Annotated in this window: 42 protein-coding genes and 1 pseudogene (1 of these 43 running past the window's edge); 17 read left to right on the forward strand and 26 right to left on the reverse strand. The window is 41.9% G+C overall.

Annotation, left to right across the window (positions count from 1 at the left end):
- The 4 genes and pseudogenes from FA047_RS18800 to FA047_RS18815 form a co-directional block, all read right to left on the reverse strand.
- Positions 1 to 791, reverse strand: a pseudogene (locus FA047_RS18800) (hypothetical protein); the annotation flags it as partial.
- A 587-nt stretch (positions 792 to 1,378) separates the two neighbouring features.
- On the reverse strand, positions 1,379 to 1,963 hold the full coding sequence (locus FA047_RS18805; RefSeq protein ID WP_136837644.1) for an RbsD/FucU domain-containing protein: 585 nt from the start codon (positions 1,961 to 1,963) through the stop codon (positions 1,379 to 1,381).
- Positions 1,964 to 1,972: 9 nt separating this feature from the next.
- Positions 1,973 to 4,693 (reverse strand): GH116 family glycosyl hydrolase, encoded by a 2,721-nt coding sequence (locus FA047_RS18810; protein WP_136837645.1) that lies wholly within the window; start codon positions 4,691 to 4,693, stop codon positions 1,973 to 1,975.
- Between the two features lie 258 nt (positions 4,694 to 4,951).
- Complete coding sequence (locus FA047_RS18815; protein WP_136837646.1) at positions 4,952 to 7,828, reverse strand: outer membrane beta-barrel protein; 2,877 nt, start codon at positions 7,826 to 7,828, stop codon at positions 4,952 to 4,954.
- 194 nt (positions 7,829 to 8,022) lie between these two features.
- Between FA047_RS18815 and FA047_RS18820 the strand changes: the two genes are divergently transcribed.
- Complete coding sequence (locus FA047_RS18820; RefSeq protein WP_136837647.1) at positions 8,023 to 8,421, forward strand: hypothetical protein; 399 nt, start codon at positions 8,023 to 8,025, stop codon at positions 8,419 to 8,421.
- Between the two features lie 73 nt (positions 8,422 to 8,494).
- Here the strand turns inward: FA047_RS18820 and FA047_RS18825 are convergent, their stop codons facing one another.
- Complete coding sequence (locus tag FA047_RS18825; protein WP_205943353.1) at positions 8,495 to 9,853, reverse strand: hypothetical protein; 1,359 nt, start codon at positions 9,851 to 9,853, stop codon at positions 8,495 to 8,497.
- A gap of 37 nt (positions 9,854 to 9,890) precedes the next feature.
- Complete coding sequence (locus tag FA047_RS18830) at positions 9,891 to 12,350, reverse strand: TonB-dependent receptor (RefSeq protein WP_136837648.1); 2,460 nt, start codon at positions 12,348 to 12,350, stop codon at positions 9,891 to 9,893.
- Positions 12,351 to 12,431: 81 nt separating this feature from the next.
- Between FA047_RS18830 and FA047_RS18835 the strand changes: the two genes are divergently transcribed.
- Positions 12,432 to 13,409, forward strand: coding sequence for a helix-turn-helix domain-containing protein (locus tag FA047_RS18835; RefSeq protein ID WP_169304459.1), 978 nt, complete (start codon positions 12,432 to 12,434; stop codon positions 13,407 to 13,409).
- Here FA047_RS18835 and FA047_RS18840 read toward each other — a convergent pair.
- The 6 genes from FA047_RS18840 to FA047_RS21065 form a co-directional block, all read right to left on the reverse strand.
- Complete coding sequence (locus tag FA047_RS18840) at positions 13,399 to 14,343, reverse strand: FAD:protein FMN transferase (RefSeq protein ID WP_225872794.1); 945 nt, start codon at positions 14,341 to 14,343, stop codon at positions 13,399 to 13,401. The two genes, FA047_RS18835 and FA047_RS18840, sit on opposite strands and share 11 nt — an antisense overlap.
- Before the next feature lie 41 nt (positions 14,344 to 14,384).
- Entirely contained in the window at positions 14,385 to 16,583 is a 2,199-nt protein-coding gene (locus FA047_RS18845; protein WP_136837651.1) for a PepSY domain-containing protein, read from the reverse strand.
- 7 nt (positions 16,584 to 16,590) lie between these two features.
- Entirely contained in the window at positions 16,591 to 17,076 is a 486-nt protein-coding gene (locus FA047_RS18850; RefSeq protein ID WP_136837652.1) for a DUF2271 domain-containing protein, read from the reverse strand.
- Positions 17,077 to 17,081: 5 nt separating this feature from the next.
- Positions 17,082 to 18,632, reverse strand: a complete 1,551-nt coding sequence (locus tag FA047_RS18855) for an ankyrin repeat domain-containing protein (RefSeq protein ID WP_136837653.1) — start codon at positions 18,630 to 18,632, stop codon at positions 17,082 to 17,084.
- A gap of 105 nt (positions 18,633 to 18,737) precedes the next feature.
- Positions 18,738 to 18,908 carry a thiol:disulfide interchange protein gene (locus FA047_RS21060; protein WP_317130920.1) on the reverse strand — a complete coding sequence of 57 codons (171 nt, stop codon included), beginning with the start codon at positions 18,906 to 18,908 and terminating at the stop codon, positions 18,738 to 18,740.
- Between the two features lie 11 nt (positions 18,909 to 18,919).
- Positions 18,920 to 19,081, reverse strand: coding sequence for a TlpA family protein disulfide reductase (locus FA047_RS21065; protein ID WP_317130921.1), 162 nt, complete (start codon positions 19,079 to 19,081; stop codon positions 18,920 to 18,922).
- Positions 19,082 to 19,383: 302 nt separating this feature from the next.
- On the opposite strand from FA047_RS21065, the gene ispG reads away from it, so the two are divergent.
- Positions 19,384 to 21,354: a (E)-4-hydroxy-3-methylbut-2-enyl-diphosphate synthase gene (gene ispG, locus FA047_RS18865; protein ID WP_136837654.1), complete on the forward strand. Its 1,971-nt coding sequence runs from the start codon at positions 19,384 to 19,386 to the stop codon at positions 21,352 to 21,354.
- Here the strand turns inward: ispG and FA047_RS18870 are convergent.
- The 4 genes from FA047_RS18870 to FA047_RS18885 are packed head-to-tail and all read right to left on the reverse strand — an operon-like array spanning position 21,351 to position 24,400.
- The gene (locus FA047_RS18870) at positions 21,351 to 21,968 is read right to left on the reverse strand and encodes an RDD family protein (protein ID WP_136837655.1); all 618 of its coding nucleotides are present in this window, start codon (positions 21,966 to 21,968) and stop codon (positions 21,351 to 21,353) included. The two genes, ispG and FA047_RS18870, sit on opposite strands and share 4 nt — an antisense overlap.
- A gap of 6 nt (positions 21,969 to 21,974) precedes the next feature.
- The gene (locus FA047_RS18875) at positions 21,975 to 22,904 is read right to left on the reverse strand and encodes a LiaF transmembrane domain-containing protein (protein ID WP_136837656.1); all 930 of its coding nucleotides are present in this window, start codon (positions 22,902 to 22,904) and stop codon (positions 21,975 to 21,977) included.
- Between the two features lies 1 nt (position 22,905).
- Positions 22,906 to 23,691, reverse strand: coding sequence for a PspC domain-containing protein (locus FA047_RS18880; protein WP_136837657.1), 786 nt, complete (start codon positions 23,689 to 23,691; stop codon positions 22,906 to 22,908).
- Between the two features lie 19 nt (positions 23,692 to 23,710).
- Positions 23,711 to 24,400: an SDR family oxidoreductase gene (locus FA047_RS18885; protein ID WP_136837658.1), complete on the reverse strand. Its 690-nt coding sequence runs from the start codon at positions 24,398 to 24,400 to the stop codon at positions 23,711 to 23,713.
- 127 nt (positions 24,401 to 24,527) lie between these two features.
- Between FA047_RS18885 and FA047_RS18890 the strand changes: the two genes are divergently transcribed.
- The 4 genes from FA047_RS18890 to FA047_RS18905 all read left to right on the forward strand — a co-directional run bounded on the left by FA047_RS18890 (position 24,528) and on the right by FA047_RS18905 (position 28,354).
- The gene (locus FA047_RS18890; protein WP_136837659.1) at positions 24,528 to 25,262 is read left to right on the forward strand and encodes an MlaE family ABC transporter permease; all 735 of its coding nucleotides are present in this window, start codon (positions 24,528 to 24,530) and stop codon (positions 25,260 to 25,262) included.
- Positions 25,259 to 26,011: an ABC transporter ATP-binding protein gene (locus tag FA047_RS18895; RefSeq protein WP_136837660.1), complete on the forward strand. Its 753-nt coding sequence runs from the start codon at positions 25,259 to 25,261 to the stop codon at positions 26,009 to 26,011. Before FA047_RS18890 ends, FA047_RS18895 begins: the two co-directional genes overlap by 4 nt.
- A gap of 13 nt (positions 26,012 to 26,024) precedes the next feature.
- On the forward strand, positions 26,025 to 26,909 hold the full coding sequence (locus FA047_RS18900) for a class I SAM-dependent methyltransferase (RefSeq protein WP_136837661.1): 885 nt from the start codon (positions 26,025 to 26,027) through the stop codon (positions 26,907 to 26,909).
- Positions 26,910 to 27,295: 386 nt separating this feature from the next.
- Positions 27,296 to 28,354, forward strand: coding sequence for a hypothetical protein (locus tag FA047_RS18905; RefSeq protein ID WP_136837662.1), 1,059 nt, complete (start codon positions 27,296 to 27,298; stop codon positions 28,352 to 28,354).
- Between the two features lie 52 nt (positions 28,355 to 28,406).
- Here the strand turns inward: FA047_RS18905 and FA047_RS18910 are convergent, their stop codons facing one another.
- Entirely contained in the window at positions 28,407 to 28,910 is a 504-nt protein-coding gene (locus tag FA047_RS18910) for a DUF6702 family protein (protein ID WP_394347605.1), read from the reverse strand.
- Positions 28,911 to 28,962: 52 nt separating this feature from the next.
- On the opposite strand from FA047_RS18910, the gene FA047_RS18915 reads away from it, so the two are divergent.
- Positions 28,963 to 29,547 (forward strand): HupE/UreJ family protein, encoded by a 585-nt coding sequence (locus FA047_RS18915; protein WP_136837663.1) that lies wholly within the window; start codon positions 28,963 to 28,965, stop codon positions 29,545 to 29,547.
- Positions 29,548 to 29,555: 8 nt separating this feature from the next.
- Entirely contained in the window at positions 29,556 to 31,883 is a 2,328-nt protein-coding gene (locus FA047_RS18920; RefSeq protein WP_136837664.1) for a M1 family metallopeptidase, read from the forward strand.
- Between the two features lie 46 nt (positions 31,884 to 31,929).
- Here the strand turns inward: FA047_RS18920 and FA047_RS18925 are convergent, their stop codons facing one another.
- Complete coding sequence (locus FA047_RS18925; RefSeq protein WP_136837665.1) at positions 31,930 to 34,938, reverse strand: DNA gyrase/topoisomerase IV subunit A; 3,009 nt, start codon at positions 34,936 to 34,938, stop codon at positions 31,930 to 31,932.
- Positions 34,939 to 35,449: 511 nt separating this feature from the next.
- Between FA047_RS18925 and FA047_RS18930 the strand changes: the two genes are divergently transcribed.
- From FA047_RS18930 to FA047_RS18940, 3 genes are read left to right on the forward strand one after another with little or no spacing between them, the layout of a single operon-like run.
- Complete coding sequence (locus FA047_RS18930; RefSeq protein ID WP_225872796.1) at positions 35,450 to 40,642, forward strand: translocation/assembly module TamB domain-containing protein; 5,193 nt, start codon at positions 35,450 to 35,452, stop codon at positions 40,640 to 40,642.
- Between the two features lie 2 nt (positions 40,643 to 40,644).
- The gene (gene tamL / locus FA047_RS18935; RefSeq protein WP_136837666.1) at positions 40,645 to 42,966 is read left to right on the forward strand and encodes a translocation and assembly module lipoprotein TamL; all 2,322 of its coding nucleotides are present in this window, start codon (positions 40,645 to 40,647) and stop codon (positions 42,964 to 42,966) included.
- A 7-nt stretch (positions 42,967 to 42,973) separates the two neighbouring features.
- Complete coding sequence (locus FA047_RS18940) at positions 42,974 to 43,966, forward strand: YihY/virulence factor BrkB family protein (RefSeq protein WP_136837667.1); 993 nt, start codon at positions 42,974 to 42,976, stop codon at positions 43,964 to 43,966.
- Here FA047_RS18940 and FA047_RS18945 read toward each other — a convergent pair whose 3' ends face one another.
- Both FA047_RS18945 and FA047_RS18950 read right to left on the reverse strand, forming a co-directional pair.
- Positions 43,967 to 46,108 (reverse strand): ATP-binding protein, encoded by a 2,142-nt coding sequence (locus FA047_RS18945; RefSeq protein WP_136837668.1) that lies wholly within the window; start codon positions 46,106 to 46,108, stop codon positions 43,967 to 43,969.
- Between the two features lie 105 nt (positions 46,109 to 46,213).
- Positions 46,214 to 48,118 (reverse strand): DNA topoisomerase IV subunit B, encoded by a 1,905-nt coding sequence (locus FA047_RS18950; protein ID WP_136837669.1) that lies wholly within the window; start codon positions 48,116 to 48,118, stop codon positions 46,214 to 46,216.
- 112 nt (positions 48,119 to 48,230) lie between these two features.
- On the opposite strand from FA047_RS18950, the gene FA047_RS18955 reads away from it, so the two are divergent.
- The 5 genes from FA047_RS18955 to FA047_RS18975 all read left to right on the forward strand — a co-directional run bounded on the left by FA047_RS18955 (position 48,231) and on the right by FA047_RS18975 (position 53,705).
- Positions 48,231 to 49,583 (forward strand): APC family permease, encoded by a 1,353-nt coding sequence (locus tag FA047_RS18955; protein WP_136837670.1) that lies wholly within the window; start codon positions 48,231 to 48,233, stop codon positions 49,581 to 49,583.
- Between the two features lie 16 nt (positions 49,584 to 49,599).
- Complete coding sequence (locus FA047_RS18960) at positions 49,600 to 50,946, forward strand: MFS transporter (protein ID WP_136837671.1); 1,347 nt, start codon at positions 49,600 to 49,602, stop codon at positions 50,944 to 50,946.
- 70 nt (positions 50,947 to 51,016) lie between these two features.
- Complete coding sequence (locus FA047_RS18965; RefSeq protein WP_136837672.1) at positions 51,017 to 52,363, forward strand: DEAD/DEAH box helicase; 1,347 nt, start codon at positions 51,017 to 51,019, stop codon at positions 52,361 to 52,363.
- A gap of 129 nt (positions 52,364 to 52,492) precedes the next feature.
- Complete coding sequence (locus FA047_RS18970; protein ID WP_205943355.1) at positions 52,493 to 52,828, forward strand: ArsR/SmtB family transcription factor; 336 nt, start codon at positions 52,493 to 52,495, stop codon at positions 52,826 to 52,828.
- A gap of 31 nt (positions 52,829 to 52,859) precedes the next feature.
- Positions 52,860 to 53,705 carry an SRPBCC family protein gene (locus FA047_RS18975; protein WP_136837673.1) on the forward strand — a complete coding sequence of 282 codons (846 nt, stop codon included), beginning with the start codon at positions 52,860 to 52,862 and terminating at the stop codon, positions 53,703 to 53,705.
- Positions 53,706 to 54,049: 344 nt separating this feature from the next.
- On the opposite strand, the gene FA047_RS18980 is transcribed toward FA047_RS18975, so the two are convergent.
- From FA047_RS18980 to FA047_RS19005, 6 genes are all read right to left on the reverse strand, one after another.
- On the reverse strand, positions 54,050 to 54,913 hold the full coding sequence (locus tag FA047_RS18980) for an OmpA/MotB family protein (RefSeq protein WP_136837674.1): 864 nt from the start codon (positions 54,911 to 54,913) through the stop codon (positions 54,050 to 54,052).
- Between the two features lie 113 nt (positions 54,914 to 55,026).
- Positions 55,027 to 55,755 (reverse strand): acyl-CoA desaturase, encoded by a 729-nt coding sequence (locus tag FA047_RS18985; protein WP_136837675.1) that lies wholly within the window; start codon positions 55,753 to 55,755, stop codon positions 55,027 to 55,029.
- Complete coding sequence (locus tag FA047_RS18990) at positions 55,755 to 56,252, reverse strand: cupin domain-containing protein (RefSeq protein WP_136837676.1); 498 nt, start codon at positions 56,250 to 56,252, stop codon at positions 55,755 to 55,757. Before FA047_RS18990 ends, FA047_RS18985 begins: the two co-directional genes overlap by 1 nt.
- A 107-nt stretch (positions 56,253 to 56,359) precedes the next feature.
- On the reverse strand, positions 56,360 to 56,962 hold the full coding sequence (locus tag FA047_RS18995) for a hypothetical protein (protein ID WP_136837677.1): 603 nt from the start codon (positions 56,960 to 56,962) through the stop codon (positions 56,360 to 56,362).
- A gap of 112 nt (positions 56,963 to 57,074) precedes the next feature.
- Complete coding sequence (locus FA047_RS19000) at positions 57,075 to 57,440, reverse strand: response regulator transcription factor (RefSeq protein WP_136837678.1); 366 nt, start codon at positions 57,438 to 57,440, stop codon at positions 57,075 to 57,077.
- Positions 57,441 to 57,534: 94 nt separating this feature from the next.
- On the reverse strand, positions 57,535 to 57,671 hold the 3' end of the coding sequence (locus FA047_RS19005) for an alpha/beta fold hydrolase (RefSeq protein WP_136837679.1). The gene runs 1,180 nt beyond the window's last position; only the last 137 of its 1,317 coding nucleotides appear in the window; the start codon falls outside the window, past its right edge — the gene reads right to left on this strand; its stop codon occupies positions 57,535 to 57,537.

Consider the following 57,671-nt stretch of genomic DNA (forward strand, 5'->3'; position numbering starts at 1 on the left):
GTATAAACCTCACCAGTAGTCGTGTTCACATAAGTATCTCCATTGTTGCCTGTTCCAGCCCCTGGAGCACCAGTACCTCCAGTAATTGATTTACCATCAATACCGTTTTTACCGTCTATACCATTGTCTCCTTTCGGACCTTTGATATTTCCTGTTACAGTCCAGGTTCCGTTTACGTTTGTATAAACATCACCTGTAGTCGTGTTCACATAAGTATCGCCATTGGCGCCTGTTCCAGCCCCTGGAGCACCAGTACCTCCAGTAATTGATTTACCATCAATACCGTTTTTACCGTCTATACCATTTTTCCCATTTGCACCATTCACATTTGTCCAAGTATTTGTGGTCGGATTATAAATCCAGGTTCCGCTATCGTTTGTTACAATTGTAGTTCCTGCACCGGGTCCACCCTGTTGACCTGGAATTCCAGGAGTCCCGGTTTTACCAGGCTGTGCTTCAATGATAATTGATCCGGGATCACCTTTTGTACCTTTTACAAAAACCCATTTCGTTCCGTCATTATAATAAATTCCGGGAATCAAATCTTTACTTGTTGCAGTATTGTAAACCATCATTCCTGCTACATGAGCAGAAAGTGGTGCTGGGTTGATACTCTCAACCAGTGCTACTCTTGCATGTAATAGACCTTTGTTGTTGCTCTCCAGTTCGAGTAAAGCATCTCTGTTCGGAAGACTTCCATTCGCAACCGTACCATCCTTTACTTTCTGTTGAGCGACCGCACCCAGAGTACTTAGTACGATAGTCAAACTCATTAGTAAGCGTTTGTTCATAATCAAAATTAATTTATAGGTAGTTTTAATTTAAAGCCTATGAGATCATCATAGGCTTTGTAGGAAGGCTCTAGTCAAAAACATATCCAATAGGAGAAAAGCACACTGATAACCCTATGGGGATATATTCGCATAAAAATTATCGAGAAATATAATTCCCAAATAAAAATATTAAGGAAAATAATTCCCCAAAAACAGCTAACTCAAAAGATGTCTTTAGGCAAAAAAATCCCTTTGCACATCAATTTTGGACAGTTAAAACATAAAAAAAAGAGAAAACATTGGCTGAAAGAGCCAGTAAACCGATAAAGCAAACGGAAAAACGACAGTCCAAAGGACAGAGAAATAAATCCCCAACTATTCCCTATTAAAGGAAATAATTACACACAGAATATCTACTGAAACGCTGATCCTGGAAACAGAATTTAGGACAAAAAAAGCAGGTACGCTACCACACGTACCTGCAACCTAACTATCGCTAACTATGAAAATCTTAGGTTCTCAATACAAAGTTGCTACAAAACCAGCGAGCTGACTACAACTGTATTGTCCAGCTTAGCAACTCTTTAGTGCTAAAATGATAAAATCTACTTACTGATGCTTTCCCTCAGCTGTTTTTCTTTGTCTCCATTCCAATAGGCACAATCCAATTGCAGAAAAACTGAAGTATAAGGAATAACCTCATTTGTCTTGATGACCAATACTTTAAACAGTTTTGATTCCATATCCAGTTTCTTAAAAACAGAATCATGAAGCATGGTTTGGACAGGCTGGTTACCAAGCGTACTTTTGATAGCCGTTTTAAACCGTGTAACGCCACTGGCCTGCTGCTCAGTAATGAAGCCTAGTTCTTTATCCTGATAAATAATAGGTTTAACATGACCAGATTGATTGACCTGTGTAAGCACCTGTTTCAGAACAGCATTCAATCCTTCATTAGCATAAATGTATTCCATGCCCGCAGCATTTTGTTCAGGAAAGGCCTTATCTACCACCAAAATCCAATTTCTATGACCCAGCATAGGCAACTTTGCATAAAATTCCTGCTCCCAATTTTCAGGAGCATCTGCCGAATTGTCTTTTTGTACTCCCGGCGTCGTACATCCCGCAAGAAATAAGCTACCGGCAATCCATAAGACTGCAGGTAATTTTATAAAATTGAATGGTTTCATATCTTTAATTTAAGAAATGGTGATGGTTAAAATCTGATTTTTCTGGACATTAAGCCTTTCTTTTACGAGGATGTCCACCGCATTATTTTCCTGTTTAAAGGTCGATGGAATTTGTCGGCCACCCAACTGAGCTGAAACACTACTCACCTTCGCTCCTCCCAATTTTTCAAAGGACAGTTTATTTAGCGCCAGGGTTCCGTATTTCAATTCCAGGTTGTGGATCTGCTTAAGACCGGATTTTTGCTGATGGTATGTCCCCCACCCCTCTGCCGAAGTAAATGGGGCCTTAAAATTTTCTTTATTCCATTTTGGTGCAAAAGCGATATATCCCTTCGGACCGTGATACTCAAAACCACATGCAGTGATAAAAGTACCATAACTGGCCATTGCCCTGGCATAATGGTCGCTGCATTCAATTTCATTAAATGGATTTCTCTTTGCCGCATGGTGCCTGTCGTGAATCACCCTTGTCAGCACAAGACTTTCTTCCAACATGCCTTCTGCCATAAAGTGCGCAGCCACCTGGTGTTCAAAACCGCTCATGCATTCATGAAAATAACCAAGCTGCCAGCTTATATTTTCTCCAAATGGTTTGGGTTCATTCCGAGGATTGGTATTCATAACCATTCCTCCCTCACCGGAAAGTGCATACGGACGCCCGCCTGTATGCGTTTTGATGTAAGGTCCAACATCCATGGTAAAATTGTATTTCCATAATGCCTTGAGTGCGGCTATTGCTTTTGCTTTATCCAACACACGGGGTAATCCTACCTGAAATGCCCAACTTTGGCCATACACCTGGTCAATATGACAGGTATTGTAAGAACCGAGGTTTTTCCGGCCCTGAACAGCATCCGGACGGTGGATAAAGTATTCTCCATTGAACAATTCCTTCTCCATATTTCTGCGGCCATTACTTACATAATTTTCACAGATTTTAGCAAATGTATCATCCTTCATTTCTTCTGCCATGGCTTGTCCTGCTCTCGCCGCAGCTATACACAACCCAACAATCCATGCAATTTCTCCTTCCCATACTGCATCAAGTGTATTCTCCATAGGCGTATCAGTCATGCCATCTCCATTCTTATCCTGCGACAGCATAAACTGTATTGCCTTTTTAATTTTAGGCCAGTTGGTCTGCAGAAAAGTACTATCCTTACTCATTTGATGTTCGCGATAGAATCGCAGCACTGTACCCGCCTGACCATCAATGGCTGGCCTGCTCTCATTTTCTGCACGAAAAATAATTGCTCCGCTGTCTTCCTTGAATCCTACTCCCAGATCAACCTTTTCGCGTAAGCCTCTCTCCAGTTCCGGAAAGATTCTCCCTACAGCCTGCGCATATTGCCACACATGCGTACAAGTACCTGCACATGCACCTACACCTTCCCATCCCCAGAACCTGCCATCTGCAAAACGATAAGTATTAGCGGTAGCAAGCGTACCTATATTCACAAAAGTGCGCTCTAAAAACCAATGCGGTAATGTAGAGTTGTTCCAGGTATTACTCCACAATTCTGTAGTGGAGGATAACTCATTGAAATTGGCATTTATAAATTCTGAAACTGCCCTGGCATCCTTAAATCTGGCTCCATAGTGATAGCCCGCTTCGGCATTTTTAACCAGTTTCTTCAGCTTTGGGTTCACATTATTAAAATGCCAGCTAACTGAATAATTTGCTTTAAGGGATTTTCCTGGCAATAAATGCTCTGAAAAGCCGAGAGACCCTACCAGTTTTTCAGGTGCTTCTACATTTGCGGGGCTCATGGCGGCAACATCAAAATGTTTGCCTTCAACCGGCCATGGACTAAATGAAGTCTGAGCTCTACCCTTTGTGCCATGCAGTACAAAACTCATGCTTCCGCTATCAGTCGCTCCTCTTACTTCTTCATTCGTGGTCTCAAAAGAAGAAAATATACCAGTTGATTTTTCAAGACTGATGACCTCATTTTTTCGCTGTCCTGTTTTTGCTTTTCCTGTTAGTTTATTCACGCCATTCTCCATCCAGCCCAGCACGGAAACATTCAATGGACTTTTACCTTTGTTCACTGCTTCAAGTTTTAGAATTGTAGCAGGTAAGGCAGATTTCTCCGCATCAAGTGGGATAAAAGGTGAATATACTTTTAGGTTTACCTCCAAAGGGAATCCTTTGCTGCTATACTTAATGTTAGCCACGGGATAGGATGCAGTAAAACTAACCTCTTCCCAATCGTCTTCATTCAGTTCCTTAACAATTGTTTTTCCGTTTACGATCGCTTTGATGGCAAAGCCCTGATCGAGTACACGTTTGTTATTCGCTATAGCAGGTTCCACATAAGCTGCGCCATCTCTAACACGTATTTTACGTACTGAAGTACCATCATTCCAGTTGACGACCTTTGGATCTATACCTTCCTGTGGCCCCTCAAAGGTTTCATTATAAATCTGCCACAACCAAAGACGTCCATCGCCCCCCACATAAACCGTTCCTGCATGCAGACCTCCGGCAGGCATACCAATGTACTTTAATTCATTTCGGCTTTTCAAATAGGTGGTAGCATCACCCCTGTTAAAGAGGGAACGTGCCCAGGCAGGATCTATCCCTTTGTTTTCGGGGATGTTGTGCAAGGGATATCCTTCAGCAAAAATGCTCTGTGCCCATACCGGAAATTGCAGTGCTGCAAAACCCGCTGTAAGCAAACCTGCTTTTTTAATAAAGTCCCTTCGGTCAACAGTCTTATTGTTCATATTTGGTTTTGTGTGTTGTGTGTTCGGTTGTATGCTACTAAAATTAAACACATTAAATGACACTATTCAACTTATGCCAAAATCACTTAATATTATGATCAAATGGTAAAATGAAAGCCCCGCAGCATCTATGCTACGGGGCTTTCATGTTTACGTTATCCTAAAAAATCACCTTCTCAGAGAAGACCTCAGGCGGTTTTGCCCTTTTAGCGAAGCGGGCAAAAGATGCCAGTCTTCGAAGAGAACGGTTATTTTTCACTACATGAAACTACCGTCACCTCTTCTCATAATATCTCTTCCGTTTCTTCCCTGCGCTCCTGTCCATTTTTGCAACCTCATGGTTAAGCGTAACATAAAATACCTGCTCAACGCATTTGATTTCGTATCTACATAACCACCATTTTCTGTTAAGTCACGTGTTACAAAGTTATTCTGATTTAGAATATCAAATGCCTGCAAGCTAATTTTACCCCTTCTGTTAAAAAGTTCCTTTTCTATGGATGCATTAATTACAAAAGGGTTACTTGTGATATTTGCGTTGATACCATTTACATAGTTTTTGCTTGCATTGTAATTGAACAGCCAGCTATCCCACAGAATAACCCTTCCATCAAGGTTTAATGCAAGTGTATTGGTTGTATAATCTGCAGACGGCAATGAGCTATTAGATTTAGTGACATTATAAGACACATTCGGATTAATTTCAAACCATTCTGTCGGATTGATCCTCGGACCAAAACGTTCTACAAATGTCCAGGTATCTGTAGTAGTCAGTAAGCCGTTACTCATCGACAAGCCATGGTTAAAGCTGACATTTCCATTTAACGACAAATTATATTTACGGTTATTCAATTGTTTGCTGATGGAATAGTTTCCACCTAATCTGTATGCGCCATCTGCATTGATGAACCTGGTTTCAGTAATGATACCCCCGTTCACGTCCTTATATTGCACATTATTTCTGATGACCGAATTGTCTATGAAAGAAGCATTGAAATTAACTGAATAGTTTAATTTAGCATTAGCAATGTAGTTATTATAGTTTCCGTTGATGGCGTGCGTGAAAGTAGCCAGCAGGTCCGGATTACCTACAATAGGATTCTGCGGGTTAATCACGTCACGTACCGGTTGTATCTGATCAAACGTAGGCTCATTTGCATTACCTGAATAGTTTAATGAAATCCGGTGCTGACGTGAGAAAACATATTCCATACGGGCAATCGGGATCAGATTAAAACTGCTTCTGTTAGTAGAGGTACCCAAACTTTCTTTAGTCCCCGACAATACCGCTGGTATACCAGTTAAACCGAGTGAAAATCTCACTTTTGAAGTGCTGCTCAATCCATATCTGAAATTCAGTGCAATACGTGCCTGTGTAAACGAGTATTTATAAATATTACTTAATGAATCAATGACTTGTGAACTTCCGCCTGCATCTACATTTCGGGTGGTTGCGTTGTTATCATACCCATTGTAATTTAGCTGCGCATTCAATTCCAATTGTGTATTCAGACTTAAAGGTTCTACATAGGTTAAACTTCCTCTGTAATTGTTCTGTAAGTTCTTGCGCGCTATAATCCTGTTGAGTAATTCTTCAGTCGTAGCTGTGCCATTATAATAAGTAAACCTGGTATCTTGTTGCTGCTCGTTCTCGCTGTCATTGCTATTGATATCTGCTTGTAGTGAGAAATTTCTTCTTGGCTTATTGAAGGTATGCTGGTAAAAGACAGAAGCCCCAAGTCTCGGTGTCGTATTTTTAGTATTATTGAAACTGATTTGGTCCTGACGAAAATCTAAACCGTTTAAAGTACCATTCTGATAAAGGGAGTCACGTCGCAGACCGATTGTCGAACCATAGGTTATCGTCGGTATGAACCTTAGAAAGTTATTGCTATCCAGATCAGCTTCTAATTCCAGTCTCAAGTTATGACTTTTGGTATTATTATTACTCAAATTCCCTTTTGTAGCATAAATATCACCTGTAGAGGTAACATCTAAAGAACTGCTGTTATTTAAAGAATTAACATCTGATCCTGAATAATTATAGTTTAAGTTGACCCCAACTTTACCCAATTGATCACGATAGCTTAGACTCCCATTACCAGCATTGGTAGTTCCTCCACTACCCGAACCACCTGACCCGGATTGCAAAGCTCCTGAAGTGTTGCCACCACGGCCTCCTCCTCCTTGTCCGCCACGACCGCCACCACCTTGACCGCCGCTGCTAAAACCACCACCGGATCCGCCACCGCCACCAGCCACGCCATTAACAGTATTGTTGAAATTCCCATTTACACCAATAACCTGATCACCATTTACCCTGGTAGCAAAAATGCCGGATTCGTAGCGTTCATTATTTCCTCCACCTGCATTCAGGTTTACCATATTGCCTACAGACTTGTCTGTCCTAGTTGTGATGTTTAATATTTTTGAGGGATCCCCATCCTTAATGCCTGTTCTCGCTGCCTGATCGCCATAATCATCTACAATTTGAATTTTATCTACGATTTCAGCAGGCAGGTTTTTAATCGCATTAGCGATATCCCCACCTAAATATTCCTTTCCGTTTAATTTCGCTTTCGCCACCGCCTCGCCATTATGCGTTAAACTTCCGTCCGTGCCGACTTCCATACCTTCCATCTTTTTCAAAAGTTCATCGACACTCGCATTGGCCCTCACCACGTAATCACTGGCTCTATATTCTACAGTATCTGTTTTATAGGTGATAGCGGGAGTTCCGGTAATCACAACAGTATTTAATGTATTTTTTTCTTCCTTCATCACAATCGGATCCATTACGATGCGGGCAATCATGTCGTTCTGTTTGAAACGCATTGGCTGAGTTTTGAGATAGCCAAGACTTTGAACTACAATTGTATAGGTAGCTGATTTTACGTTCTTGAAAACAAAGATCCCGTCAGTATTTGTAGAGGTCTTTAAAGTGTCCTTGTCTGACGTCAGCGATACTGTTGCACCTGGCAAACCAAGATCTAAAGTATCCTTCACAATTCCGCTGATTTCACGCACAGGAAGTGGCGGAGGCGGCGTCTGTACTGGCTTATCCTGGGCACTTACCTGGTTTACGCAAAGGAAACTTGTTATTGCTAAAATCAGTATTATAAAATTCTTAATCATCTTCTAAAGTGTTGGTTTTGGGGAATAGACGTGTAAACCTGGGATTGGTTTAATCAAGTTAAACAAGAATTAACAATCACCTCTATTTTGTTACAATTCATAACTTATGCAACAATTAAGTTACTATATTAGGATTAAACCTATTTCAATTTCTCCGCTCAAAGTCATCATTGATAACCAAAAACTATAACAAGATGAAAAAATTAATGATGATCTGTATGCTGGTTTTCGCAACAGCTGCTTTTGCACAAGCACAACAAGGTGGTGGTAACCGTGGTGGTACTCCGGAAGAAAGAGCTAAAAGAAATGTAGACCAATTGAATGAAAAAGTAAAACTTACTGATGATCAAAAAACTAAAGTAACAGCACTTTACCTGGAGCAAGGCGCTAAAACAGCTAAGATTTTTGAAGCGATGCAGGATGGTGGAAACCGTGATTCAGTTCGCGTAATGATGACCAAAGCAAACGAAGCTACAAATGTTAAAATCTCGGCTTTATTAAACGATGAGCAGAAAAAAGCTTTCACTGCATGGCAGGCTGAGCGTGCTGAAGCGATGAAAAAACGCATGGCAGAACGTTCAGGTGGTCAATAGTACCAAAACACTTTTAAATAAAAATCCCCCGGAACTTTCATAAGTCCGGGGGATTTTTATTTAAAGCAATCTATTAATAAGCACCGATAAAACGATGTCCTGTACCATTTGCTAATTTAGCACCTTTGGTAAGCACACCAGTTTTCCAGTTGTAAACAAATACGTTTCCTGCCTCGCTTACCGGGGTCAACGGAACATACACAAAATCTCCCTGAACCGCGATGCTCTGGTGCTGATCAAAGTTCAGTCTTGCTTCATATTCAGTTGGTATCTTCGTAGCTGTCTTAGTATTTAAATCAATAAGAGCAAGGTAACCTCCCGCTTTGTTGATGTCATACATCACAAATCCTTTATTGTTTCCAAGGTATCTCCATGCCTTAATACCTGCGCCAGTCACATTTAAAGCCTGAGATAAATCAAACAGATAAGTGTTATCATAATCGTTTGTATTTTTATCTATGCGAAGGATGTGCGGACAACCTGTAGTATTTACGCCTGTCGCCTGATAAACATGACCATCGTCGCCAATATGCTGAACCATAGTACGGTATCCATTATTACCATATTTACTTTGCGTAGACCAGATTAGCTTAGGATTTTTCAATGTTGGATAGTCAAGAACTATAGTAACCGTACCTGCAATATTTGCAGCGTCACTAGGCCATGACACAACCCCTGAAGTTGCATTTTGGGTAGGCGTACCAATTGGATTGATCTTAGAGATATTACATCCAATATATACTTTATTCTTTGCCTGGTTGATGATCGGCACATCAATACGTCCGATCGAATAGCCCTGCGCCAATTGTTGTGCGGTGAAAGGAACTTCAAATGATGCCGTATTTAAGATACTTGGATTGTCAAGATTAAGAGATGCAACCGCTGCAGTGGATTTAATAGACCCAAAAGTTACAGCAGGAAAGGTTCCGGTATATAAAGTCTCGTTAGCAATACTTACGCCAACACCAACTCCTTCGGCAGATTTTACCCAACGTGGAGATGTACCCAAAATAATGGCAGCGTTAACTTCATTACCTTCTCTTACATATTTACCTTGTCCATCGACTCTGAACTTTTGAAAGATACCACCATCAGCACCAGTATACTGAATATCATACAGATATTTTCCATCGGCTGATGCCTGTACACGCGACGTACGCGGAGACTCCAGTTTCAATCCTTTACCTACCGGAAAAATATCTAATTCAAATGCCGGATTAATAGCCTGGTCGTGGCTAATCGCGTAAGCTAATGTCCCGCCATTACCGTCGCCGTCATTCGTTTGCTTTAGCGCTGCAGTAAGCGTAATCCATCGCGTATCGTTCTGAGGCTCATCAATAGATGGCTCTTTATCCTTTTTACAGCTGCCTAAAGTAAGGGATGCAATTGCAGCACCAAAAAGTGCCCCTCTCAATAATAGTCCTTGTTTCATATTCCTATTTATTTTGTTTTTATTGTTTATGATCTGTTTAAAATTTGCCTATCGTGTAATTCAGTTTAAAATAAATTCCTCTTCCTGGTTTTTGCACTCCAAAATTGTCATACAAGGCCGAATTGAATACGTTCTTTGCATCAAGACTGGCGATGATCTTTCCCGCAGGGAAACGATAGCTGGCTCCTAAATCATGCGAAAACTGAGCTGGAGTAAGACTTCCTTCAGAAGGATGCCAGGCGATGTCATAAGCGCCAACGAAACCTGTGTTGTAATAAACGTTGGTAATGGATTTATCTTGAAAGAGGTTATTTAACCTATATTGAACGTTTGCATTGATGGTAAAAAAAGGCTCATTGGGTATTTGAAGGTTATAACGATCGTCTACAACACCATTATCATCGTGGTTTCTTTTGTATAAAGCATTGAACTTTGAAAAGTTAAGCGCCGCGTTTAACCGGTTGTTAAAAATATACAGCACCTCTGCTTCTACCCCTCTCGATTGCGTTCTCCCCAGATTGACAAATGAAGTTGCCTGTATATCCAGGTCGGAATCAGTCACTACACTATCAACTGTTTGTCTGGTAACTTTATCATATCCGTTACGCCAAAATGCACTGCCATAAAATGAAATCTTATGTTTACCAAAATCCAGGATCCCCAACCGGAAACCAATATTGTAATTGATATTCTGCTCAGGACGCAGACCTAAATTGGGCAAAATGTTATTTTCGAGGTTTCCATACATCTGCTCTTCTGTAGGCATGATGTAACTGTTCTCCATGGAAGCTATCAAATAAAATTTAGATACGGCATTATAGGAAACGGTCGCTCCATAACCAAAATTATCATCAAATGTTCTTGATGTTTGCGGATCAAGCTGATAGGAACCATCGGCGTTATATGTTGCCTTAGGGTCGGTCTGCATGGTATTGTTTGCGGTATATTTAACCATTGCGTTGGTACGCAATTTACGTCCGAAGGTTTCTGCTTCGTAATTTGCAGACACAATGTTTTTAGACACCTCCATTACGGTGATGAGATCCTTATTAACCGGCCTCAAAAGATTTGTATCATCTCTGTCGGTTCTTTCAAATTTGTGGTTCAGGGAAAGTCTGTGACCAGGAACAATGGTATATGCCAGATTTGAACGTGCATTGATGATTTTCCTATCCACGTTGCTGATCGTAGGGAGCCCTTGTTGTGCACCGTTCATGGGAGCCTTCATAATTATAGGAGGTTCACCGGCTTCAATCATGTAATCCGTATGTAGTATTAAAGGATTGCCATCCCAATTGTAAAGGGTAGTAACAGTATCCTGCACATAGGTGCTGCGGCTGCTTCTTACGGCATTTATATTTAACGCCAACCCGTTTGTGAAAAGATTATTCTTGTTGTAATTCAAACTGAATACATGAGCCTGGTATTCTGTAAAACGCCCTACATACGGCTGTCCCGTTGTAGTGCCATGTGGAATGTCCTTATAAGTGTCTGATATATTGTAGCCGAGGAAAAACTGGTCTGCCCATTTTACGTCGGTAAATCCAACTTCGAAACGTCCGCCAATGGATTTATAAGTATCATTAAATCTTTTCGCCCTGAAATCACGGGTTAAGATCCCGTTTCTATCGGTATATTTCGCGAATTTGCCCCACATTTCATAACTGTTGTCCGAATAGGTATAAAAACCGGATCCTCTGAACGAAAGTCCTGATTTATTATTACGCATGATTACACTGGCATCGGCATTATAGGTGTTGAACGATCCGTAAGACATGGCGACAGTTGCATTGTTCCGGGAAGCATCTTTTTTTAATATCACATTTATCGCCCCGCCAACATAGTCTCCAGTCAGATGGGACGGCAATACACCTTTATAAACTTCTATACGATCAATCATCGCCGGAGGTATATTATTCAGATTGAAAGAAGAGCCATAAGTCGAGGCTTCTATCCCGTCGATAAAAATCCCGATGGTGCTGCCCGACATACCATTCAGATTATATTCAACATTTGAGCCTACTCCCCCATTCTGTCTGACACGAACGCCAACTGCCCTGTCCAGGAGTTCATTTGTAGTCAGGTTCCGTAATGATGCTTCTTTTGTTTCTATAATTGCCACCGCAAACCCGGAAGTTTCCATTGCCTTTTTGACCGTCTTTTCCACTACAGTGACCTCGTTTAGACTTTTGTCGCCTGCGGGAGCTACAATGGCATTATGAACTACTACATCCTGGTTTATTTTTACTTTCGTGGAATATAATCTGGACTCGATGGAACTGATTTCCAATTGATATTCACCGAAAGAGAGGTCTTTCAATTCATAAATACCTTTTTCATCCGTAGGCACCATTCTGTTTAATGCTTTGATCTGCACCGTTGCACCTTCCACAGCTTTTCCGCTTTGATCGCTCACTTTGCCTGAAAGTTTACCGGTCTGTGCTTGAACAACGCAGCTGATGAACAGAATGGTTAGCGTAAGTAAAGCTTGTTTCATGTATATGATTGTAATTTTTTTATGTCTTCTTTAGAAATAGTCTTAATAACCTTAACTTCGCCGCAAAGATATACGCTGCTTATGACGCCAAAAGGAGAAGAGTTAACGCTAAAGGGAGAAATTTCCAGTCACATTTTCAGTGTCAACCGGGAGGTAACGTTATATCATTCCAGCAATGCAGACTCTTTTTCAGCCCTTGTTGATAAAATAACAAATCAGCAAGGCGATAACCTGCAGATGATCTTTGTAGCCAAAGGCAGACTAGGCTGCACGCTTCTTAATGCTAAAAAGCCTTTCTTCACCTTTGAAGATCAGCAGCACAATCTCCTGGCAGCCAATAAAAAATTAATGTGGGATATAGAAGAGGAAGAGCATGATATCCTTTGTTTAAATATCAGTTTTTCATTCTTATCGCGCTATCTCCCTGATGATCACTCCGGTTATTTAGATTTAAAGAAGGGCATAGAACTATCCAAACCGGCTGCGTTTTCTAAAAACAACCTGTACATCACTCCGGAGATCAATGCGATATTAAATACGTTAAAATCATCTCCGCACACCGGATTTTGTGCAAAGCTGTTCTTAGAATCCAAGGTACTCGAACTGCTGATGCTGCAGTCCTCACAATTTGAGCAGTCCAGGGCATCCGAAACCACGTACCAGTTAAAAAAAGAAGAGCTGAACAGGATGCAGGAAGTAAAGGAAATCCTAACAGAAAATATAGACACTCCATTTTCACTTCGTACACTGGCGCACATGGTCGGAACCAACGAGTTCAACCTGAAGCGCAATTTTAAAATAGCATTCGGAACCACAGTATATGGCTACCTTAACCAATACAAGATGGAACAGGCTAAAGCCATGCTGATTGAAAAGGACATCACGATAGCTGAATTATCGGGAAAAATGGGTTATAAATATGCTACGCATTTCACCAGTGCCTTTAAAAAATATTTTGGGTACCTTCCTAATAAACTGAAGTCGGGTAAATTATCTTTATTGATCTTTGCAGAAGAACTTGCTGCGACACTGGAGCATTTTTTAATAGCTATGGTATAAATAGCGACTTCCCTTTATCAGTGATTAGCACACCTTTATATCCAGGGAACCGCTTTAAAAGCAGTATACCGTCCCGCTCTCCTAGTACCATAATAGATGTACTCAGGGCATTTGCAAATTCAGCTGTCGGCCCATAAATTGTTACGCTTGTTAATCCTGTAGCTGGATAACCGGTCTTTGGATTTATAATGTGTGAATAATGTCGCCCGTCAATCTCTGCATATTTTTCATAACTTCCTGAGGTTACCACAGCACTTTCCTTCAGCTTCAATGCTTTTATGATTTTATGTCTTTTGAAGGGATTGGTGATTCCTATTACCCATGCCTTACCAGAAGGCTGTTCTCCCCAGGTAGTCATATCACCCGATGCATTTACTATGCCTCCTTTTACGCCTGCCGCCTGCATTAATGCTCTTCCCTTATCCGCTGCATACCCTTTTCCTATAGATCCAAATCCTATTTTCATACCTGTCCGTTCCAGGTAAATAGTACAATTGGCACTGTCGAGTATGATGTGCTGAAAGCCTACCCTTTCCACAGATTTTTTAATAGCTGCCTCTTCAGGCATCTCATCCATGCTTCCATCAAATCTCCATATCTTATCCATAGCGGCAATGCTAACGTCAAATGCACCGTCCGACATTCGGGAATATTGAATGGCCCTTTTTGTCAAATCAAATACCTCTCTGTCTACCTTTACCGGCCTGACGCCTGCATTTCGATTCACTGCTGATATTTGAGTTTCCGGTTGCCATTCAGAGATCAGCTGCTCTATACGTTTCACTTCAGAAATTACCAGTTCCATATTTCTTTTTGCAAGTACACTGTCCCGGTCTACCAATGTAAACTGGAACACCGAGCCCATTAAAGTAACTTGCCGCTTCAGTAAAACCTGTGCAGTGCTGGAATTGCAAAAAGCTATAAAGCTGTTCAAAAGCAAAACAACCTTTAAAACCTGGCTTTTAGACATAGGCATCAATAACAATCGGTCAAAATCTGGTTTCTATCCTTATAATACGTTAATGGTCTATCATTCTTAGCTAAAGAAAGCTCTTCTAAAACCTGTTCCACATCCTTTTGCATATTTAACGAACCACAGATCATTACCACTCCATTATTTTCCAAAAGGTCTATAAATTGTGCAGCATCCCTTCTGATCAGATCCATTACATACTGCGATTCCTCCTCTCTGGAAAATGCGATATCGAACTTATTCAGTCGCTGCGCTGCGATTTCCGTCGCCGCAAACTCCTGGTATTGCTGAGTAAGTGCATTGTTATACCTGAAACCCGCGTACAGGCTCACAGGAACCTGTTTACCATTATCCATAATCATACCCAAAAACGGCGCGATACCTGTACCGTTTGCAATCATGGCCACTCCTGCAGCATCTTCAGGGAAATGAAATCCGGAATTGCTCATGATGCGGGCCTTCAGAATGCCTTGCTCTTCTAACTGATACAGAAACTCTGAACCCAGTCCACCTGCATATAACTTCACCATCAACTGGATCATTCCATTACTATTGCCGATAGAATAAAAACGTTCCCTGTTATCATTGGCCGGATATATAGCCAAAAGATCTCCCGACCGGAATTTAACGTTTGAAGCAGGCTTCAATACCATCTTGAATGTGGCGTTGTCTTCGCTCACGGCAGTTTTAGCAACTACCTTAAATTTCTTCAGTCCAGCTACCTTTGTGTTGTACACAGCAGAGGCCGTAGCCAAAGCAATGAGCGATTGCTCACTCCAGTGATGTGCCCATTTTACAAATTCCTCGGTAGACCTGTCATTGACTGTTTGAAGATCCAGGAAACGTGAAAATGATTCATGCTGCTCCAATAAGACATCTATGTGTTTTGAATAAGCGCAATAATCCGGATAGGCCTTTGAACCAAACCCCACAACAGAAAACTGAATGCTTTGTTCCTGCTTAATTTTACCCAGTAAATTTTCAAATTGTAATGCATTCGTTGGCGCAGTCCCCAAACCGTAAGTTGAAGTAAAAACCAGCAGATGCTTTGCCTTTGGATAATTCCGGTATTGGTTCATTTCTGCGATAAATGAACTTTTCCCATCTGCCAGCAATTGCTTATGAATTTGATTTGCGAAGAACAATGTGCTTCCGTTTTCAGTCCCCACCAGAATCACAATTTCCGCTTGCTCTGCTTTAAACTTATTCCTGATCTTTGTTCTTGTTCGCTTAAAAGTAATCACGAATCCGGTATAGATAAAAAACAGGATATTCAGTGATGCCAGTCCCAAAACGATGGCCCAGAGCATATTTGTACGCCCGGTATGCAAATCGAGGCTCAGTTTTTCCAAAACCGCAGCGTAAGGATATTTACTTTCCTCCACAATCGCCCCGTTGATTTGACTCACCGACAGCTCCCTGTCCCGTAATTTCAAGACATAAAACTCTTCTGGATCGTCTTCCATAAAAGGAAACGCTACTTGCTCTATCTCTGATAATTTGCTTTCCTGAAAAACGGCAAACTCATTGGGTTTCTTCAAAGGAGCATCCTCAATGTTTTGCGCGTGCTCCACCTTAACGCTGGCATCCTTGATGATTTCCATCCGCACCATAAACAAATGTGTCCCGGTAAGCGCAATGAGAAATACAGGTATTAAAAATATCCTTCCTGTGAGAACATGGAAGTATTGGGCAAAGAAATCCCGGTTTATTTTCGCGAAAAAATGCCTGATGCCCTGCTGACGTTTTGCAATGAGTATCACCCCTGTTATCGTAATCACGAGTAACAGAAATGAAGTAACCCCCACAATGATCCTTCCCGTTTCCTTTAGAAACAAAGAGCGGTGCAAAGCAGTCGTCCATTGCACAAACTGGCTTTTAGGCTTTAGCTTACCCAGTACAGCACCGTTGTTCGGGTCTATGTAGGCTTTTACCGTATTGCCATCCCCGTCCAGCGCTTCGATGCTCACAAACTGGTTGTGGTCGACCGAAATTTGCGTGATTTCAGGATAAACCTTTTTTAGTTCAGGAATCACCTGTGCAAGACTTAGGGAATTGAAATTTTCTGCCCGGTAAGCCGGCACCTTTTCGCCTACAGCATCAATCGCCAGTATAACTCCTGTAACAGAAAGAATCAGCACAAACAAGGAAGATACAATCGCCAATGCCAGATGCGCGTATCTCCAAACAGATAACGTCATTCCGTTTTTACTGAACTTTATTAAGTTTCACCAGACGGATATATCCTTTTCCTGTAGCCTTTTCAGTAATAGCGGCAGTCGTCAACGGAATCTCCACATCAGTTACATGGTACTTTTGCTCTTCTACCGCAGATTCAAAACGCAGTTTGTAGCCCTTATTCATTTTTGAGTCTTCGATTTCAATGGTCCGCATGGCACGGTCGCCACCCCCAACAGAAGCTCCTGTCACCGCACTCAGCTTCTCCTTAGATTTTGCTTGAAATTTATACCAGTCTTTCAATGTATTATACCACTGTTTATCAGTACCCAGTACAGAAAGCGTCTTTTCATAGCCACCTTTTGGACTGATCAAAGACACGACTACATAAGCGGCTTCACCCTCATAGCTCGTCATTTGAATCATACATTTATATTTGCTCGACTGCGCAAAGGCATCACTCGTAAAAGCTACAAAAGCAACTATAGGTAATAAGAATCTTAAAGAAAATTTCATGCTATTTATTTTAGAAAATCAACAGGTACATTGTTTTTTGAAAGGAACTCATTCTCCTTCGCAAGGTCATAAGCTGTTTCATCAAATTCGGTTTTCAAATTCTTTTTTGCACCCAACTCAACCAGTGATTTCAACAAAGTATCGTTTTTAGCAATCAGGGCCGCTTTATGCAATGCCGTCGCACCTTCGCTATCCTGTGCATCGATATTCGCACCAAGCTCTTTTGCCTTTTTAACCAATTTCAGGTTGTCCTTAGCTACAGCTAAATGAAATAGCGTACTTCCATTCTTTTGAGGAGCGGCTACATCAAGTCCGCTGCTTTTTAAAACAGCCAGCTTACTCTCAAACTCATCACCCTGAGGACGTTGAGCGCCAGTTCCCTGCGAACCGCCACCTTGCATACCGCCTTCCTGTGGTCTACCCTGAGCTCCTGCCGGTGCAGCTTCTCTGTACGTGTTAAACCAATAGTAAGCCAGGTTATTCCCGTCTTTATTCAGCACTTTAACATCTGCACCATTTTTTATCAATAATGAAGCTACTTCCGATGATCCTGTTGCAATAGCCTGGGTAAGCGCAGATTCTCCTTTTTCATTTACCGCGTTTACATTCTTTGCTTTCGACAACAACAACTCTACCAGCTGGACATCTCTTCCGGCAGCAGCAGCCATCAATACAGTATTGCCTTCATTGTCAGCCTTAGCAACATCTACTCCCTTACTCAGGAAATAATTAATGAGTTCAGTATTAGGTCGGCGTACCAGCGTATGTAAAATAGTTGCACCGTCTTTCGGGTTAATAGCTTTCGGATCCAGTTTCAATTCTTCCACGAGATATTTGTAGGTTTCGATGCCGTTTTGAGACATTCTCGATCCCTGTGTTGCAAAGAAAAGCGCCCTGTTGGTAGATTTGATGCCTTTGGCCATTAATTTTTCTATCAATTGCTTGTTGCCCAGCTTCGCTGCATAATCTACAACAGTACTGCCATATTCATCCTTATCATTAAAAGACAGACCTTTAGAAACCAAATAATCTGACAATTTCAAATCGTTATCCCTGGAAATTGCCTGCATCAATAATGTAGCACCATCCTCATATTTCTTTTTAGGATCTACACCTGCACGAAACAACGCTTCGTAAACAGTTCTGTCCTGGTTTCCATTAGCAGCAGCATTAGAAATAACGGCTGCTCCATGGCTATCAGTCAAATTTACATCAGAACCTTTTGCTATCAAATAGGTGATCAGTTCTGTATTTCCCCTGGATGCCGCCCAATGCAGATAAGAGGCACTATGGTGTGTTTTTTTCTTTACTCCATTACCCTCCTGCTCCACCATGAATTTAATCGTTTCTAAAGGCGCATCGTTAAGAATAGCTCTTGCTGTTGGGTCCCAGGAAGCAGCGTCAGGTTGCGACGGACTATTTCCTTTAGCGATCTCAGCTTTTACCTGATCGATGCTGGGTTTGGTTTTCCAAAAATCAGCATTCATTAACGTGTTGTTCTGCGCATTCGCATAGAGTCCGGATAATAAAAGGGCGGATAGGAGAATCTTTTTCATTTTATTTATACTAATTCTAAATTGACTGCGAATATATAAAAATCTAACTAAAAAAAACTCTAGTGTAATATAAATTTTAGATGCGACCCTGCGCTGTGTATAATTTTACTTCAAAAATTTAGTTAACGTTTTTTCCAGCATTTCAACTCTTAGATTTTTAGCCACAATTACGCCATTAGGATCAATCAGGAAATTCTGAGGAATTGCAGAAACTGCATAAAAACCGGCGGCTACATTTTTCCAACCCATCAGATCACTTACCTGGGTCCATGGCAAAGCATCGTCTTTTAAGCTGCAAGTACATTTGAATTTTCTGCCCGGCAAGGTCCACACCAGCTTACCCAAAAATCAAGCAGTACATATTTTCCTTTATATGAGGATAAAGAAACGAGTTTACCATTTACGTCCGGCTGACTAAAATCCTTTGCCTTTACCCCAATTGCGATCATGATAAGGCATTGTAGTCAGTTAACGCTGCGTTCGCTATGCGTTCGTATCATCTAGAGTACTGCTCCATATCATCTGGGGTGTTGGTTCGATTGGAACCGAACCAACACCCTATCAACACTGAAGCACCACCCTGGCGACACCCTAGTTGATACGAACGCACACCGAAAACAGACCAAACGTCCCTTACTGATATCGCTTAACGTCGGGTTAAGTCTATTATAGGAGTGGGCAAAAATATTGAAGTTCCGGATTGTAAAATTGTTCTAATTAGATGCTTATCTTTGTACCATATCAATAAGCAATGGAAGAAGCAGTTGTTCAAAGTGTATTAAAAGGTGGATATTGTAATAGCCTCACCCAATATTCAAGATTCTTAACAAGGGAAGTTAGCATTGGTGATATCCCTATGGGCGGCTTAAACCCCATCCGTATCCAGTCTATGACTACTACAGACACCATGAACACCATTGCTACCGTTGAGCAAACCATCAGAATGGTAGAATCCGGATGCGAATATGTCCGCATTACGGCGCCTAGCATGAAGGAAGCAGAAAACCTTGCTAATATTAAGAAAGAGTTACGCTTAAGGGGCTATACAGTTCCATTGGTTGCAGATATCCATTTCACCCCAAACGCTGCAGAAGCCGCGGCCCGCATCGTAGAAAAAGTAAGGGTAAACCCCGGCAATTATGCCGATAAAAAACGCTTTGAAAACATAGATTATACGCAGCAGGCGTATCAGGCAGAACTGGATCGCATCTATAAAAAATTCACTCCCCTTGTAAAGATCTGCAAGGAATATGGTACAGCAATGCGTATCGGAACCAATCATGGTTCCTTATCAGACAGGATCATGAGCCACTATGGTGATACGCCGCGTGGTATGGTAGAATCCGCTATGGAATTTATCCGCATGTGTGAAGACCTAAACTATTACAACCTGGTGATCTCCATGAAAGCCAGCAATACGCAGGTGATGGTACAGGCTTACCGTCTTCTGGTAGAAACTATGGTAAAAGAGGGCATGAACTATCCTTTGCACCTTGGTGTTACAGAAGCCGGGGATGGTGAAGACGGACGTATCAAATCTGCTGTCGGTATAGGCACTTTGCTTGAAGATGGTCTTGGCGACACGATCAGGGTTTCACTAACAGAAGACCCTGAATTTGAAGCACCTGTAGCCAAAGCACTTGCACTTAGGTATGAGAAACGAGCAATTGAAACTGTGAAAGAAGAAAGGGAACAGATCAGTATCAGACAACTTCCTTATAATCCGTTCGAATATCAGCGCAGACACACAGAACCTGTGCAACATATCGGCGGACATCATCATCCCATAGTGATGCTGGATGTTTCAAAAGAAAACCTGAAAGACCCTTACTTTCTAACCTCAGCAGGTTATAAGTATAGTGCTGGTCTGGATAAATACAATATGGCCGATCAGGCTTGTGATCTTGTTTACCTAGGGGATGCTTTGCCTTCTTTTTCTTTCCCCGGAAACCTGAAGCAGATTTATAATTACCAGACCTGGCTGGCACTTCGGGATAAAACCAATTGCCACCCGCTGATGAGTTATAAAGAGTTTATTGGTACAGAGGTCAAAGATCCCTATCTAAATCTTGTTAAGGTTAACCCGGCTGAAGTGCAACAAATAGATGCTGTGGCTTTAAAGAGCAATAGCATTTTGGTTTTGGAAACAACTGCCAGTCATGGCATGGCAGAACAACGGGAATTCTTCATTTCACTCATCAATAAAAACATCACTATCCCTGTGATCATCAAAAGGGATTACGAGGGACTAAGTGCAGATGACCTGATGTTATATGCTGCGACCGACCTGGGTGCTTTATTAACCGATGGTATGGGTGATGGTGTCTGGATCAATGCAGATCATTCGATTGATCTCTCACTGATCAATTCTACCAGCTTTGGCATCCTGCAGGCTACCAGAACAAGGATTTCTAAAACAGAATACATCTCCTGCCCTAGTTGCGGACGTACGTTATTCGATTTACAGGAAACCACGCAGATGATTCGCTCACGTACAGATCATTTAAAAGGCATCAAAATAGGCATCATGGGATGTATCGTTAACGGACCCGGTGAAATGGCTGATGCCGATTATGGTTATGTTGGAACAGGCCCAGATAAGATTACCTTATACAGAGGCAAAGAGGTCGTAAAAAAGAATGTAAATTCGGCCAATGCCTTAAATGATTTGATCGAACTGATTAAAGAAGACGGCAACTGGACTGAAGTAAAGCAAGGTTAAATAAGCCGGTCTTTTACGACCAAAGTATTCGCAATCGCATCATGAAAACACTGCTGTTTTTTATTGAGGAAACTATAAAGGTAGCCAAAGAAAAAAGGTGCGGTAGAAATGATCTTCGCAAGATTTCTTCCAAATGAGTTGGTCATCGAAATTTGATTCCCTCCCAGATCGGTTACTTTGATGTTCAGCAGCTTTTTACCTATTGTGGCTTGTTGCGACGAAGCCTCTGCCAGACTTCCGTAAATAAATTTAGCGATGGGCACCAAAGGCAATCCGCCAAAAGCCATCGCCATACGTGCAGCCTGATCTTCCACAAAAACGAATCCTAAAAGTACCAAAAGTATGTACCCTAAAGTCAATAAGAAATAATCTATTGCTGATGCCAGCAAACGCTGATCAAAGGAAGCAAAATACTGCGGAGCAGTCTGCTGATAGGTAAAACCAAGAAGCTCACGCAATTCCGGGAATTCGTGAGCTTCTTTATAATCGTCCATTCCAGGCACTCTGATAAAAGTGCCGACGTGAATATCCATTGTTTTTAATTGTTCTAACTGATATGGTCCCTGCGGTTTACCATTTATAACAACTGTATATTGAATATGCTGATCATCCATTTATTGCTAATACCTCTGAACCTCAAAGTTACTCAATCCACCATCTAAATTGATAAAAATCTTTTTAGTGGACGCTTTGTAATTGGGCGTCTCATAAGTACCATTATCCAGCTTGGTAAAGCCCGTAAAATCTTTAGATGACAAACCTGTTTTGGTCTTTATTCTACATCCTGATCCCTCTGGAATATTCAGTTTCACATCGGCAACCCCTGTTTTTACATTGACGTCTGTTATAGGTAAAAGATCCCCGAACTTAATGTCCAGAGCAGCTGCCCCGCCATCAAAATTAAAGGTCCTTACCTTATAGCCTGAAAGGTCAAAATCAACCTCACCGGCGCCCATATTCATATTAATTTCCCAGTTAGGATTGGTGTTCAGGTCAAAATCTACATCGTTCCCGCCATCACCCATATTCCATTCACTTTTACCCTTCATCTTGAAAAAGATAGAGGTCACACTATCCTGTTTCATCGTTTCCAAAGAAAACTTACCTGCTTTATTCTGAACTCTGGCCTCTATCAGGCTATCCGTTGCCCCCTGAAGTTTAAAAGATGTTCCTCCACCTGAAATATTCAATACCGTTTTTACTGCGGTTGAATCATCATATGGATGAGAAAAAGTCAGGTCTTCATATTCCCCTCGGTCGATGTTCATTTCACTTTCTACACGGTCAACAATCCTGTTGTCGGCCGGCGGACGTTGTCCTTTAAAGAAAAGCAGTATAAGTGTTATAACAAGTATCCCCAGAGATACTATCCCGCCGATCTGTGATTTATTCTTATTGAACAAGATATTTACTCCTGCAATGATTAGAAAGATTGGCCAGAACCGCCAAACACTGCCCCAGTAAAATTCAATGAAATGAAAATTTTCTAAAAGGAGTACGCCACCTATAAAAAGCAGTACAATACCCCACATTATTCTGTCCAGTTTCATATTATATGTCTCTTTTAGTGAATCTATCGTCTATTTTCGGTCCTTCCTGACGCGGTTCTTCATTAGGACCATCCGCTACCGGAGTGTCAGTTACAGGAGCATCTGCTGCTGGAGTCTCTGCCACCGGCATGCCTGTCGGCTGTTCCGTAGGGTTTACAGGATTAGCATCATGGCTGCGTATATCTGCGTACAAATCTTGCTCCTGCTGTCTCTTCCACTGCTCCCATGCATTTTTCTTATTGGCCTTCAAAATAAAACTAACGCCTATGGCAACAAATACCAGGGGCCATAATTTACCTAAGCTAAACCAGAATGGAATGAAGTTGAATTCATTCATAAGGAAATAGATACCAATTACCAGCAGGAACATTCCCCCTACTGTACGTCCGGTTTCATTATTCTTCTTAAAAGGCTGAAAGTCTTCCGGTTTTGGTGCAGCTTTAAAACCAGCGTCATTTACAGTCGATGATGTCCATCCCTGACCAGTACTAGTACTTCCAGGATTGTTTGATGGCTGTGAAAATGGATTGGGGTTGGCAAAAGGATTGTTTTGCTGACCCTGATAAAAATCATTAAACCTTGAAAACCTTCTTGTCGGGTCATTATTTACCGGCACCACAATCCACATGATCAGGTAAACCAATATTCCTGTACCCACTAAAAAAATGGTGGAGAGTACGAACAGTAACCTGATTATCGTTACATCCACCTCCATGTATTCTGCAACTCCTGAAGATACCCCAGCAATTACTTTCTCATGCTCATTCCTAAATAATCTCTTGTCCATAATAAATGTCCTCCTATGTTTAAAATTGTAAGGGTTTTATCGTCACCTCATCAACATTTACGCCACTACTTAAATTTAAGATAGTATGTATGGTTTTCGCAATATCATCAGGCTGTACAAAACGTTCATGCGGGATTGTTGTTCCTTCCCAGGATGAAGTTAGTGTAGAACCAGGCAAAATCGCTGTTACCTTAACGTTGTATTTTGATAACTCTTCCCTAAATACATGATTAAGACTAAGCAACGCTGCTTTAGTTACACTATAGCTACCAGCATTTTCAACAATTTGTTTACTTGCGATGGAACATATATTGAAAATATGCCCTTTCTGTTGCTCACGCATCATTTTTCCGAAAAATTTGGAAAGGTAATAAACTGCATTAAGGTTCAGGTTAATCTGCTTTTCAAACTGATCATCAGCCTCATCCAACAGCAGACCGGGGAAATATATGCCGGCATTATTGACTAAAACATCTATGCTTTCGAACTCTTGCTGAACAGCATTGCAAAAAGCATAGACCTCAGTTTTAATGCTGCAATCTGCCTGATAAGTGAATATCCTCGCATTCGTATGTTGAAGTTCCTCTGTCACTTGTTCAAGTTCGTCCGCATTCCTGGAACACAATGCAAGATTATATCCTGTTTCCGCCAGTTTCACGGCTATAGCTTTTCCTATTCCACGGGTAGCACCGGTAACGATCGCATTCATGATTATTGTCTTCTTTGTCGCAATTATACAAAAAGACATGCATAGAAAACTTTGTGGCCAAGAAGTTGTTAGAAAATTGTTTCTTTGTAATAATATTGCACAAATACTATAGCTAATTTTTTACTGAATGAATTTCACCAATTTTGGAAAGTATCTTCTCTTATTAAAAGCGGTATTTAGAAGACCTGAAAAATTTAAAATATATCTAAAGGCCATTTTCAAACAAATGGACTTTATCGGCGTGGGTTCTATAGGACTGATCGCGATCATCTCTACCTTTATTGGTGCTGTAATGACTTTACAGATTGCCTTCCAGCTGGTGAGTGATTTTATTCCGAAAACAATCATTGGCTCGGTAAACAGAGATTCAAGCATCCTGGAGTTGAGCCCTACGATTACTGCAATTGTACTTGCCGGGAAAATTGGCTCAGCCATTTCTTCTGAAATCGGCACCATGCGTGTAAGTGAGCAAATTGATGCGCTGGAAATCATGGGGATCAATTCCCCGGGCTACTTAATTCTCCCAAAAATACTTGCAGGTATTACCATGGTCCCACTATTGGTGATCATGTCTATGTTCTTAAGCATCGGCGGAGGATACTTGGGCGGAACATTATCCGGTGCAGTTTCTCCGGCTGAATATATTCAGGGAATTACTACAGATTTCAATCCATACACAATTGTTGTTGCCCTGGTGAAAGCATTTGTGTTTGGCTTTATCATTACTTCTGTACCTGCCTACGAAGGTTTTTATGTTAAAGGCGGGGCATTGGAAGTAGCACAGGCCAGTACACGTGCTGTTGTGGTGAGCTGTATTTCTATCCTTGCCTGTGACTATATCGTAACCCAGTTATTACTATGATCGAGATCAAAGACATCTACAAGTCGTTTGGCGACAATGAAGTACTGAAAGGAATCTCAGGCAAGTTTGAAGCCGGGGTAACCAATTTGATTATTGGGGGCTCAGGTTCTGGTAAAACCACTTTACTGAAATGTATGATTGGTCTGCACCATCCTGAGCAAGGAAGTGTAGAATACGACGGACGCGAGTTTACGACCATGAATTTCGAAGAAAAGATTGAGATTAGGAAAGAGATCGGTATGCTTTTCCAGGGCTCTGCGCTTTTTGATTCCATGACCGTAGAAGAAAACATCATGTTTCCTTTGAACATGTTTACCGAACAATCCCGCAAAGAAAAACTGGAACGTGTAAACTTCTGTCTCGAACGTGTAAACCTGGAAGGCAAAAATAAACTCTTCCCTGCTGAACTTTCAGGAGGGATGAAAAAACGTGTAGGAATTGCACGTGCAATTGCCATGAATCCAAAATACCTCTTTGTAGATGAGCCAAATTCAGGTTTGGACCCTAAAACTTCCATCGTAATTGATGAGCTGATCAAAGAGCTGACCGAGGAGTACAATACCACCACTATAGTGGTCACACATGATATGAACTCAGTAATGGGAATCGGGGATTATATCCTCTTTCTTCATGAAGGAAAAAAATTCTGGGAAGGTTCCAACAAAGAAATCGCCCACACTGACATTCAGGAACTAAACGATTTTGTCTTTGCAAGCCGCTTTATGAAAGCAGCTAAAGGCAAATTTTAATATATTTTATTTTATGATAAGCCTGCTTACCCCCACGCACTGGAAAGACTACGAGTTGCTTGATTGTGGTGATTTTGAAAAATTAGAACGTTTTGGAAATCTAGTATTATCCAGACCGGAGCCTCAGGCTGTATGGAAAAAAACACTATCTGAACAAGAATGGAAAAAAGCGACACACATTCGCTTTAAAGGACGTTCTGCTACTTCGGGTGAGTGGATTAAAAACTCGGCACATCTGCCAGACAGGTGGAATGTGGAGTATAAAAATGATGATGTAACCATCAATCTTCGCCTGGGACTCACTTCTTTTAAGCATGTAGGTGTGTTTCCGGAACAAGCGGTAAATTGGGACTACATATCTTCATGTATCCGCAAATTCAAAACGCCTAGTCCTAAAGTCCTCAATTTATTTGCCTATACCGGCGCAGCATCACTAATTGCCAAAGCAGCCGGAGCAGATACGACACACGTAGATTCTATAAAACAAGTGGTCAACTGGGCAAATGAAAATCAGGAGCTTTCTAAATTGAAAGATGTACGCTGGGTAGTGGAAGATGCCTTAAAATTCGTGAAAAGAGAATTGAAAAGGGGCAAAAAATACAATGGGATTATCCTGGACCCCCCTGCTTTTGGGCATGGTCCAAATGGTGAAAAATGGAAACTGGAAGACCATATTCAGGAAATGATGCATGATGTTGTGCAGTTGCTTGATGATGATGAACACTTCCTGATCTTAAACACGTATAGCTTAGGTTTTTCTTCTGTAATTGTCGAAAACCTGATTAAAACGTCTTTCCCTCAGGTGAAAAACCTGGAAACAGGAGAATTATACCTGCAGGCAACTTCAGGGATTAAACTTCCACTGGGTGTATTTGGTAAATTCAACAAGTTTAAATAAAAAATAAAGCGTCGGGGACCTAATCCGACGCTCTCAAACACACCTAAACCAGTAACACCTTACTGAACTAAGTTTCTTTCCAGCGATTTAAAAAGGAGCTTCCGGAAGGGCTCCGGAAGCATTTCTATCAACTTAAACCAACCAAATTTATCTTTATCATCCTGACCACGTCCATGGCCAGAAGAATTATTTAGAATCATTTCAAATAACTCTGCAAGTATAGCAAGTTATTTAGAATAATTCCAAGCAACTTGAATAAATATTTTAATATATCCTTGCCGACTAATTTTTAATTCGTTGTAAGAATGGTATACTTGTATGATTTTAAAATTATCAGGTCAACAACTAATACTTTAATATCTTACCATAAAAAACACAATCAAAAAATGAAATTATCTCATCTAGCAGGGATGCTTTTAGTTGGAGCTGCATCATTCGGTATATTCACCAGTTGCTCTTCAGAAGCTAAAAAGACAAACGGAAAAACTATTAAAACGGCAGCCGGAGTCGACTCGACTTTAATTGAAACCGAAGGGGAAACCGAAATTGTACGCGAACCAATTGACACCGCTAAATACAATGCATTGATTAAGAAAAATGCAAACGGAGATACCACCGGAAAATGGCCGGTTAAAAAACAACCCTATCCTTTGGACGGCGCCATACTTCCATTTAAACGTATTGTGGTATATTATGGCAACCTGCATTCTAAAAAAATGGGCGCTTTAGGTGAGTATGCGCCTAAAGAAATGTGGAGAAGATTAAATGCTGAGGTGAAAAGATGGGAAAAAGCAGATCCTTCTACTCCTGTTCAGGCTGGTGTACACTACATCGCTGCTGTCGCCAGCGGCACGCCTGGAAAAGATGGAAAATACATCAACAGGATGGGCAACAAACAGATTGATTCTGTGCTGAAAATTGCCAAAATGCAAAAAAACACGATCGTGTTTCTGGATTTGCAGGTTGCACTCAGCACCATCAAAGCTGAGTTGCCGCATATAGAAAAATACCTGCAATTGCCTTTTGTACACCTGGGTATCGACCCTGAATTCTCTATGAAAGATGGTTCTAAACCAGGTAAGAAAATTGGAACTTATGACGCTGCAGACATCAACTACGTTTCGCAACACCTTGCAGATATGGTAAAAAAATACAACCTGCCTCCCAAAGTATTTGTGATACACAGATTTACCCGTAAAATGGTAAGTAACTACCAGAACATCAAATTACGTCCTGAAGTTCAGATTGTAATGCACATGGATGGATGGGGCGAACCTGACTTAAAAATCGGAACATACCGTCACTTCATTTACTCAGAGCCAGTGCAGTTTACCGGATTCAAGTTATTTTATAAAAACGATTTGAAGAAAGCACCAAACCGTTTGATGACACCGGAAGAATTATTGAAGTTAAAACCGGCGCCGATTTATATTCAGTACCAGTAGATCATTATAGCAATAGAACCAGAGGCTGTCCGAAAAGGCACCCTCTGGTTCTTTACCACACGAACTCAGCCTTGCTATTCGGATTGTCCAATTTAGTACTCTTCCTCTTTCCTCCTACAATCGCATGGATCATATTGATCTGTGTTTCATGTTGTTCATACAGAATGTCATTTTGCACACTTATCGACTGTACCGCAGCCAGTGGCACCGTTTCAAAATAACACCAGGCGGCATCTTCCTGTATTTCGTAGCCTTGGTATTTTAAAACCACGGCCTTGCCATTTGCCCGGACCTTTAGATGGTCGGTCAAATAAGCTGAAATTAGCTGATCAAGCTGCTTGCGGTCTTTGGGTTTTAGGATATTTACCCTCGTCTTATACCGTTTATCCAATGCCTTTTCAAAATCATCAAAGAAAACACGTATGCTCACCTGGACGGTTTTTGTTTTTACGTTTTGCTCTATTTCAGTCACACTGACGTAGAATGGGTGGAAGAGGGTGGAAGAGGTTGAAACAAAAGAACAAAATGAACTGGAACATAATTGTTTAATTTCGATGTAAATTAAGATATTGCTTTGAATTCGAATCAAAAATATGAATTAAACACCAATGGAAGATTTTAGTCTCTATTTTAACCTCGGCTGGCACCATATTCTAGACTGGCAAGGTTATGATCACATCCTCTTTCTGCTTGCGCTATGTGGCATGTATACTGCCGCAGACTGGAAAAAAGTACTGATACTGGTAACAGCTTTTACCATAGGCCATAGCATCACACTTGCGCTCAGCGTACTAAACGTAGTAAGCATCAACACGGCCCTCATAGAATTCCTGATACCGGTAACCATACTGATTACCGCAAGCGCCAATATCCTTAGCAAAAAACAAAAGCCAAAAAATATCAGGCTTAAATACACTTTCGCATTATGTTTTGGTCTCATCCACGGCATGGGCTTTTCCAATTACCTCAAAAGCCTGCTCGGCAAAAGCACGAGCATTATAACTGAGTTGCTGGCATTTAACCTCGGACTGGAATTTGGACAGGTAATTATCGTAACCGGAGTACTGATCATCTCATTTGTACTCATCTGGTTTGTAAAAATTAAGCGATGGGACTGGAATTTCTTCCTTTCATCAGCTATATTTGGTATCTCGTTTATCATGGCTGCAGAACGGCTGTCAGCGATTTTATAATTTACCTCATGAAGAAAGCTTTACTTCTGTTTGCAGCAACGATGCTCAGTGCTTCAGCATTTGCACAATTACTGAACAATCCAGGTTCAAATCACGGAAACAAATTCGAACAACTGGGAACCATCATATCTGATCCTAATTCTTACCGTTCCGCTTCAGGTGCTCCCGGACCTGCATACTGGCAACAAAGGGCAGATTATGACATCAATGCAGAACTGGATGAGAAGAACTTAAAGCTTACCGCCTCGGAAACCATTACGTATTATAACAATTCCCCTGACCCATTAAGTTATTTATGGGTTCAATTGGATGAGAACCAGCACAAGGCCACCAGCGACAATAAGCTTACTGAAACCAGTAAAATGTCTGATAAGATGAGCTATAAGGAGCTGGACGGCATCATCAGAAACGAAAATAACCTGGGTATAAACATCATCAAAATCACTGATGAAAATGGGAAGTCCATCCCTTATGTCATCAACAACACCATGATGCGCATAGACCTCCCGGTTACATTAATGCCTAAAGGAAAATACAAATTCAGGATTTCATGGAATTACAACATCCCTGACCGCATGACCGTTGGCGGAAGAGGTGGATATGAGTATTTTGCTGAAGACGACAATTACTTATTCACCATGACACAGTGGTTTCCGCGCATGGCAGTATACTCTGATTTTCAGGGCTGGCAAAACAAACAGTTTGAAGGCCGTGGTGAATTTGCACTTGCTTTTGGAAACTATAAAGTGAACATGACTGTTCCTGCTGATCACGTAGTAGGCGGCACAGGAGAATGCCAGAATTACAGCCAGGTACTTAGTGCAGCCAGTATGAAAAGATGGAACGAAGCACAATCTGCCAAAGCACCTATAGAAATTGTAAACCTTGGTGAGATCAAATCCGGTCTTTCCAAAAAATCTTCCGCTAAGAAAACGTGGACTTATGTCGCAGAAAACGTAAGGGACTTTGCCTGGGTATCTTCACGCCGCCTGGTATGGGATGCTATGGCCACTTACATAGATGGCAAAAAGATCATGGCCATGTCTTACTATGGACCTGAAGCCTATCCGCTATACAACAAATACTCTACGAAAGTAGTGGCCCATACGTTAAAAGTATATTCTAAACACACCATTCCATACCCTTATCCGGTAGCCATTTCTGTAGAAGCAGCGAACGGCATGGAATATCCAATGATCTGCTTCAATTATGGCAGGGCAGAAAAAGACGGCACTTATACCGAAGCCATCAAATATGGCATGATCGGTGTAATCATCCATGAAGTGGGCCATAACTTCTTCCCGATGATCGTGAATTCTGATGAAAGACAATGGAGCTGGATGGATGAAGGACTGAATACTTTCTGCCAGTTTTTGGCTGAGCAGGAATGGGACAACCATTACCCTTCTCAGAGAGGCCCGGCACACAAGATCGTTGATTACATGAAAATGCCGAAAGACCAGCTGGAGCCTATCATGACCAACTCGGAAAACATCATCAATTTTGGACCGAATGCTTACGCAAAACCCGCAACAGCGCTCAATGTATTGAGGGAAACCGTGATGGGCCGTGAGCTATTTGATTATGCCTTCAAAGAATATGCTAGACGCTGGGCGTTTAAGCACCCCACTCCTGCTGATCTGTTCCGGACAATGGAAGATGCATCTGCAGTAGACCTCGACTGGTTCTGGAGGGGTTGGTTTTTCAGCACAGACCCTGTTGATATTTCTTTGAATGACGTGCGTTATTACCGTATGAACAGTATGAAACAGGCTGTAGAAAACGTAGAAGACAAAAAAGCTTACGACAAAGATTCCAAATACATAGGCCGTGAACGCAATAAAGCGGCGGGTGTTAAATTTGCGGTAGAACAGGATACCAGTCTCCTTGACTTCTACAACAAGTTCGACCGTTTTGAAGTCAGCAAATCTGCCGATGACCAGTTTAAAACCTATTACAACTCGCTTTCCGCTGACGAGAAAAAACTGTATGAAAGCAAAAAGAACTTCTACGAACTGGAATTCTCAAATGAAGGCGGCCTGGTGATGCCTATCATCATCGAATGGACATTCAAAGACGGCAGTAAAGAAACCGACAGGATTCCTGCGTATATCTGGAGAAAGAATGAAAACAAAGTAACCAAGGTATTTGCCAAAGATAAAGAAGTGGCGTCAGTACAAATAGATCCTTACAGGGAAACAGCAGATATCGATGAGTCTAATAACTCATGGCCAAGAAAAGCACAGCCGTCTAGATTTGAATTGTTTAAACAACAACAGGCTCCGAGGGGTTCTTCTACAGGAAGTAATCCAATGAGAGATGCGAGACAGCGGTAAGATAATTACCGCGTCATCTCGAAACTTCAAAAGAAATGACGAAGCTTTAAAACAACTTCGTCTGGCCTTTATCGTCGATTTCCAGATCTCCCGGATTGGTGATCTCCAGCTTAATTTCCTTTTTTGGTGTAGACCAGGTCTTTTTAGCAGATTCTTTAGTAACAGGTTCTTTAGTAGCAGGTTCTTTAGCAACTGGCGTCTCCTGTACAACAGGTGCTTCTTTCACTTCTTCAACCTGTTTCTCTATAGACTCGGCCTTTTCCTCCAGCGGTTCAGTCTTTTTCTCTACAGGTGGCTTTTCGGTGGTAAAAGCACGTTTTTTAGGCGCAGGCTCCGCTTTCGTTTCAAGTGCAGCAGGCTCTGTCTTAGTCTCAACATCCTCAACCCATGAAACAGTCAGCTCAGCAACACCCTCCTGCTCCACAACTTCTTCTTCAGCACCATCCTCAATACTTTCTGTTTCCTCTGTTTCCGGAAGCGGCACCTCTTCTCCATCAGCATCCTTACTTAGTGCAGGATCTACCTGCTCCTCTTTGATGTCATCATCGAGTTCTATCTCTTCGTTGTGCAGTATGGATATATTCTTAACTTCATGCTGGGTTAGCCTGTTTCCATTTGCCTTGATCCCCTTCACATCAATAAATTCGGACAACACGATTTCCAGAGTCTCAGGAATCTGAGTTTTGCCTTTCAGAACATCTACGGTAAGTACCGCAGCCGGGTTGCTGGTCAGGTAGAGAAATTTGGAACCGCTCTCTTCGCTGATCAGGCTAAACTTCTTGCCCACTGCTATAGATTCAAATACAAAGCGTTTGATGAAATAGTTCTTTGCTTTGTCTTCATACTGAACTACAGCAAAAGGTTTTTCAGGATCAAACTTCTGGATCAGTACCAGGTCTGCATCAAAGTGATTGCTCAGTTCGAAAGTGCTGAGCTCATACCAACCCTCTTTATGTACCTGAAGGATTTTATCATCTCCGTCAAATTCACCAAGATACTTACCCCTGCCATCCACATTCAACCTTCTAAGCAGGTCATCATACCATATTTTTAGTCCGGAAAGTGTAGATACACCTTTGCTCTTCAGCAATACCTTTTTGATCGGGTATTTCGATACGATATTACCCTGTGATCCGCGTCCTTTAATAGTCACCTCAGCATAGTCAATATCAAACTGAAGCTTTTTAAGTTTGGTATGTGGCTTAAGCTGTACCGTAACAATCTCGGCCTCACCATTAGGATTGGCAGTAAAATACAGTATCTTAGAACCTTTGCTACCCTTGGTCAGGTCATACTCCTTATCACGGGTCACGCCCACAACCGCAAAACGCTTGATATAAGAAACACCACTGGCGCCATCTTTATAAATCAGGTTATAAATCGTACGTTCATCACCTTTCTTAAACACCTGTGCATGCAATATACCTTTGCCAACAAAGGTTTTATCAGCCACTTTGGTGATGATACATTTGCCATCCTCTCTGAAAACAATGATTTCGTCCAGATCCGAACAATCTGCCACAAACTCATCTTTACGCAAGCCTGTACCAATAAATCCGTCTTCACGGTTCATGTATAACTTTACATTGGCCAGTGCCACTTTAGAAGCCTCTACCCTATCAAAAAGACGGATTTCTGTTTTACGTTCCCGTCCCTTTCCGTATTTATCTCTCAGTTTTTGGAACCATGCAATGGCATATTCAGTGAGGTGACGCAAATGGTTTTTCACCACCTTGATCTCATCTCCCAGTGCCTTCATATGGTCATCCGCTTTCTTCACGTCAAAGCGGGTAATGCTGCTCATCGGTTTATCGATCAGCTTCTTAAAATCCTCAGGAAGAATGTCCCGGTAAAGATCAGGCTTGAACGGATCAAATAAGATATTCAATACCTCAACTACAGTATCAAAATTCGCAGAGTTTTCATATTCTGCATTTTTATACATCCCTTCCTGAATGAAGATCTTCAGCAATGAACTGAAGAAGATTTTCTCCTGCAACTCATGAAGCTTGATTTCCAGCTCCTGTTTCAGTAAAGCTTTTGTATGCTGTGTATTTTCTATAAGGATATCATTGACACTCAAAAACTGCGGCTTTTCACCCTTAATCACGCATGTATTTGGAGAAATAGAGACCTCACAGGAAGTGAAAGCATACAAGGCATCAATGGTCACATCCGGAGAGATGCCCGGTGCAAGGTGCACCACAATCTCCACATTAGCAGCCGTATTGTCTTCTATTTTCTTGATTTTGATTTTGCCTTTGTCATTCGCAGACAATACACTATCGATCACCGACCCGGTAGTTGTGCTAAATGGTATTTCGGTAATGACCAAAGTCTTTTTATCCTTTTCCGTGATCTTTGCCCTTACCCTGATCTTGCCGCCCCGCATGCCTTCATTGTATGCAGAAAAATCGGCCATACCGCCGGTAAAGAAATCAGGAAGGATGTTTGGACGGGTACCTTTTAAAACCTCAATGGAAGCATCAATTAACTCCAGGAAATTGTGGGGCATGACCTTGGTGGCCAGACCTACCGCAATACCCTCTGCACCTTGTGCGAGCAGTAAAGGAAACTTGACCGGTAAAGTAATCGGTTCATTATTCCTTCCATCATAACTCAACTGCCAGGCCGTAGTATCCGGATTAAAAACCACATCATTGGCAAATTTGGACAAACGGGCTTCGATATAACGCGGTGCAGCCGCACTGTCGCCGGTTACAGGATCACCCCAGTTACCCTGGCAATCGATCAAAAGGTCTTTCTGACCGATCTGCACCATTGCATCACCAATGGAAGCATCACCATGAGGATGGTACTTCATGGTATTTCCGATCACGTTGGCCGCTTTATTAAAACGCCCGTCATCCATCTCTTTCAAAGAGTGCATAATACGTCGCTGAACCGGCTTTAAACCATCATTGATGTGTGGTACGGCGCGATCCAGAATTACATAAGAAGCATAATCGAGGAACCAGTTTTCGTAAAGCCCGTTGATGGGGATTACGGTATGTGCATTTTCTTCGTTTATGTTGTTTTCTACTTCGTCGCTCATCAAAAAAGGATTGGATTTTGTAAATATAAGGGTTGAAATGCAATTTAGGAACAGAAGTTTTTAACAGTTCCTGGTTGAAAAATACTGCCTTTCAATCCATTGTTATCCGGAAACAAAAGATCACTTAAATTTGCTGGATAATGCGCCCTGGACAAGCACGCCTTCCGTTCTAGCCTTGTTTAGATTAAACACGGAGTAAACAGGGAGTAAACAAAGGGTATACACGCTTTATACCCGCTTAATGAGCGTGTAAACTCCCATTATAATTCGTGTTAATTCCTGCTTACCTCCCAATTAAAACATAAGCAGGCTATAACCAATTGCAGGCTCGATTAGCACCTCTTTAGTGCCTTAACAACAAAGTATCATGGATTTGTGTTGATTAAAAAAACAATATATTTAAACAAATTAATTATTTCGATTGTAGAATTGTCGGATAACTAATTCTTTTTAGCCCAGATGGCATGGTTTTAGTTATTTATTGATTTGTAAAACCTTCAAATTATTTCAGTTGAACAAATATATACGCAAAAGTCTTAAAATCATCCTTTGGATTATTGCCAGCATAATAATGCTGGTGGTTTTACTTGCCCTTTCTTTAAATATTCCGGCGGTTCAAAACTTCGTTAAAGACAAAGCTATTGGTTACTTAAAAAACAAGACCAATACAGAAGTAAGCCTGGAAAGTATCAAAATTGCCTTCCCTAAAGATGTGGTTTTAAACAAGTTCTATATTGAAGATCAAAAGAAGGATACTTTGCTGTATGCGCAGAGACTTTCGGTAGACATTAACTTATTTAAGCTGCTGAGCAATAAGATTGAAATCAACAATATCGAATTGGAAAAGATCAGAGCCAATGTAACCCGCATTAATCCTGATACTGCATTCAATTTTTCCTTTTTAGTAGACGCTTTTATGTCCGAGCAGACAAAACCGGAGGAGCAGGTTGAGAAAGATACGGCCTCGACCCTGAAGTTTTCGATCGACAAAGTAAATTTCAAGGACATAGGCATCAATTACCGCGATGATGTGGCGGGTAACGACATGAGGTTGAATCTTGGTGAGTTTAATGCCAAAATCAAAGACTTCGACCTGAATAACCAGCACTATGTCATTAAGAATCTTTCATTAAGCAACACTTCGGTTAAGTATTTACAACAAAAGCCGTTGACCCAATTGCAGGCACACCTGGAAAACAGCATTGATACCGCCAAGACCGAATCAGGGAAACTCCCATTGGTAGAAATACAAGATTTTGCATTCAATAACATTAAGATTGGTTTTGATGATCAGGTCTCGGGTATGAATGCTGATGTGGACTTGAATAAACTGGCACTTACACAGCTCATCGTAGACCTAACCAACAACAACTACAAAGTAGAAGATGCGAAGCTGAAAGACACAAAAATCTCGTTCAATTCATCAGCCAATAAGGCAAATGTAGCTGTGAAGGAGCTATCACTTACTAAAATTCTGGCCGATGTGACCAACGGCAAATACAATATTGGAGATGCGAAGCTGAACAAGTCTGACATCCTGTTTGCGATGAAACCTGTGGCGCCGATCAAAGGAGGTAAGATCCCTGACACCGCAGCGAAGTCAGCTCCGCTGTCTTTTGTTCTGGGCGCGCTGAGTCTGGAAGAAAACAACATCCAATACGATGTGATTGGAGCCAAGCCTTCAAAGGGAATGGATTTTAATCATTTACAAATCAACAAGCTTGGATTGGTCGCAGATGGGCTTGCCTATTCAGACAAAGGCATGAAAGTCAATGTCAAAAGTGGTTCGTTCAAAGAAAAAAGTGGTTTCCAGCTGGATAAACTGCAGGGAAATGTGCTGTATTCTGATAAGGCCATCAAAGTGGATAATTTCTTATTGAAAACTCCGAATACTTCGATAGAAAACACGACTTCACTAAGCTATACTTCACTGGAAGACCTAACTAAGCACCCTGAGCGGGTGAAGATGGCAGTGGTAGTCAGGAATACAACCATAGGTCTCGAAGACGGGACTTATTTCAGTGACGCCATTCCTGCGGCCTACCGCAATGAAAAGATCAGGGTAAATGCGAATATGAGTGGGTACCTGAATAACCTTTCTATCCCACGCTTACAGGTAAATGGTTTGAAAAGTACACAGATCGACATTAGCGGAACGGCTAAAGGACTGCCTGATATCAATAAAACCGTACTGGATCTGAAGATTAAAAAGTTTGCGCTGACCAAGCAGGATCTACTCGTTGTCATTCCTAAAAACGCTCTGCCCGCCAACATCACACTACCCAACGCCATTAGCGCAAATGGGATTTTCAAAGGTTCCATGACCAATTTTACTACGGGCTTCAATATCTTCACCGATATGGGATCTGCTAAACTGGCTGCCAAAATGAGTGGCGCAAAGGGCCGTGAGCAATATGCAGCGAACATCAGTTTAAACAACTTCAATGTAGGACGCCTGCTCAAACAGGATTCTGTGCTGGGCAGGGTGACTGCCAAGGCTACGGTGACTGGCCGCGGACTGGACATGAAGACTGCATCTGCGAAGGTAAATGCCCAGGTGATCAGCGCACAATACAACAAATACACTTACAGGGATCTGTACCTGACAGGAGACTACAGTCGTAACAAACTGAATCTCAAGAGCAATATGGATGACCCTAATGCAAACTTCAATCTAACTGCGGCTGTAGATATGTCAGGGAAATATCCGTCTGTAAAGGCTGATCTGAATCTGGTGCAGGTAGATTTGCAAAAGCTCAATTTCAGCAAGGGTGAATTCAAGGTCGCAGGTTTAATGACGGCCGATATACAGACGGCTGATCCGGACTACCTGAATGGTGATGTGAGTCTGCGTAGTTTGCAGTTTGTAAAAGACGGACAGCGGTTTAATATGGATACCGTCGACATTCATTCCGAAGCAACTGCGGAGCACAATCTCCTGACATTGAAATCGGAGATTCTGAGTGCGAGTGTAGATGGTAAATACCAGCTTACCAATATGGGTACTGCGATCATCAATGAGATCAATAAATATTATGCCTTCGGCGAAGTAAAACAGATTCCTGATCAGCGCATGCGCTTTAAGGTAAATGTCTATAATACAAAACTACTCAGCAATTTTGTTCCGGAGCTGACTAGCTTCTCCCCTTCGAGCATGACCGGTTTGATAGATACACAACAAGATAGCCTTCGCCTGAATGCCTGGTTTCCGCAGGTGGTATATGGCGACTATAAAGTAGATAGTACGCGATTGGATGTGGCAAATAAAGCACAAACATTGGACTACAAGCTGACGGTAGGCAGGTTACAGAGCCCGTCCATCGCACTGTTCAATTCAGAAATACGCGGACAGGCCGCAAATAACCAGCTAGGACTGAATATTTACCTACGCGATGGCAGCAAAAAAGATAAGTATGTGATTGGCGGCATTTTCAAGTCTATCGATAAAGATTACCAGTTTTCAATGGATCCGAATAAGCTAATGCTGGATTATGAAAAGTGGAGTATCGCACCGGAAAACTACCTGCAATTTGGGAAATCAGGGATACTGGCCCACCAGTTTAACCTGAGTAAAGGCAATCAGTTGCTGAGCATCAACAGTGCAGATAACACGCCTAATTCTCCGGTGAAGGTAGAATTTAAGGACTTCCGCATAGAGACACTGACAAAATTTGCGAAGCAGGACAGCGCTTTGGTAGGTGGTGTGATCAATGGAACGGCTAGCATCAGTGAACTGATGGCTAGCCCTAAATTTGAAGCCAATATCACAGTCGATCAATTGCGCTACCAGAAAGATCAATTGGGTACGTTGCGCATCGCAGTAAACAACAACACAGCGAACGCCTATGAAGTTAACATGGCACTGACGGGCGTGCACGAACTGCGTGCGAATGGTTTTTACTACACAAACACAGAAAATGCGCTTGATTTGAATGTAAATCTGGATAAGGTGGACCTTAAAGCATTAGAAAGCCTGTCAATGGGCCAGATTAAAAATGGATCAGGGACTGTGACCGGGCAGATGACGGTAAAAGGATCTACATCATCACCTAAAGTATTAGGAGACATTAACTTTAACCAGGTGGCATTTACCGCTACCTATGTTAACTCCTACCTGAGGATTCCGGATGAAACCATCCGATTTACCAATACAGGAGTGAATTTCGATAGCTTTACCATATTGGACTCCCTGGGTCAGAAAGCGGTGATAACAGGTGGCATCCGTACTACAGACTATACGAATTTTGCATTCAACATGGACATCAGGACGAATAACTTCAGGGCACTGAATTCTACTGCGGAGGACAATGAAATGATTTATGGCACGGTATATCTGACCAGTAACATCAAAGTTCGCGGCGATATGAACCAGCCTGATGTGGACATGAATGTGACGGTGGAAAAGGGAACAAAATTCTTCTTTGCACTGCCCAACAGTGATCCATCAATTATTGACCAAGAAGGCATAGTGCAATTTATTGATGCCGATGCACCTCCATTTAACGGAAAGCTTGCGCTGAAGACCGACAGTATAGAAAAATCGCCGATCAAAGGCATGACCTTAAATGCCACAGTAAACATTGATCCGGAAGCGGAACTTAATGTAGTAGTAGATCCCTCAAATGGAGATGCTTTGAAAGTAAAAGGCGAAGCCAACCTGATTGCAACGATGGATGCAAGCGGTAAAACCAGTCTGACCGGGCGTTATGAAATCACTGACGGATCATATAACCTTTCCGTTGGTCCGATGGGTAAAAAAGAATTCAAACTCGTGAAGGGAAGTTATATCGTATGGACCGGCGACCCTATGTCTGCGAATGTAGACCTGACTGCGCTATACGAGGTAAACGCTGCGCCGATAGACCTGTTGAATGATGAGAATAATATACAGGCTAAAACAAAACTGCCCATCCAGGTATACCTGATGATGAAGGAGGAGCTGATGAAGCCGAAGATCTCTTTCCGTTTGGATCTGCCTGAGAACGAACGTGGCGCGCTTTCGGGGGCTGTATATTCTAAATTACTACAGGTGAACCAGGATGAGAATGAACTGAACAAGCAGGTATTTGCCTTGCTTGCGCTTAATAGGTTTATTGCCGAAAATCCGTTCCAAAGTCTGGCCGGAGGTGGTGGTGGCGTATCTACGCTGGCGCGCTCTAGCGTAAGTAAACTACTGACAGAGCAATTGAACAACCTGGCTTCCGACCTGATTCAGGGTGTAGATCTGAATTTCAATTTAAACTCACAGGAAGATTACTCCAGCGGGGCATTGGAGCAAAAAACAGATCTGGAGGTAGGACTATCCAAGAAACTTCTAAACGACAGGCTTACTGTTACAGTTGGTAGTTCATTTGGGATTGAAGGCTCAGATGGCCCGAATGAGAAATCCACCAATATAGCAGGTAACGTGAATGTGGAATACATGCTTTCTGCAGATGGCAGATACAGATTAAGGGCCTACCGGCGCAATCAGAATGAGGGAATAATTGAAGGCCAGATCATTGAGACAGGACTTGGTTTTGCATTGGTAGTAGATTATAATAAGTTCAAAGAGATCTTCCAGAAAAAAGAAACCAAAGAACAGCGCAAGGCCAGAAGAGAGAAAAACGAACAGCGGGAACAGGAAAACAGAAACCGTGAAACAAGAGAACAACAGTTGAACCGGGATGGCATGCCCCGTGACACCACAAAGACTACTAACTAAAAATGGACAGGTATAAAATTGCTTTATTATTCTTTTTTTCGTCGCTGATATTTATTGGCTGCAGCAGTACGCGCGGTTTAAAGCCCGGACAAATCCTATATACCGGTGCTGATGTAAAGATCAATCCAGACTCGTCAGGCCGGATCGATGATCAGAAATCCGTAAAAAGTGCATTGGAGGAAAGAACCAGACCAAGACCTAACAAATCGATACTAGGTTTTAAATACAAACTGTTCTTTTATAACCTGGCTGGTGAACCGAAGAAAAACAAAGGAATAAAGCATTGGCTGCGTACCAAAATGGGAGAACCACCGGTACTGCTCAGTGAGGTGAAAATAAAATACAACAATGATGTACTAACCAGTTATTTGATCAGTCAGGGCTACCTGCAGTCGGTAGTAACAGGCGACACACTGGTAAAAGGTAAAAAAGGAAAGGCTATTTATACAGCAGTTACGGGACAACGCTATAAAATCAACAGCATTTCCTTTCCGGCAGACAGCGGAAACCTGGCTAATATCATCAACCAAAATAAAGAAAAATCATTGCTTAAGGTTGGGAATTATTATGATCTGGAAACTTATAAAAATGAGCGGATCAGGATTGACAATGACCTAAAGGAAAAAGGATACTTTTATTTCAGTCCGGATTACCTGATTGTGCAGGTAGACAGTACCATTGGAAAACATTTGGTAGATATTCGAATGCGTGTGAAAGAGATTGCTCCCGATGCCGGTCTGAAACCCTATACGATCCGCAACATCAATATCTTCCCCAATTACAATGTAAGGCGTGACAGCCTACTCAAACAGCTGAAACCTGTTGAATTTGCTGACTTTAGAATTTATGACAACCGGAACACCTTCAAACCCTGGGTATTTAACAGACTGGTGTTTTTTCAAAAAAACGAATTATACAACAGGACCGACCATAGCCAGTCATTAAACAGACTTGTCAATATAGGCACCTTTCAGGGTGTCCGGGCAGATTTTCTTCCTATTGACAGTTTCAGGAACAACCAGCTTGACCTGAATTTATACCTGACACTCATGAAAAAGAATTCACTTACGTTTTCTGTAGTGGGCACCAGTAAGTCGAATAATTTTGTCGGTTCAGAAATAAGGCTCACCCAAACGACCAGGAATGTATTCAAGGCAGCAGAACAACTTGATGTAAGTGTGAGCGGAGGATTTGAAACCCAGGTAAGCGGACAATCCCGGGGGCTGAACTCCTATTCATTTACTGCTGAAGGGAAACTCACCTTTCCGCGTTTGCTGATTCCATTTTTTAAGTTTAGCAGTACCAATGCTTTTGTACCAAAGACCATTGTTTCTGCTTCCTATCAGCTGCTGAGCCGTGGATCACTCTATAACCTGAACTCCATTAAAGGTGAGTTTGGTTACAACTTCAAGGAAAGCAAATACAAGGAGCATACTTTTAATCCGATATCCATTAACTATGTACAACCTTCAAGTCTGAATATTGTAAAAAGGGACAGTTTATATCAACTTGGTTTGAGAGGCGTGCTGGAAAAACAGTTTATTATTGGGAGCAACTACAATTTTACGTACACCAATCAAATGGAAGATCAACGCCGGAACAACCTATACTTTAATGGTAGTGTAGAGACCGGCGGTAATCTGGTAGGCCTGGTAGTCCCTAAAAACGATCAGGGTAAAAAGGAATTGCTGAACACGTCACTTACACAATTTATAAGGCTGGAAGCTGACATAAGGGACTACTTTAAATTAACAAAGGGAATCACCTGGGCCAACCGCTTCAATGCAGGCTATGGGTTTGCCTATGGAAACAGCAGGGCATTGCCTTATGTGAGGCAGTTCTTTGCAGGTGGAAGTAACGATATCCGTGCATTCCGGGCGAGAGCCCTGGGGCCCGGCACCTATAAACTTCCCGACACAGCCTTTGCAGATCAGGGAGGTGATATTAAAATTATGCTGAATACTGAACTTCGCTTTAAGATCGTAAGTGTGCTGCATGGTGCGCTATTTGCCGATGCCGGTAATGTCTGGCTGCGAAGAGAAGATCCGCCTACCCCGGCAACAGACGATGCCCCTGCTAATCCAGGTCGCGAAGGTGTAAAGTTCAGGCCAGGCAAGGCGCTCAGCGAGATGGCTGTGGGTACCGGAGCGGGTTTAAGGATAGATGCTACTATCTTCGTGATCCGACTGGATGTGGCTTTCCCACTTAGAAAACCGTATCTTCCACCGGGCGACCGCTGGGTTATTGACAAAATAGACTTCGGCAGCAGCTCCTGGAGAAAAGACAATTTAATTTACAACATCGGTATTGGATACCCTTTTTAATAAGCGTATGACATTCTTAAAAAAAGCGATTCATTTTGTTAAAGCGACAGCTCACTTATTCATAGCAGCAGGAAAGGGCTTTATGGAAGACCGGGTAATGAAGTTGAGCGCGGCGCTTGCTTATTACACCATATTTTCATTAACCCCGCTGATCATTATCATCATATCCGCAGCGAGCTTGTTTCTGGGCGACAGTATGGACCCTAATGATAAACTATTTGGCGCCAATGGTGAAATCACCTCCATGATCGGTACAGATGCCTCTGCGCAGCTCCGTGCATTTGTAAACAATGCGAACTATTCGGGGAAAAGTACATTAGGTCTGATGATTGGTATCGTAACATTGATTATTGGTGCTACCGCAATATTCATTGAAATACAGGACAGCATCAACCTGATCTGGAAAGTAAAAGCCGTTCCAAAAAGGGGCTGGAAGAAACTGATAACAAACAGATTGCTGTCATTCTCCTTAATTGCTTCGCTTGGGTTCCTTCTACTGGTTTCACTGGTAATCAACAGTATTGTGGTTGGTATTGGTGGTAAGCTTGGGCTTTACGCTTCTAAAATAGGAATTGAGAAAGTATCAGAATTGCTGATGCTGGTTGTGACTAATGTGCTTACGCTTGCTGTGGTAACCAGTATTTTTGCCATCATCTTTAAGGTGCTCCCAGACGTAAACCTGAAATGGAAACCGGCTATAGTTGGTGCATTATTTACCGCCATTCTATTTAGCCTGGGTAAATATGCGATTGGTATTTATATTGAAAAAGGAAATCCCGGCTCTGCCTTTGGCGCCGCCAGCTCGCTCATTGTAATATTGGTATGGATTTACTATACGGCAATCATTCTCTATTTCGGCGCAGAATTCACACAGGCTTATGCCGAACGGTATGCCAATGGCATCTCTCCCAGCAAATATGCGGTACACACTAAAATTGTCGTCGTAGAGAAAAAGGTTGAGGTACTTCCTCCGCAACACCCTGAGGATACCAGGATATAGTTAGACGTACTTCGTAATCTGATCGATCAGTTGTTTTTCAAGGAAAGGTTTGAGCACCAGATCATTCATCCCAGCCTTCAAATAGATATCCCTGTTTTCTTGCATCACATGTGCAGTAATTCCCAGTATCGGTACTCCTGATTTGGCAAAATCGCCATTGTACCGGATTTCATGGGTAAGCTCTACACCGCCCATAATCGGCATCTGGATGTCTGTAAGCACCAGGTCATACTGGTTTTTCTTAAATAACTCCAATGCTTCTTTTCCATCGTAGGCACTGTCGTACGCAATGTTCCATTTTTTAAGAATGGTCTGGGCAAGCAATACGTTCATTTTATTATCATCTACCAGAAGCACCTTCTTGCCATCCAGCTTTCCATTACTTGATGCTGCTTTCGCCTCAGCTGTCACCTCTTTTTTCTTTTCCGCTATTTCATAAGGAATCTCAAAGCTAAACACCGATCCTTTTCCCGGTACGCTTGTTACCTTAATTTCGCCACCCTGTAGTTCGACTATCTTTTTGCAAATGGCCAATCCCAGTCCTGTACCCTGTTGCGCTGCCCGCGCCGGCGAATTGATCTGTGCGAACTCATCAAAGATCAGGTCCAGATCACTTTTGGCCATTCCTATACCGGTATCCTCTACCTGCACCTTCAGAATACCTTGTTTTTTGCCCTCCGGCAACAGTTGAGCCCTTAAGGTAACGTGTCCGTTTGAGGTGAATTTAATCGCATTGGTAAGCAGGTTCATTACCACCTGTTTCAACCTGAACCTGTCACCCATCAACACAATACCTTTATCCAGAGACATTTTATTGATGAGTTCGATGTTCTTATTATCAGCAAGCACATTCATGCTGCTGAATACTTCAGCTATTTCATCCTGTGGTGAAAACGTTGCGTGTTCAAAATTTATCTTCCCTACTTCAAACTTAGAAAAGTCTAAGATTTCATTGACCACCTCCAGCAGCATCTCTGAGGAATTTCGAATGGCCGTAATCTGGTCGGTCTGCTCCTTATTGAGTTCACTACTGCTCAGCTGTTCTGAAAAACCGACGATTGAATTTAAAGGAGTGCGTATTTCATGACTCATATTTGCCAGGAACCTGCTTTTAGAATGGGCATCCTGTGCAGCCCTTTTATTGAGGCTTACCAATACTTTTTCATGCTTAAACATCTTAAAGATATTATATAAGATGACTACAATCAGGCTAATCAGCAATATTCCATTCACAATGGCTATGCTGTCGAGGGATTTGAATTCGCTTTCGAGCTCATCTGCCATAGCCGCCTTGCTCTTCATGATGAAGTCTATTTCATCCTGCTTGTAGGACTGCAAAATGGATACGATCTCTGCGATCAGCCTGCTGTTTAACAACAGGATAGATTTTTCTTCAGCCCTAAGCCTATTGGAATTATCATATAAACTGCTGTAATATTCCCTGATCCCTTTCAGTTGTTTTTCATTATAGGCTTTGATGTCCCTGGCGAGGTCTTCATTTCCAGCATTGGTGACCTCAGTTTTAATGATGGTAACCGAGCTGTCCTTCTTGCCTTTACCTGAAATTGCATCTGCTATCCTGCCAAAAAGCTTTCTTTTCGGGGGAGTCTTGTGTTTAATAGTATCAAGCTTTACAACTTCTTTATAAGGTTTTTTTATAGATGGGAAAGCTAATTTTGGTCCTTCCTTCCTATCCATCAGGCCAAGTTTAAGAAAACCCACAACCAGGCTGTCGGTTAGTTTTCTAAGCCGCATGTAATTCTCCGTCTGGATCTGCTTTTGTTCCACCAGCCCTTTAAACCTTGCTCTTTTTTGTTCCGATTCAGATTTAAGGTCTGCAACATATGTAGAGACCCGTTGAATTTGCGACGAGAATTCTTTGATGTATTCCTTATTTGCCGTAACAGTATACAACCGTGAATTATTCTCAGCGTTGTAAAGAATGTAGATACAGCTGTCTATTTTTGAATAGTCTTCCTGAAGTTTGATCAGTTCAGTAATGTTCTCTTTGAGTGAATTTACTTTTGCATTTCTGAGGTAGTGAAAAAAAGCAAAAAGGAATAGTATTAGTATTAAAAATACAATGAGGAAATAGCGAAACGGCGATCTTTTATTAGCGTTAAACGGCATAACTTTATCCATAGCTACAGTAAAAACTGCAGAATTCAACAATTATTGTCAACAGGGATTCGATCAGCTTACAAGTATACCGCAAAAAAATTAAAACCAGTCTATATTAATGTAATATTACGCTACATCAAGTGCAGATTCATCTTCTTCAGTAACAGCTCCCTGTGCTAACTCAGGCACCAGTTCTTCGATAGTATCCTTCTCTATTCTCAGGTTACGGATGATGTGCTGCTGCCTGTCGGGTGTATTTTTTCCCATGTAATATTCGAGCAGGCTTTTAATCGTCTGGTCTTTGAGAATCACAGGATCCAGACGGATGTCCTTACCAATAAATAATCCGAATTCATCAGGAGAGATCTCTCCCAACCCTTTAAAGCGTGTGATCTCAGGCTTGTTGCCTAGTTTTTGAATTGCCTTCCTGCGCTCGTCATCGCTGTAGCAATAAATGGTTTCCTTTTTATTACGTACCCTGAACAATGGCGTTTGCAGGATATAAACGTGCCCTGCCCTTACCAGATCAGGGAAAAACTGCAGAAAGAAAGTCATCATCAACAACCTGATGTGCATACCATCCACATCAGCATCTGTGGCGATTACAATGTTGTTATAATGCAGGCCATCCAGTCCGTCTTCGATGTTTAGCGCGTGCTGCAGGAGGTTAAACTCCTCATTTTCATAAACCACTTTCTTGGTCAGCTCATAGCAGTTTAAGGGCTTACCTTTTAAGCTGAATACGGCCTGACAATCTACATCCCTCGATTTGGTGATGGATCCAGAAGCAGAATCACCCTCGGTAATGAACAATGTAGTTTCATACCTCTTTTCGTGGTTACTATTGAAATGGACTTTACAGTCCCTCAGTTTCTTATTGTGTAGGGAGGCTTTTTTAGCACGGTCATTGGCCAGTTTCTTGATCCCGGCGATGTCTTTACGTTCACGCTCCGATTGCAGAATTCTTTTTAGCAGCGCGTCCGCTACTTCCGGATGTTTGTGCAGGTAATCATCCAGTTCCTTTTTAACGAAGTCGTTGATGAAAGTCCTCACAGAAGGCCCTTCCGGTCCCATGTTTTGTGAACCCAGCTTGGTTTTGGTCTGCGACTCAAATACAGGCTCCTGCACCCTTACCGAAATGGCAGCAATGATGGACGACCTGACATCGGCAGCATCATATTCCTTTTTATAGAATTCCCTTATGGTTTTTACCACTGCCTCACGAAATGCGGCCTGGTGTGTTCCACCCTGAGTGGTATGCTGACCGTTTACAAATGAATGGTAATCCTCACCATACTGTTGTCCGTGAGTCATCGCGATTTCAATGTCATTACCAATCAAATGAATGATCGGATAACGCACCTCTTCAGGCTTGTTAAACTTACTCAACAAGTCATATAATCCACGTTCAGAAAGAAATTTCTGGTTGTTGTAATTGATGGTTAACCCTGTATTTAGAAATACATAGTTCCAGATCATGCTTTCCACGAAATCGGAGATATAATGGTAATTTCTAAAAATGGTTTCGTCCGGGTAGAAGGTAATGGCAGTACCATTTCTTTGTGTGGTGTCAATAATTTCATTGTCTACCACAACCTCACCCTTTGAGAATTCCACTTTCTTGGTCTTGCCATCCCTGTAGGATTGCACCATAAAAGCGGTAGACAAAGCATTCACCGCCTTGGTACCTACCCCGTTCAGCCCTACAGATTTTTGAAAGGCATTGCTATCGTACTTTCCTCCGGTATTGATCTTAGATACACAATCGATCACCTTACCTAGCGGAATACCCCTTCCATAATCCCTAACATTGACTTTGGAATCAGACACCGTGATGTCGATGGTACGTCCGGAGCCCATTACAAACTCATCGATAGAGTTATCGACGATCTCTTTGAGCAATACATAAATTCCATCGTCCTGCGCAGAGCCGTCACCCAGCTTACCGATGTACATACCAGGACGTAACCTGATGTGTTCCTTCCAGTCGAGTGAGCGTATACTGTCGTCGTTATAAATAGGTTCAGCCATGATGTATCGGGTGTATGCAACAAATTTAATCTATTCAGTCCGTGAATCAACTACAAAGTTTCAACAAATACACATTTTCGTGTATATTCAAACAATTAAACTTCTGATTAGCATGCTACCCAAAAAACAGCTCTCCTTATTTGACCTGGCTATGATTGTAATTAGTCTGGTGATTGGGATGGGCATATTCCGCACACCCGTTAATGTCGCCAGAGGAGCACAAATACCTGAGCTCTTTTTTCTCGCCTGGGCTGCCGGGGGGATCATTGCACTTTGCGGCGCCCTCACCTATGCAGAGATCGGTTCGCGCTTCCCGGTAACGGGTGGCTACTATAAGATATTTTCTGCATTCTACCACCCTTCTATTGCTTTTGCCATCAATTGCATCATTGTGGTTTCCAATGCCGGATCAGTGGCCGGAGTTTCCATCATTGGCGCAGAATACTTCAGCAAAGTGATCTTACCTGTCGAACTGCAAACAGAAACCTACAGGATCATCATTGCGGCCGTCACCATAGGTTTGTTCTACGTATTAAACCTGATGGGACTGAAAGTCAGTTCACGTGCCCAGAATATACTCTCCGTTATTAAGATCGGAATGGTACTCGTACTGATCTGCGCTGTATTTACAGGTCCTGGTCCGGAATCTGCTATACCGGTTTTTAAAACTTCATCTGGTGCTGCGCCCTCCTGGTTTGACTATGGAAAAGCACTAGGCGTTTGTTTGATCGGCATTTCCTTTACTTTTGGCGGATACCAGCAGGCCATCAACTTTGGAGGAGAGGCAAAGAATCCAAGCAAGGTAATCCCCAGAGCCATTATCATCGGATTGGCGATCATTATTACCTTGTATATGGCTATAAACTATGCCTATGTAAAGATCATCGGTTTTGAGGAATTGAAAACAGCGCAGAGCATTGCAGCGATACTTGCGGGCAAATTGTTCGGTCCGGCGGGCTTTACCTTGCTATCCGGACTCATTTACCTATCCGTTTTGGGCTATGTAAATGTAAACCTGCTGAGCAATCCGAGGGCTATGTATGCAATGGGCGAAGAAAAAGCCTTGCCGGTAATTTTCACCAGGAAGAGTAAAAAGACCGACGTGATGTTTGTCAGCCTCACCGTTTTCGCCATTATTGCTGTATTCACACTTTTCTATGCGCAGACTTTCGACAAGATTCTAAACTATACCATTTTCCTGGATTGTATTGGCATGGCCACATCAGCGGCCACGATTTTTTTCCTACGAAAAAGGACAGCGCATCTCGATAAAAAAACCATTTACAGCATGAGCTTATATCCGCTAATGCCACTGGTTTTCATCGCGGCCTACACATTCGTAGCCATTAGCATATACTACGATGATCCTGTTTCGGCTACAAATGGATTATTGATTTTTGCAGGATTTATCCTGATATATTTTACTAGCAGATTTTTCAATAAGGACAAACACCAAAGCACATAACACCTTTTTTAATACCATGCCGATAAAACAATTGCCTTTAAGAAAAGAGATCGCTTACTCAGCAGGAATGATGGGCTGGAGCATCATGACCAATATCATCATTGTCATGCTGCCTTATTTTTATCTTCCGCCAAATCATTCAGGACTGACGCCGCTGGTACCCCAGTTGCTAGTATTTGGTGCATTTAACATATTGTCATTGATTGCGGCCTCAGGAAGACTTTTCGACGCCATATACGATCCTTTCATCGCATCCCTAAGTGATGCCAGCGAAAACCCAAAAGGAAGGCGCATACCGATTATGAAATGGGCCATTATTCCGGCAGTAATTTGCTGTTCGCTGGTCTTTTTTCCGATGGTAAAGGGCGAAAGCACCCTCAATGCCTGGTGGCTTACCATTGTACTTGCCGGCTTTTTCATTTCGGTTACCACCTATATCATCCCTTATAATGCATTGCTGGCAGAACTGACCCATAGCACTGAACAGAAAGTGAAACTATCTACCTACCAGCAGGTAGGATTTGTCCTGGGAATGATTGTCGGTGCATTGTGCAACAACTATGCAGACCTGATTCAGGAGGTTTTTCATGTAACCGACAGGTCTCAGGCACTTCAATATACCATATTTGGACTGAGCATCTTTTCCGGATTGGTCATGACTTTGCCCATTATATTCATCAACGAAAAGGAATATACAGAGGGTAAGCCGACGCATATCCCGTTATTGCCTGCGATAAAAAACACGTTCCGGAACAGCAACTTCAAATACTACCTGATCTCGGATTTTGCGTACTACATCGCGCTAAGCATCATTTCCAGCGGACTTTTATTCTTCGTTACCGTACTTTTAGGACTGCCCGATTCAGATGGCGGAAAATTTATGGGCATTATGGTGATCCTGTCGCTGGCTTTCTACCCCTTTATCAATTATGGCTCTAAACGGTTTGGGAAGAAGCCATTGGTACTGGTCGCATTTGCAATACTCAGTCTTATATTCGTAACGATCTATTTCCTGGGCAGGCTACCCTTTTCTCCTACCATGCAAATGTACATCCTGGTTATTTTCGCATCCTTTCCACTGGCATCTCTGGGTATACTTCCGAATGCGATTTTGGCCGACATTGCTCAGAAAGACACCCTTGAAACCGGTGAAAATCATGAAGGGATGTTCTTTGCGGTGAAATACCTTTTTGTGAAACTTGGTCAGACGCTTGGTATTGCAGTATTTGCAATGCTCACCGTTTACGGCAAAGATCCGGGGCACGATTATGGGCTTCGGTTAAACGGGGCCGTGGGATTTGTACTCTGTATTTTGGCCTTGTTGTTCTTCAGCAGGTTTAAAGAAAGTAAAAACTCTGAATAACAATATTATATGTACCTTTGCCACAAAGTGATATTCTTTCACTTTAATTATACATTAAAATACAAACACATTGTTATTCGAAGAATTAAACCTGATTGAGCCAATTTTAAAAGCGCTGCAAACAGAGGGTTATACACAACCCACCCCCATACAAGAACAATCTATCCCATCTATATTACAAGGCAAAGACTTGCTCGGCTGCGCGCAGACAGGTACTGGTAAAACAGCTGCTTTTGCAATTCCAATGCTACAGTTGCTGAGTAAACCGCACACGAACACGAAAATACATAAGGCCATTAAAGCTTTGGTATTGACGCCGACGCGCGAACTTGCCATTCAGATTGAGGAAAGCTTTAAAGCTTACGGAAAAAATCTTCCGATCAAACACCTGGTTATTTTCGGTGGTGTTGGTCAAAAAGCACAGACTGATGCATTGCACCGCGGAGTTGATATTCTGGTAGCTACCCCGGGTCGCTTATTAGATTTAATGAACCAGGGCTTTATCAGCTTGAAGGACATTGAACTTTTTGTGCTGGATGAAGCAGATAGAATGCTGGACATGGGCTTTATCCATGATGTTAAAAAGGTGATTGCCAAGTTACCGACTGTCAGACAAACTTTGTTTTTCTCGGCTACCATGCCTAAGGAAATTCAAATACTTGCTGATACCATCCTGAGAAATCCTGTTAAAGTTGAAGTTACACCGGTATCATCAACTGCAGAGAAAATACAGCAGCAGATCTTTTATGTAGAGAAAAACGACAAAAGAGGCTTGTTGATGCACATACTGCAGGACAAAACCATTGAAACTGCATTGGTTTTTGCCCGTACCAAACATGGTGCAGACCGCATCGTCAAAGATCTGGTTAAAGTAGGTGTAAAAGCTGAAGCCATTCATGGCAACAAATCTCAGAATGCCAGACAAAGGGCATTGACGAACTTTAAAGCAAAAACCACAAGAATTTTAGTGGCTACTGATATTGCCGCAAGAGGTATTGATGTGGATGAACTGACGCATGTCATCAACTACGAATTGCCAAACATTCCTGAAACTTACGTGCACCGAATTGGTCGTACAGGACGTGCAGGACTAAGCGGCACAGCACTTTCATTCTGTGATGCAGAAGAAAAAGAGTTTTTGGATGATATTGAAAAGCTGATTGGCCTGAAACTTCCTGTTACCGAAGATCATCCTTATGCCATGAGCTGGCAGAGTTTGATGAGCGGAGCTGCAGCAGCGAAAGGTAAGAGCAAAGCAAAACCTTCCAGAGGAGCCAGACCACCAAGAGCAGACAGAGGAGCCGGTTCGGCACGCACAGAACGTGAGCCTAACCTAAGTGGCGCTAAGAAAACCGCAGGTGCCGGAGGAGGAAACAGAAAAAGATGGGGGAATAAGCCAAAAAGCTCAAACTCATAGTATAAAAGGAAAGCGCATACTTTGTATGCGCTTTTTTTATGTCCCAGCCATCGCGTCAGGCCAGATTTTTTTTTTATTTGCGTAACCGAATGGTATCACATATATTTGTAACCACATGGTTTCAGATATATGGAAATAAGAAGAGACGTATTCCAGGCAATAGCCGACCCTACCAGGCGTCAGATCATTGATCTGCTCAGCGATCAGTCGCTGAATCTCAATGCTGTGGCCGGGCATTTCGACATTAGTCGCCCCGCTATTTCCAAACACATCAAGATCCTCACAGAATGTGGATTGATTATGATAAAGCAGGAAGGCAGGGACCGTTATTGCCGGACCGACCTGCAGAAACTGAAAGAAGTAGATCAGTGGCTAAACCGCTACCGGAAATTCTGGAATAGTAAACTCGATGCCCTGGGCGATTTCCTGGAGCGCAGCGAAGATCAGGACCATAACAATAAATAAGAAAATAATACCCTACCTAAAAATCAGTACTATGGAAGCAAAACCACTAATTGTAGAACGCACTTATAACGCACCAATTGAGAAGGTCTGGAAAGCCATCACTGACCGCGACCAGATGAAAGAATGGTATTTTGAACTCGAAGAGTTCAAAGCCGAAAAGGGATTTAAATTCCAGTTTACCGGCGGAGATGAAAACGTACAATACCTTCATGAATGTGAAGTATTGGTATGCGAACCACCTCATAAGCTTAGCTATTCCTGGAGGTATCCGGATTATAAAGGTTACTCGGTACTAACCTGGGAACTTTTTAAAGAAGGTGAAAATAAAACGCGACTCAAACTCAGTCATGAAGGACTGGAAAGCTTCCCTCAGGAAAATCCGAATTTTAGGGTAGAAAGCTTTACCGGTGGCTGGAACTATTTCATCAACGAAGCACTGACCAATTTCGTTGAAACGGAGACCATCAAAAAGAACATCTCCATCACTGCCTCTGCTGAAGCGATCTGGGACATCCTGCTCAACCCGGGCGGGCAGTGGGGCAAAGCATTCGGCGATGGATCGTTTGTAAAATCCGACTGGAAGGAAGGATCGAGCGTCATCTGGACCGATCTAAGCGGCGACGTTGGCGCCCATGGCGTTGTAGCAGAGCACAGACCTACGGAATATTTGCAGATAGACATGTACGATGACGTCAACCCAGCCCCTGACGCAGAAACAGGTGAATATTCGGAAAAATATAAACTGACAAAAACCAACAATGGAGACTATACACTATCTATAGAATCCGGTCCGCTTGCTAAAAAGTATACCCAGATGCATGAGCCAATGTGGGATAAAGCACTGGAGATCATTAAGGATTTATCGGAAAAAAGGTAATGAATCAAACCCTTGAGCTGCATCCGGAGCCCAAGGGTTTGATTAGTTTGGGGATTGTTAATTGAATTATAGTTCCTCAAATCCGTATTAACCAAATAAGACAAGAAATAAATTTAGTTTCCCCTCTCCCTGGCTTCACTATGTGTTCGTATCTTCTGCGGTACTGCCGCTTCATGTGGGGTATTGCTGGGCTCAGGACCCCAGCAATACCCCAGCGGCACCGCAGAAGATGCCCCGGCTGTAGCCCGGCAAAAGCGAGCACACACCGAAAGGAAGACAGCAGGAATATAAAACCGCATAAAAAAAGCGCATACAATGTATGCGCTTTTTTTATTTATGATTGACTAGTCTTTTTTAGTATCTGGTGCCTTACCGATCAAATCCATAAACTGATCGAGTTTCGGTGTAATGATGATCTGGGTACGCCTGTTTTTCATCTTACCTGCGTCTGTGTCATTACCCGCAATTGGATTGTATTCACCTCGGCCACCAGCAGTTAAGCGCTTAGGATCTACGTTATAGGTGTTTTGTAAAGCCTGTACCACAGATGAGGCACGCAAGGCACTCAAATCCCAGTTGTTCCGGATGTTGGTTTGTGAGATTGGTACGTTGTCCGTATTACCTTCTATCAATACTTCATAATCTTTATAGTCAGTAATGATCTTTGCAATCTTACTCAATGTAGCACCGGCCGCGGGCAAAATGTCGTAGCTGCCTGATTTGTACAACATGTTGTCGGCTAATGAAATATATACAACACCTTTTAATACCTGTACATCCACATCTTTCATTTCCTCACGACTCAATGAACGTGTCAGGTTATTGGTCAACACCACGTTGAGCGAATCGCTTTTATTCTTGGCATTCACCAATTGCTGGATGTATTTATTGGAACTATTGATCTCATCCACCAATTTGGAGATGTTCACATTACCCTGACTGGTGGAGTTCAGACACTTGTCAAGCGCATCCTGGAGGGCTTTTACATTGGCTTTTTCAGAAGCAATCTGTTCCTCGAGACTTTTTACCCTTGAGGAAGAACCCGATAAGTCTTGCTGACCGGTCTGATATTTTTGATTTAAATCTTTGGATTTCTGCTGCAGATCATTGTAGCGGGTCTGCAATTCATTGTACTTTTTGTTGCTTACACATCCCTGGCTTATTATAGCAAGAACCAGCAATGCCAATGGTATTCTATTAAACTTCATATCCTTTATTTTTATAAAAACTATATTTATTAAAGGAGGGCGTGTTATAGCATAACAATAGGGGAGCCAGAAAGTTTTATAAGGGTCGCCCTGCAGTAGCAAGGCAACCGGAATTAAGTTTTTCTGATTTTGATGATGCGCATCCAGTGCATGACCTTCATAATTGGATAAGTCGGATCAAACTCAAACCAGCGGGAAGCAAAGTTTGGACTATTCGGCTTTTTATGATGGTTGTTCTGAAACAACTCTCCTAACATCAGGAAATCTAACGGAAGGGTGTTTTTGCTGTGGTCATCATTATCGTGGTTTGAATACCCGTATTTATGTCCGCACCAGTTTACAATGGCACCATGAACAGGCCCCATTAAGAAGTGTATCGGCAATAAAAGGAACATCCACCATGATGTTGCGAAGGTTACGTAGAACCAGATATAGAAACCGATAAAAACAAATCTGGTCAGCCATGAGTTGCCTATTTTATCTACTAATGGCCAGCTGGGATATTTGTCTCTGAATTGCTCTTCAGGCTCTACATTATACTTTGCATAATTCAGATACATATTTTTTGTCTTGATCATCATGCCCCAAACATCTTTTACAAAATGCGGAGAGTGAGGATCTTTTTCTGTATCTGAGAACGCATGGTGCATGCGGTGCAAGATCGCATATGCACGGGGGTTCAGAAACGATGAGCCCTGAGACAAAAAAGTAATGATGTAAAAGAATTTCTCCCAAAAAGTATTCATTTTAAACATCTTATGCGAGGCATACCGATGCAGAAAGAATGTTTGAGAAAATAAGGATAAGAACCAGTGTGTGAGGAAGAATAGTAAAATGATCATTATCTCCCAAAATCATCTTGTACCCTAACGATATCGCTTTCATCAGATGGTTGAGCCGGATCTGTATGCTGCCAGATTTCAGAAACAATGCCCCAATCTTCCAAACCGATTAACCTGTGTCTCTCGCCTTGTTTCAATTTGATGCTTTGGCCAGGTGCCAGTTGCTGCAGTTCACCTTGCTCATCTGTATCACTTGTGATTACACCTACGGTTCCATTTACTACCCTCCAGATTTCCGCACGGCGATGGTGGTATTGCCATGATAAGCGGGTATTAGGAGCTACGATTAATATTTTTGGACTTAATTTACCTGAGATCTTTAGATCATCAACATTTAATCCTTCGAAATAAACGTTGGCAAACTGCTGGGCCTGCTCTTCATCGATCACAAAAAAACCACCCCAAGGGCGTGTTTCATCACGGTTTACTACATTAAAGCCTTCGATTTTTAAGCGTTGTGCTACACCTTCAAATATTTCCTTTTTTTGATCTGACATTTTAATAACAGTATTATTTTAATCCACAAACTTAGCTAAAATGGTTAAGCATTCATTAAATACAGACAAAAAAAATGAGGGAATTGTTTTACAGCGGCAACATTGAGTTAGTCTTCACGCTCCCAGGTCAGCCTATCAATCTCACAGAGGTCCATATTCAGTTCAATGATCAGATCATATAATAGTGATACATTTTTATCTTCCGAGATCAGTCTTTCATGAAGCACTTCAGCATAGTGTTCTAAAAATTCATCATACATTTCTTCAGGAATGTCAACTGTATTTAAGCGGAGTTGACAACTCGTATGGTACAGCAACTGGGAAATCGAAAAGTAAACGGGGTTTAAGTTGAACAGCAAATCCTTATAGTTTTTGCTTTCCCATTCCAGAATGTAAATGTGATAGCTATTTGAGGCCTCCTGATTGCATTCCTCATTCTCCAGCACCTCCAGTTCATCGAGATTATTGATCATCAAATAGGTTTTCGAACAATCAATGACTTTATCGACTGACTTTAATAAAACCTTTACAATACCATCGTCTACAGATTCCAGCAATTCAAAATCATCGGGAGTAATGGAATCAGCACTTACCAATCCTTTCAGGTCTGCCAAATCCCTTTCATAAGCAATTAGAAAACCATTTCTGCAAAGCTCATTGATCACAAAACTTAAAATATGTGGCACTAAACCTTTTACGACGTCGTCCAAAACTGCTCCTTTCTGGTTATATAAAATGAAGTTAATTACATCTCATGATAATACAAAATAAAAGAGCCTGATCATGATATGATCAGGCTCTTTTATTTTATTTGAGTATTAGCTATGATTTCGACAACTGTGCGTTGATGCGTCGCACAATGTAATCTATATCAAATGGTTTACTGATGTAATCATTAGCTCCCGCTTCCAGACTTTTTTGTTTGTTCTGATCATTTGCAGACATCACAATAATAGGAATGTGTTTAGTAAAAGGATCTTCCTTAAGATCTGTACAGATATCCGTACCATCACCGTCAGGGATCATAACATCAAGGATAAATAAATCCGGCACAGAATCTCTCAGTTTACTTTTTAGTTCAGCAAATGTCGATGACAGCTGCAGTTCGTACCCTTCATCTTTAAGTAAAACTCCAATGATGTATCTTATATCTTCATCATCTTCAAGCACATGTATTCTTTTTATCATATCTGTTTTAAGTTATATAGATTTTAGTCTACATAAACAGCAAGAATTTTGCCACATATGATAAGTGGAAGTGTAATTGTTACTTAAAGGTTTTTTATTTTGCTTTTATCCAGGCAGAAATATCATTTATGAGCCCGTCAAAGACACTTGCAGGGCTCTGATATTGCTGAGGTGTACTTTTTTCAGGATGTACACTTAACATATGGTTAAGTTCCGGATAAGATTTAAGCG

This window comes from Pedobacter frigoris, assembly GCF_005116445.1.
In the GTDB taxonomy this organism is placed as follows: domain Bacteria; phylum Bacteroidota; class Bacteroidia; order Sphingobacteriales; family Sphingobacteriaceae; genus Pedobacter; species Pedobacter frigoris.

Coding starts and splice junctions, on each gene's coding strand:
- FA047_RS18870 (WP_136837655.1), bottom strand. CDS start 21,968: ATGGATGATCAGCATATTCAATATACAGTTGTTATAAATGGTAAACCG.
- FA047_RS18845 (WP_136837651.1), bottom strand. CDS start 16,583: ATGACGTTATCTGTTTGGAGATACGCGCATCTGGCATTGGCGATTGTA.
- FA047_RS18980 (WP_136837674.1), bottom strand. CDS start 54,913: ATGAAGTTTAATAGAATACCATTGGCATTGCTGGTTCTTGCTATAATA.
- FA047_RS21065 (WP_317130921.1), bottom strand. CDS start 19,081: ATGATCGCAATTGGGGTAAAGGCAAAGGATTTTAGTCAGCCGGACGTA.
- FA047_RS18905 (WP_136837662.1), top strand. CDS start 27,296: ATGAAATTATCTCATCTAGCAGGGATGCTTTTAGTTGGAGCTGCATCA.
- FA047_RS18925 (WP_136837665.1), bottom strand. CDS start 34,938: ATGAGCGACGAAGTAGAAAACAACATAAACGAAGAAAATGCACATACC.
- FA047_RS18895 (WP_136837660.1), top strand. CDS start 25,259: ATGATCGAGATCAAAGACATCTACAAGTCGTTTGGCGACAATGAAGTA.
- FA047_RS18950 (WP_136837669.1), bottom strand. CDS start 48,118: ATGGCTGAACCTATTTATAACGACGACAGTATACGCTCACTCGACTGG.
- tamL (WP_136837666.1), top strand. CDS start 40,645: ATGGACAGGTATAAAATTGCTTTATTATTCTTTTTTTCGTCGCTGATA.
- FA047_RS18940 (WP_136837667.1), top strand. CDS start 42,974: ATGACATTCTTAAAAAAAGCGATTCATTTTGTTAAAGCGACAGCTCAC.
- FA047_RS18880 (WP_136837657.1), bottom strand. CDS start 23,691: ATGGACAAGAGATTATTTAGGAATGAGCATGAGAAAGTAATTGCTGGG.
- FA047_RS18960 (WP_136837671.1), top strand. CDS start 49,600: ATGCCGATAAAACAATTGCCTTTAAGAAAAGAGATCGCTTACTCAGCA.
- FA047_RS18915 (WP_136837663.1), top strand. CDS start 28,963: ATGGAAGATTTTAGTCTCTATTTTAACCTCGGCTGGCACCATATTCTA.
- FA047_RS18885 (WP_136837658.1), bottom strand. CDS start 24,400: ATGAATGCGATCGTTACCGGTGCTACCCGTGGAATAGGAAAAGCTATA.
- FA047_RS18875 (WP_136837656.1), bottom strand. CDS start 22,904: ATGAAACTGGACAGAATAATGTGGGGTATTGTACTGCTTTTTATAGGT.
- FA047_RS18850 (WP_136837652.1), bottom strand. CDS start 17,076: ATGAAATTTTCTTTAAGATTCTTATTACCTATAGTTGCTTTTGTAGCT.
- FA047_RS18890 (WP_136837659.1), top strand. CDS start 24,528: ATGAATTTCACCAATTTTGGAAAGTATCTTCTCTTATTAAAAGCGGTA.
- ispG (WP_136837654.1), top strand. CDS start 19,384: ATGGAAGAAGCAGTTGTTCAAAGTGTATTAAAAGGTGGATATTGTAAT.
- FA047_RS18835 (WP_169304459.1), top strand. CDS start 12,432: ATGACGCCAAAAGGAGAAGAGTTAACGCTAAAGGGAGAAATTTCCAGT.
- FA047_RS18815 (WP_136837646.1), bottom strand. CDS start 7,828: ATGATTAAGAATTTTATAATACTGATTTTAGCAATAACAAGTTTCCTT.
- FA047_RS18900 (WP_136837661.1), top strand. CDS start 26,025: ATGATAAGCCTGCTTACCCCCACGCACTGGAAAGACTACGAGTTGCTT.
- FA047_RS18990 (WP_136837676.1), bottom strand. CDS start 56,252: ATGTCAGATCAAAAAAAGGAAATATTTGAAGGTGTAGCACAACGCTTA.
- FA047_RS18955 (WP_136837670.1), top strand. CDS start 48,231: ATGCTACCCAAAAAACAGCTCTCCTTATTTGACCTGGCTATGATTGTA.
- FA047_RS18985 (WP_136837675.1), bottom strand. CDS start 55,755: ATGATCATTTTACTATTCTTCCTCACACACTGGTTCTTATCCTTATTT.
- FA047_RS18970 (WP_205943355.1), top strand. CDS start 52,493: ATGGAAATAAGAAGAGACGTATTCCAGGCAATAGCCGACCCTACCAGG.
- FA047_RS18975 (WP_136837673.1), top strand. CDS start 52,860: ATGGAAGCAAAACCACTAATTGTAGAACGCACTTATAACGCACCAATT.
- FA047_RS18820 (WP_136837647.1), top strand. CDS start 8,023: ATGAAAAAATTAATGATGATCTGTATGCTGGTTTTCGCAACAGCTGCT.
- FA047_RS18945 (WP_136837668.1), bottom strand. CDS start 46,108: ATGGATAAAGTTATGCCGTTTAACGCTAATAAAAGATCGCCGTTTCGC.
- FA047_RS18920 (WP_136837664.1), top strand. CDS start 29,556: ATGAAGAAAGCTTTACTTCTGTTTGCAGCAACGATGCTCAGTGCTTCA.
- FA047_RS19000 (WP_136837678.1), bottom strand. CDS start 57,440: ATGATAAAAAGAATACATGTGCTTGAAGATGATGAAGATATAAGATAC.
- FA047_RS18855 (WP_136837653.1), bottom strand. CDS start 18,632: ATGAAAAAGATTCTCCTATCCGCCCTTTTATTATCCGGACTCTATGCG.
- FA047_RS18825 (WP_205943353.1), bottom strand. CDS start 9,853: ATGAAACAAGGACTATTATTGAGAGGGGCACTTTTTGGTGCTGCAATT.
- FA047_RS18830 (WP_136837648.1), bottom strand. CDS start 12,350: ATGAAACAAGCTTTACTTACGCTAACCATTCTGTTCATCAGCTGCGTT.
- FA047_RS18805 (WP_136837644.1), bottom strand. CDS start 1,963: ATGAAACCATTCAATTTTATAAAATTACCTGCAGTCTTATGGATTGCC.
- FA047_RS18810 (WP_136837645.1), bottom strand. CDS start 4,693: ATGAACAATAAGACTGTTGACCGAAGGGACTTTATTAAAAAAGCAGGT.